This window comes from Corynebacterium pseudogenitalium, assembly GCF_024453815.1.
GTDB lineage: Bacteria > Actinomycetota > Actinomycetes > Mycobacteriales > Mycobacteriaceae > Corynebacterium > Corynebacterium pseudogenitalium.
This window is the reverse complement of record NZ_CP072934.1, coordinates 461374-517744: the sequence shown is the minus strand read 5'-3', so window position 1 is coordinate 517744 and position 56371 is coordinate 461374. Positions and strand designations below refer to the sequence as shown.

At 64.4% G+C, this 56371-nt stretch carries 52 protein-coding genes (2 of these 52 running past the window's edge); 13 read left to right on the top strand and 39 right to left on the bottom strand.

The genetic code is table 11. The features are described from left to right. A protein-coding gene (locus KBP54_RS02430; RefSeq protein WP_256006193.1) for a S1 family peptidase crosses the window boundary here: on the top strand, positions 1-623 show its 3' portion. 346 nt of this gene lie to the left of the window's left edge; only the last 623 of its 969 coding nucleotides appear in the window; the start codon falls outside the window, past its left edge; it ends in the stop codon at positions 621-623. Here KBP54_RS02430 and KBP54_RS02425 read toward each other — a convergent pair. Genes KBP54_RS02425 through KBP54_RS02415 form a run of 3 tightly spaced genes read right to left on the bottom strand, consistent with a single transcriptional unit; the run spans position 620 to position 5653 of the window. Then, positions 620-1993, bottom strand: coding sequence for a PH domain-containing protein (locus KBP54_RS02425; RefSeq protein ID WP_256006192.1), 1374 nt, complete (start codon positions 1991-1993; stop codon positions 620-622). The two genes, KBP54_RS02430 and KBP54_RS02425, sit on opposite strands and share 4 nt — an antisense overlap. Next, positions 1990-2496, bottom strand: a complete 507-nt coding sequence (locus KBP54_RS02420) for a PH domain-containing protein (protein WP_256006191.1) — start codon at positions 2494-2496, stop codon at positions 1990-1992. Before KBP54_RS02420 ends, KBP54_RS02425 begins: the two co-directional genes overlap by 4 nt. 19 nt (positions 2497-2515) lie before the next feature. Then, positions 2516-5653, bottom strand: coding sequence for an error-prone DNA polymerase (locus KBP54_RS02415; protein WP_418904461.1), 3138 nt, complete (start codon positions 5651-5653; stop codon positions 2516-2518). Positions 5654-5797: 144 nt separating this feature from the next. Between KBP54_RS02415 and KBP54_RS02410 the strand changes: the two genes are divergently transcribed. The 4 genes from KBP54_RS02410 to KBP54_RS02395 are packed head-to-tail and all read left to right on the top strand — an operon-like array spanning position 5798 to position 9230. After that, the gene (locus tag KBP54_RS02410; protein WP_256006189.1) at positions 5798-6688 is read left to right on the top strand and encodes a MetQ/NlpA family ABC transporter substrate-binding protein; all 891 of its coding nucleotides are present in this window, start codon (positions 5798-5800) and stop codon (positions 6686-6688) included. 3 nt (positions 6689-6691) lie between these two features. After that, complete coding sequence (locus KBP54_RS02405) at positions 6692-7723, top strand: methionine ABC transporter ATP-binding protein (protein ID WP_256006188.1); 1032 nt, start codon at positions 6692-6694, stop codon at positions 7721-7723. After that, positions 7720-8412, top strand: coding sequence for a methionine ABC transporter permease (locus tag KBP54_RS02400; protein WP_070477634.1), 693 nt, complete (start codon positions 7720-7722; stop codon positions 8410-8412). Before KBP54_RS02405 ends, KBP54_RS02400 begins: the two co-directional genes overlap by 4 nt. A 29-nt stretch (positions 8413-8441) precedes the next feature. Then, positions 8442-9230 (top strand): HAD family hydrolase, encoded by a 789-nt coding sequence (locus KBP54_RS02395; protein WP_084028662.1) that lies wholly within the window; start codon positions 8442-8444, stop codon positions 9228-9230. Here KBP54_RS02395 and KBP54_RS02390 read toward each other — a convergent pair. Beyond that, the gene (locus KBP54_RS02390) at positions 9227-10132 is read right to left on the bottom strand and encodes a sucrase ferredoxin (protein WP_070363020.1); all 906 of its coding nucleotides are present in this window, start codon (positions 10130-10132) and stop codon (positions 9227-9229) included. The two genes, KBP54_RS02395 and KBP54_RS02390, sit on opposite strands and share 4 nt — an antisense overlap. 143 nt (positions 10133-10275) lie before the next feature. Here KBP54_RS02390 and KBP54_RS02385 point away from each other — a divergent pair, with 143 nt between their 5' ends. Continuing rightward, positions 10276-10869 carry an AMIN-like domain-containing (lipo)protein gene (locus KBP54_RS02385; RefSeq protein ID WP_252930963.1) on the top strand — a complete coding sequence of 198 codons (594 nt, stop codon included), beginning with the start codon at positions 10276-10278 and terminating at the stop codon, positions 10867-10869. Between the two features lie 3 nt (positions 10870-10872). Here the strand turns inward: KBP54_RS02385 and KBP54_RS02380 are convergent, their stop codons facing one another. Together KBP54_RS02380 and KBP54_RS02375 are read right to left on the bottom strand one after the other, a co-directional pair. Continuing rightward, positions 10873-12417: a Y-family DNA polymerase gene (locus KBP54_RS02380; RefSeq protein ID WP_256006187.1), complete on the bottom strand. Its 1545-nt coding sequence runs from the start codon at positions 12415-12417 to the stop codon at positions 10873-10875. Continuing rightward, entirely contained in the window at positions 12414-13127 is a 714-nt protein-coding gene (locus tag KBP54_RS02375) for a hypothetical protein (RefSeq protein WP_256006186.1), read from the bottom strand. The genes KBP54_RS02380 and KBP54_RS02375 overlap by 4 nt, the downstream gene beginning before the upstream one ends. Before the next feature lie 106 nt (positions 13128-13233). Between KBP54_RS02375 and KBP54_RS02370 the strand changes: the two genes are divergently transcribed. After that, the gene (locus tag KBP54_RS02370; RefSeq protein ID WP_256000537.1) at positions 13234-13677 is read left to right on the top strand and encodes a hypothetical protein; all 444 of its coding nucleotides are present in this window, start codon (positions 13234-13236) and stop codon (positions 13675-13677) included. On the opposite strand, the gene KBP54_RS02365 is transcribed toward KBP54_RS02370, so the two are convergent. Genes KBP54_RS02365 through KBP54_RS02345 form a run of 5 tightly spaced genes read right to left on the bottom strand, consistent with a single transcriptional unit; the run spans position 13674 to position 19960 of the window. Then, positions 13674-14894: an alkylhydroperoxidase domain protein gene (locus KBP54_RS02365; protein ID WP_256000536.1), complete on the bottom strand. Its 1221-nt coding sequence runs from the start codon at positions 14892-14894 to the stop codon at positions 13674-13676. The two genes, KBP54_RS02370 and KBP54_RS02365, sit on opposite strands and share 4 nt — an antisense overlap. Next, positions 14887-16497 carry a dipeptide ABC transporter ATP-binding protein gene (locus KBP54_RS02360; protein ID WP_256000535.1) on the bottom strand — a complete coding sequence of 537 codons (1611 nt, stop codon included), beginning with the start codon at positions 16495-16497 and terminating at the stop codon, positions 14887-14889. Before KBP54_RS02360 ends, KBP54_RS02365 begins: the two co-directional genes overlap by 8 nt. 3 nt (positions 16498-16500) lie before the next feature. After that, a complete protein-coding gene (locus KBP54_RS02355) occupies positions 16501-17301 on the bottom strand; it encodes an ABC transporter permease (RefSeq protein WP_256000534.1) in 801 nt (266 codons plus the stop codon). Positions 17302-17306: 5 nt separating this feature from the next. Further along, positions 17307-18320 (bottom strand): ABC transporter permease, encoded by a 1014-nt coding sequence (locus KBP54_RS02350; protein ID WP_256000533.1) that lies wholly within the window; start codon positions 18318-18320, stop codon positions 17307-17309. Next, positions 18305-19960 carry a TIGR04028 family ABC transporter substrate-binding protein gene (locus KBP54_RS02345; RefSeq protein ID WP_256000532.1) on the bottom strand — a complete coding sequence of 552 codons (1656 nt, stop codon included), beginning with the start codon at positions 19958-19960 and terminating at the stop codon, positions 18305-18307. Before KBP54_RS02345 ends, KBP54_RS02350 begins: the two co-directional genes overlap by 16 nt. 109 nt (positions 19961-20069) lie before the next feature. On the opposite strand from KBP54_RS02345, the gene KBP54_RS02340 reads away from it, so the two are divergent. Then, the gene (locus KBP54_RS02340) at positions 20070-21965 is read left to right on the top strand and encodes an FAD/NAD(P)-binding protein (protein ID WP_070363028.1); all 1896 of its coding nucleotides are present in this window, start codon (positions 20070-20072) and stop codon (positions 21963-21965) included. Here KBP54_RS02340 and KBP54_RS02335 read toward each other — a convergent pair. Together KBP54_RS02335 and KBP54_RS02330 are read right to left on the bottom strand one after the other, a co-directional pair. Then, complete coding sequence (locus KBP54_RS02335) at positions 21962-22597, bottom strand: LuxR C-terminal-related transcriptional regulator (RefSeq protein ID WP_070363029.1); 636 nt, start codon at positions 22595-22597, stop codon at positions 21962-21964. The genes KBP54_RS02340 and KBP54_RS02335 overlap by 4 nt on opposite strands. After that, the gene (locus tag KBP54_RS02330) at positions 22594-23721 is read right to left on the bottom strand and encodes an ATP-binding protein (protein WP_070363030.1); all 1128 of its coding nucleotides are present in this window, start codon (positions 23719-23721) and stop codon (positions 22594-22596) included. The genes KBP54_RS02335 and KBP54_RS02330 overlap by 4 nt, the downstream gene beginning before the upstream one ends. A gap of 111 nt (positions 23722-23832) precedes the next feature. On the opposite strand from KBP54_RS02330, the gene KBP54_RS02325 reads away from it, so the two are divergent. Continuing rightward, a complete protein-coding gene (locus tag KBP54_RS02325; RefSeq protein WP_070363031.1) occupies positions 23833-24909 on the top strand; it encodes a PspC domain-containing protein in 1077 nt (358 codons plus the stop codon). A gap of 1 nt (position 24910) precedes the next feature. Here KBP54_RS02325 and guaA read toward each other — a convergent pair whose 3' ends face one another. The 4 genes from guaA to guaB form a co-directional block, all read right to left on the bottom strand. Beyond that, complete coding sequence (gene guaA, locus KBP54_RS02320) at positions 24911-26464, bottom strand: glutamine-hydrolyzing GMP synthase (RefSeq protein WP_256000530.1); 1554 nt, start codon at positions 26462-26464, stop codon at positions 24911-24913. 212 nt (positions 26465-26676) lie between these two features. Further along, complete coding sequence (locus KBP54_RS02315; protein ID WP_070477610.1) at positions 26677-27969, bottom strand: PAS domain-containing protein; 1293 nt, start codon at positions 27967-27969, stop codon at positions 26677-26679. A gap of 24 nt (positions 27970-27993) precedes the next feature. Beyond that, a complete protein-coding gene (locus KBP54_RS02310) occupies positions 27994-29148 on the bottom strand; it encodes a GuaB3 family IMP dehydrogenase-related protein (protein WP_070363034.1) in 1155 nt (384 codons plus the stop codon). Between the two features lie 36 nt (positions 29149-29184). Next, on the bottom strand, positions 29185-30708 hold the full coding sequence (guaB, locus tag KBP54_RS02305; protein ID WP_070363035.1) for an IMP dehydrogenase: 1524 nt from the start codon (positions 30706-30708) through the stop codon (positions 29185-29187). A gap of 104 nt (positions 30709-30812) precedes the next feature. On the opposite strand from guaB, the gene KBP54_RS02300 reads away from it, so the two are divergent. Further along, on the top strand, positions 30813-31235 hold the full coding sequence (locus tag KBP54_RS02300) for a DUF5319 domain-containing protein (RefSeq protein ID WP_070363036.1): 423 nt from the start codon (positions 30813-30815) through the stop codon (positions 31233-31235). Here the strand turns inward: KBP54_RS02300 and KBP54_RS02295 are convergent. From KBP54_RS02295 to KBP54_RS02250, 10 genes are all read right to left on the bottom strand, one after another. Next, the gene (locus KBP54_RS02295) at positions 31232-31990 is read right to left on the bottom strand and encodes a hypothetical protein (protein ID WP_256000528.1); all 759 of its coding nucleotides are present in this window, start codon (positions 31988-31990) and stop codon (positions 31232-31234) included. The two genes, KBP54_RS02300 and KBP54_RS02295, sit on opposite strands and share 4 nt — an antisense overlap. Then, a complete protein-coding gene (locus KBP54_RS02290; RefSeq protein ID WP_070363038.1) occupies positions 31987-32571 on the bottom strand; it encodes a sigma-70 family RNA polymerase sigma factor in 585 nt (194 codons plus the stop codon). The genes KBP54_RS02295 and KBP54_RS02290 overlap by 4 nt, the downstream gene beginning before the upstream one ends. A gap of 136 nt (positions 32572-32707) precedes the next feature. After that, positions 32708-34318 carry a chaperonin GroEL gene (groL, locus tag KBP54_RS02285; protein ID WP_256006185.1) on the bottom strand — a complete coding sequence of 537 codons (1611 nt, stop codon included), beginning with the start codon at positions 34316-34318 and terminating at the stop codon, positions 32708-32710. A 21-nt stretch (positions 34319-34339) separates the two neighbouring features. Next, positions 34340-34639 carry a co-chaperone GroES gene (gene groES, locus KBP54_RS02280; protein ID WP_070363040.1) on the bottom strand — a complete coding sequence of 100 codons (300 nt, stop codon included), beginning with the start codon at positions 34637-34639 and terminating at the stop codon, positions 34340-34342. A gap of 166 nt (positions 34640-34805) precedes the next feature. Continuing rightward, positions 34806-35858, bottom strand: coding sequence for a tRNA (adenosine(37)-N6)-threonylcarbamoyltransferase complex transferase subunit TsaD (gene tsaD, locus KBP54_RS02275; protein WP_256000526.1), 1053 nt, complete (start codon positions 35856-35858; stop codon positions 34806-34808). Further along, positions 35855-36328, bottom strand: coding sequence for a ribosomal protein S18-alanine N-acetyltransferase (rimI, locus tag KBP54_RS02270; protein ID WP_256000525.1), 474 nt, complete (start codon positions 36326-36328; stop codon positions 35855-35857). Before rimI ends, tsaD begins: the two co-directional genes overlap by 4 nt. Next, a complete protein-coding gene (gene tsaB, locus KBP54_RS02265) occupies positions 36325-36993 on the bottom strand; it encodes a tRNA (adenosine(37)-N6)-threonylcarbamoyltransferase complex dimerization subunit type 1 TsaB (RefSeq protein WP_256000524.1) in 669 nt (222 codons plus the stop codon). Before tsaB ends, rimI begins: the two co-directional genes overlap by 4 nt. Next, entirely contained in the window at positions 36993-37493 is a 501-nt protein-coding gene (locus tag KBP54_RS02260) for a hypothetical protein (RefSeq protein ID WP_070363044.1), read from the bottom strand. Before KBP54_RS02260 ends, tsaB begins: the two co-directional genes overlap by 1 nt. 20 nt (positions 37494-37513) lie before the next feature. Next, positions 37514-39061, bottom strand: a complete 1548-nt coding sequence (alr, locus tag KBP54_RS02255) for an alanine racemase (protein ID WP_083290813.1) — start codon at positions 39059-39061, stop codon at positions 37514-37516. Positions 39062-39081: 20 nt separating this feature from the next. Continuing rightward, a complete protein-coding gene (locus KBP54_RS02250; RefSeq protein WP_070363046.1) occupies positions 39082-39741 on the bottom strand; it encodes a GAP family protein in 660 nt (219 codons plus the stop codon). A 128-nt stretch (positions 39742-39869) separates the two neighbouring features. Between KBP54_RS02250 and KBP54_RS02245 the strand changes: the two genes are divergently transcribed. Next, a complete protein-coding gene (locus KBP54_RS02245) occupies positions 39870-40724 on the top strand; it encodes a dienelactone hydrolase family protein (RefSeq protein ID WP_070477595.1) in 855 nt (284 codons plus the stop codon). On the opposite strand, the gene KBP54_RS02240 is transcribed toward KBP54_RS02245, so the two are convergent. The 10 genes from KBP54_RS02240 to eccCa form a co-directional block, all read right to left on the bottom strand. After that, a complete protein-coding gene (locus KBP54_RS02240) occupies positions 40713-41018 on the bottom strand; it encodes a hypothetical protein (protein WP_070363048.1) in 306 nt (101 codons plus the stop codon). The two genes, KBP54_RS02245 and KBP54_RS02240, sit on opposite strands and share 12 nt — an antisense overlap. Then, entirely contained in the window at positions 41019-42383 is a 1365-nt protein-coding gene (locus tag KBP54_RS02235; RefSeq protein ID WP_070477593.1) for a hypothetical protein, read from the bottom strand. Beyond that, complete coding sequence (locus tag KBP54_RS02230) at positions 42377-42712, bottom strand: hypothetical protein (protein WP_070477591.1); 336 nt, start codon at positions 42710-42712, stop codon at positions 42377-42379. Before KBP54_RS02230 ends, KBP54_RS02235 begins: the two co-directional genes overlap by 7 nt. A gap of 122 nt (positions 42713-42834) precedes the next feature. Continuing rightward, positions 42835-44178 (bottom strand): phosphoglucosamine mutase, encoded by a 1344-nt coding sequence (gene glmM / locus KBP54_RS02225; RefSeq protein ID WP_070363051.1) that lies wholly within the window; start codon positions 44176-44178, stop codon positions 42835-42837. A 95-nt stretch (positions 44179-44273) separates the two neighbouring features. Further along, positions 44274-44804: a 30S ribosomal protein S9 gene (rpsI, locus tag KBP54_RS02220; protein WP_070363052.1), complete on the bottom strand. Its 531-nt coding sequence runs from the start codon at positions 44802-44804 to the stop codon at positions 44274-44276. Then, a complete protein-coding gene (gene rplM, locus KBP54_RS02215; RefSeq protein WP_070363053.1) occupies positions 44804-45247 on the bottom strand; it encodes a 50S ribosomal protein L13 in 444 nt (147 codons plus the stop codon). Before rplM ends, rpsI begins: the two co-directional genes overlap by 1 nt. Before the next feature lie 194 nt (positions 45248-45441). Beyond that, entirely contained in the window at positions 45442-45726 is a 285-nt protein-coding gene (locus KBP54_RS02210) for a WXG100 family type VII secretion target (RefSeq protein WP_070477587.1), read from the bottom strand. A gap of 65 nt (positions 45727-45791) precedes the next feature. Continuing rightward, positions 45792-46109 carry a WXG100 family type VII secretion target gene (locus KBP54_RS02205; RefSeq protein WP_071567367.1) on the bottom strand — a complete coding sequence of 106 codons (318 nt, stop codon included), beginning with the start codon at positions 46107-46109 and terminating at the stop codon, positions 45792-45794. Between the two features lie 154 nt (positions 46110-46263). Further along, positions 46264-47181 (bottom strand): type VII secretion-associated protein, encoded by a 918-nt coding sequence (locus KBP54_RS02200; RefSeq protein WP_256000519.1) that lies wholly within the window; start codon positions 47179-47181, stop codon positions 46264-46266. Beyond that, positions 47178-50834, bottom strand: coding sequence for a type VII secretion protein EccCa (eccCa, locus tag KBP54_RS02195; protein WP_256000518.1), 3657 nt, complete (start codon positions 50832-50834; stop codon positions 47178-47180). Before eccCa ends, KBP54_RS02200 begins: the two co-directional genes overlap by 4 nt. A 137-nt stretch (positions 50835-50971) precedes the next feature. Between eccCa and eccD the strand changes: the two genes are divergently transcribed. After that, positions 50972-52297 carry a type VII secretion integral membrane protein EccD gene (gene eccD, locus KBP54_RS02190; RefSeq protein ID WP_256006182.1) on the top strand — a complete coding sequence of 442 codons (1326 nt, stop codon included), beginning with the start codon at positions 50972-50974 and terminating at the stop codon, positions 52295-52297. A 4-nt stretch (positions 52298-52301) separates the two neighbouring features. Beyond that, the gene (locus KBP54_RS02185) at positions 52302-53495 is read left to right on the top strand and encodes a S8 family serine peptidase (RefSeq protein ID WP_256000516.1); all 1194 of its coding nucleotides are present in this window, start codon (positions 52302-52304) and stop codon (positions 53493-53495) included. Here KBP54_RS02185 and eccB read toward each other — a convergent pair. Next, the gene (gene eccB, locus KBP54_RS02180; RefSeq protein ID WP_070477576.1) at positions 53492-54745 is read right to left on the bottom strand and encodes a type VII secretion protein EccB; all 1254 of its coding nucleotides are present in this window, start codon (positions 54743-54745) and stop codon (positions 53492-53494) included. The two genes, KBP54_RS02185 and eccB, sit on opposite strands and share 4 nt — an antisense overlap. A gap of 49 nt (positions 54746-54794) precedes the next feature. Then, positions 54795-56371: the 3' portion of a DUF6541 family protein gene (locus KBP54_RS02175; RefSeq protein ID WP_256000515.1), read on the bottom strand. It continues 562 nt past the right edge of the window; only the last 1577 of its 2139 coding nucleotides appear in the window; its start codon lies off the right edge, out of view — the gene reads right to left on this strand; its stop codon occupies positions 54795-54797.

Below are 56371 nucleotides of genomic sequence, written 5' to 3'. Positions count from 1 at the left end.
ACTTTGTCGACTGGAAGTGGCTGGAGCAGCCTGGCGGGATCGTACCTGGCGGCAGGATCATCAACGAGACACAAAGCTCGGGCTGTTCGACGGGCTTCCTTGCATCCAAAGGCGAGCGGATCTTCATCATCACTGCGGGCCACTGTGGCGATCGCGGCGATCAGTTCTACGTGCAGGACGCCCAAGGCAACTGGTCGTATGTCGGAGAGATGGTGGAGTCCTATCTGGAGAAGGACGCATACGGCGGTATCGTCGGCGCCGATATCGGGCTGATCGAAATCACCGGCGATGCGCGATATTCCTCAACACTCCCGTTGGATCTTCCGCTCCGCGGCTGGATCACCCCACAAGAAGCGCAAGCCCGAGGCATGGCCATCTGCCGTCTCGGCGCCACCACCGGTTACTCATGTGGAGAGTTCGAAAGCATCGGAAACAACGGCCTCTTCTACTTCCGCAGCATCACCGATCGCGGAGACTCAGGCGGTGCGGTCTTCGCCGCCGACAACTCTGGAGTGTGGGCCGTAGGCGTCAACTCCAACGTGTCCGATGCGAATAAGACCCGCGTAGGCGCCATGGAGATCGGCAGCGCCATCCAATACTGGGGCCTGACCGTCCACGGCTAAGCCTCCTCGACGAGCGCTACCGCATCGTCCATGCCAGGCAGCGTGCGGGTGCGCAGCGTATCGACGAGCCAACGCCCCTCCCCCGCACGCATATCCCGCGCCACCATTTTGACGGCTCCCGGGACCAGGTCGAAGCGCACATGTGCCAGGCCAAGCCTGCGCTGCAACGGCCCTTGTTTGAAGGAAAGCTCCTGGATATGCGCGTTTTCCACCATCTGGTACCGCTGGGACAGGCGACCGAACGTGACCACGGTGACCTCTGGGTACAGCGTGACTGTCTGCCGCCGCCAATCAACCGGTGAAACCCACCGCGCAGAGCGCGGGGAGCGCAGCTGTGCACGCGACATGTCTCGCATCGCCTCACCGGACAGCGGCGCAATCGCGTCGATGACCTGCATGGCCTGCTCCAAGGTCCCGACCGGCAGCAGCTTGGATGTGCCAGTTGCCTTGTTGCGCTCGGACCCGTACCCGGCCACAGTCACCGAGACGGTCCACCACCCAAACATGCGCCACAGCAGTGGCTGGCGAAGCTGTACCGCGTGGATGCGGTGCAGCGGGACCGCTTGGTGCCTGCGGTTCGCAAGCCCGTACGTCATGTTGATGACGGCCCCGTTGCTGCCGGAGGTGGCGTCGTCAAGCACTGAATTGAAGCGCCACGAGTGGTCGATGGTGCGCCAGATCTGTGGCACGAACCCGACGAGGATCGGTACTGCCGCGGTGATCGAGAGATCGGTGAAGAGCGGGACGGCGCTCGAGACAACAGTAATGATGGTTGAGAGTTGGAACGCCGCAGCAAGCAGCGAACGACCAATCGGGATTGGTGGCACCAGCGTATTAGCCGGGTCGGCGTCTTGCTCGGTGGGCGTCAACGCGGACGCAGCTGCGCCGGGGCGGGCAGCAATGGCCTGCAGGATCTCGGCGCGTAGTTCGTCCGCTTCCGCGCGGGGCAGGTAGGCGATCTCGATGGCCGAATTGTTGCCTCCGGCCGCCTCGACGCGCACCGCCGCAAGCCCGAACAGGCGCGGCGCGAACGGTTCGATGACGTCGACTGCCTGGATCCGGTCGTAGCGAGCGGTGCGCACCTTAGTGGTGAGCACCCCTCGCGTCAGCTCGATGTCTTCTTCGCCAACGCGGAATCCGATCTTGGCCCACCACAGCTGCGAAATAATGAACACTACGAGCAGGCCAACGACGAACACGCCAACGGCCACGCCCACATCCATGATGCCGATGCCTTCGTCCTGCAGCCAGTTGACTAGGGGCATCGTGAAGTTGAAGACAGCGATCGTGAGCAGCGCAAGCAGCGTCGCCCACACGCGCAGCAACGGGGTCAGTCGGTGGACCCGCCGGTACTCAGAGGCCGCCGTCATAGGCCACTCATCTGTTCGCGTGCTTTGACTACAAGCCGGTCACGCAGCGCGTCGGCGTCGTGGGCGGGAAGTCCAGGCAGCGTGGTCACCGAACTGACCGATGCCGTGTTCACCACCAACTTCTTGAGCCCAAGTATCCGCATCACCGGTCCCGTGTTGACGTCCACGAACTGGATGCGCCCGTAAGGGATAACGGTGAGCGTGTGCCACATCTTCCCTTGACTCAGGATGAGCTCGTTGTTCGTTTCCAGCCACGCCAGGTTGCGTACCTGGAACGGGATAAGGAAGTACTTCCAGATGAAGAACACTCCGCAGACGGCCGCTCCCCACATCCACCAGCCGCCGTACTTCCACTGCGCCCACAGCAAGCCGCCGATGACAATCAGCGCCCACACCGTGTTGGTCACCAGCATGGGCACCATGTACTTCGGTGATACGCGGTGCATCTGCTCAACCGAGGCCGGCAGCGGTGGTCTCGCTAGTGCGTCAGTCTGCTGTTCCATGGGCCCTACCCTAGCGACTTCACCGAAAATCACGTGAACCACGCGAGAGCCACTGGCCGACATCGATTTGTTCCAGACGGTCCGCCACGACGCTGACCGCACCTGACGCATTTTGGACAATCCCGCGCACCACCAGCGCGTGCGCTGTGCGCGCCACTACACGCTGCCGCTTCCACAGCCCCGGCGACACCATGATGTTCAGCAGCCCGGTTTCGTCCTCCATCCCCAGAAACGTCAAGCCTGATGCCGTTTGCGGCCGCTGCCTGTGCGTGACCACACCTGCGACGCGGACGCGAGTACCGTCCTCCACGCTACGAAGGTCGACCGCGCGGAGAATCCCCTCCCGTTGCAAGTGTTCGCGCAGCAGCTGCATCGGTTGAGTATCAGGGGTGACGCCCGTGGCGGCAACATCGGCCGCGAGCAGCTCGAACGCGGTCATCCCGGGCAGCGCTGGGGCGTCGATACCTGAAAGTCCAGGCAGCATGCCGTCGCGCTCTGTTGCTGCGATGCCCGCAGCCCACACTGCTTGTCGACGCTCCCCTCCGAAGCAGTCCAGCGCACCCGCCTTGGCGAGCGCCTCGACGTGCTCCACGGTCAGCTCCGCCCGACGCGCCAGGTCCGCGATGTCCGTGAACGGCGCGGCTTTCTCGATCCTGGCCGCAGCCTTCTCCCCGACCCCCTTCACCAAATTCAGCCCAATCCGAATTGTGTCATTATCTATACAGCGCGCCTGTACTCCGGATCCGTTCACGCTCACCGGCAACACCGTGATGCCGTGGCGGCGGGCGTCTTGAATCAGGGACTGGGGCGAGTAGAAGCCCATCGGCTGTGCCCGCAGCAGGCCGACGCAGAACTGCGCCGGGTAGTAGTACTTCATCCACGCAGAGAAGTACACAAGCGACGCAAACGATTGCGAGTGCGACTCCGGAAATCCGTAGGCGGCAAACGCGACGATCTTGTTCCAGAGCTTTTCCGCGACGTCCACCCCGATCCCGTTCGTGGTGTTGCAGCCCTCGAAGAACCGGGCTTTGAGCGCCGCCATTTTAGCTGGAGAACGCTTCGAACCCATCGCGCGGCGCAGGGCGTCGGCCTCCCGGCCGCTGAATCCTGCGGCGTCGACGGCGATCTGCATGAGCTGCTCCTGGAACAACGGAATACCCAGCGTCTTACCAAGAGATTTTTCCAGCACCGGGTGGTCGTAAATGACGGGCTCGAGGCCATCGCGGCGCCGTAGATATGGGTGAACGGATCCGCCTTGAATTGGGCCTGGGCGGATGAGGGCCACCTCGACCACGAGGTCAAAGAAGCGCTGTGGTTTCAGCCGTGGCAGCGTGGAAAGTTGCGCGCGCGACTCCACCTGGAATACCCCGACGGCGTCAGCGCGGCACAGCATGTCGTAGACGTTGGTGTCGGTGAGGTCGAGCTCCCACAGGTGCACCTCTGTGCCCGTTGTATCGCGTACGAGGTCCACCATGTGGTGCAGGGCCTCCAGCATGCCGAGCCCGAGCAGGTCAAACTTCACCAACCCCGCCGAAGCGCAGTCGTCTTTGTCCCACTGCACCACAGAGCGCTGTTCCTTGCGCGCCCACTCGATGGGGACAACGTCCGCGATCGGCCGGTCGCAGATCACCATCCCGCCCGAGTGGATCCCGAGGTGGCGTGGCTGGCCAATGAACTCCTCCGCCAACGTACATACCTGCTCCGGCGGGTCGCTGAGTCCTTTTGACCAGGCATCCGCAGCACCTTGTGGGTACCCGAGCGCCCGGGAAGCGTCACGAACAGCGCCTTTCCTCCGGTACGTAATCACGTTCGCCACCTGCGCGGCACGCTCGCGGCCGTAGCGCCGGTAAACGTACTGGATGACTTCTTCGCGCCTGCCGGACTCAATATCAATATCGATATCCGGTGGGCCATCGCGGTCTGGCGACAGGAAACGCTCAAAGAGAAGGCCAGCGCTGATCGGCTCGGCATTCGTGATCCCGAGAGCGAAGCAGACCGCTGAGTTCGCCGCCGACCCACGGCCTTGGCACAGGATATTGCTGCGCCGACAAAAATCGACCAGGTCGTACACGATTAAGAAGTAGCCGGGGAATTGGAGCTCCTCAATCACGCTGAGTTCGTAAGCAATCTGCTTCATCGCCTGCTCACGGATGCTTTCCGGGCGCGTCGCGTACCGCACCTGTGCACTCGCGTAGGTCAACTCCTTCAGATAGCTCATCTCATTGTGGCCAGCAGGAGTGTCGTAGTCCGGTAGGTTTGGCGCGACGAGGTCGAGCGTAAACGCGCACCGTTCGGCAAGCTCCACGGTGGTGGCCAGCATCGGCTCACATCCCGGCAGCAGCCGGGCGAGCTGCAGCCCGCTGCGCAGCCAGTGCGCCCCCATGGGGTGCAGGTCAGCAACGTCTTGCCGCAGCGCGCGGCGACGGCCAAGCGCATGTTTCGCTGCGGCGAGGCGCGCGTGTCGGCGGGTTGCAGCGGCAGGCCGGGTACTCACTATGGCGGGAAGATGAACGAAGCGGTCTAATTGTTGGTGATGATCGGCGTCGTCCGGCATGAGTGAGACCACGTACTCCCTCACCACATTTTCCACCCCGAATCTCTCGCTCAATTTATCGAACAGCGGGGTCCACTCCCAACCGCCAAGCGCTAAGCAGGAGCCATCAAGCCACTCCCCGATTTCCCGCATCGGCGGGTACAAGAGCTCGCCTTTTTGCCCACCCTCCATGTGTGCGCGCGACATTAGACGCGATAACCTCCGGTACCCTTCCGCACCACGGGCTAGGACGGGCAACACCCCCTCTTTCAGCGTCAGCTCTGCACCAAACACCGTGGGCATCCCGGCCGCAGCAGCAGCTTCCGCAAACTTCACCGCACCGTAGAAACCGTCACGATCACACAGGCCAAGCGCCGAAAGGCCGAGCGACCGAGCGCGCGCGACCAGCTGTTCAGGCTCGCTCGCCCCGCCAAGGAAGCTATAGGAAGACACCGCGTGCAACTCAGCGAATGGCACCCCACTGCGCCGCCCACCGACCCCCTCGCCCTCCGCTTCGCCAGCAAAGGTGAGATGATCTACCGGAACAACAGGACCGACGTCGTTCCCAGACAGTATCCGCTCCAGCTTTGACCATGTCAGCGGAGCACCCCCATTGAATCGCATGTTCGATAGTGTAAACATGTTCGAATGCTCGCGCAAGCCGATTTATATTCAACGTTTGCAGCCAGGGATAGACTAAGCGGTCCAATAGATGCTAAGTTTTCAAACCATCAATGATTCCCCAACGAAAGACATAAAGGAGACATCATGCGCCTCAACCGTGTGATTGCAACCATCGCAGCTTCAGCTCTCGCAGCTACCAGCCTCGTAGCCTGCTCTGACAACTCCGCCGAAAAATCCACTGACGCTGCCGGTGGCGGCGAGGACACCGTCGTCAAGATTGGTACCACCGACGCTGACCAGAAAGCATGGTCCGTCTTCGAAGACCTTGCAGCGGACAACGGCATCACCCTCGACATCGTGCAGTTCTCTGACTACGCACCAGTCAACGAGGCGCTTGCCCAGGGCGAGATTGACCTGAACAAGTTCCAGCACATCCTCTACCTCGCTACCTACAACGAGGCTTCCGGCAACGACCTGAAGGTGCTGTCCACCACGGAGATCTACCCGCTGGCACTGTTCTGGAAGGATCACGATTCCCTCGACGGCATCGAAGGCACCGAGGTTGCTATCCCGAACGATGACTCGAACCAGGGTCGCGCAATCAACGTCCTCGTCCAGGCTGACTTGGTCACGCTGAAGGACGGCGCTGATGAGCTGGCACCGTCTCCAGCAGATATCGACGAGGCAGCGTCGAAGGTGAAGGTTGTTCCGGTCGACGCTTCCCAGACGACCTCCGCATACAAGGAGGGTCGCCCGGCCATCATCAACAACTCCTGGCTGGAGCGCGCTGGCATTGAGCCAAAGCAGGCTATCTTCCAGGATGACCCGGCTTCCGAGCAGGGCGAGCCGTACATCAACGTCTTCGCGGCACGCGCTGAGGACCTGGACAACCCGACCTACAACCGCCTCGCAGAGCTGTGGAACTCCCCAGAGGTCGCAGCTGCCGTCCAGGAGGATTCCCGTGGCACCGCGGTCGCTGTTGAGCGCTCCCGCGATGACGCGAACGCTATCCTCGCACGCCTTCAGGAGAAGTAATCCGTGACGAAAACCGGCACCCGGGTTGAGTTCCGGGACGTATCGAAAGTCTTTACAACGGGTGGGCGCGAGGTTGTGGCCGTCGACAATGTGTCGCTGACGGTCGAGCCTGGTGAGATCCTTGGAGTGATCGGCTACTCCGGCGCTGGCAAGTCCACGCTGGTGCGGCTGATCAACGGGCTCGACATGCCTACCAGCGGCGAACTCCTCCTCGACGGCACCAACATCGTCGGCAAGAGCGAGAAGCGCCTGCGGGAAGTGCGCCGAAACGTTGGGATGATTTTCCAGCAGTTCAACCTGTTCTCTTCCCGAACTGCGGCGGGCAACATTGAGTACCCGCTGCAGCTTGCCGGTTTGGGCAAGCAGGAGCGCCGGGCGCGCGTCGAGGAGCTCCTCGAGTTCGTCGGCCTGTCGGATCGTGGCAAGAACTACCCCGAGCAGCTTTCGGGTGGTCAGAAGCAGCGCGTGGGCATCGCTCGTGCGCTCGCCACGAATCCCTCGCTCTTGCTTGCCGACGAAGCCACCTCCGCCCTCGACCCCGAGACCACCCACGAGGTGCTCGAGTTGCTGCGCCGCGTCAACGCGGAGCTCGGCATCACGATCGTGGTGATTACCCACGAGATGGACGTGATCCGCGCGATTGCGGACAAGGTCGCCGTGATGGAGGCCGGCAAGGTCGTCGAGTATGGCTCCGTCTACGAGGTGTTCTCGGACCCGAAGACGAAGGTCGCGCAGCGCTTCGTATCGACGTCGCTTCGCAACACCCCAGACAAGCACGAGGAGCTCGAGTTGCTGAACGCGGCGCCTGGGCGCCTCTTCACCGTCGACCTGACCGAACACTCGGGATTCTTCGGCGCGGCGGAGAAGGCACGCCAACGCGGCGTGTCGATTCAGCCGGTGCACGCGGGTATTACGACCCTGCAGGAGCACTCCTTCGGCAAGATGACGGTTCGCCTCAGCGGTGACGACGAAGCGATTAACGAGTTTCTGCACACGCTGCAGGGCACCACAGATATTCAGGAGATACGTCGATGAACAGTGCTGTCAACGAATTCATTCTGGCGCAGCCGAACTGGGACCGGCTCGGCCCCACGTTCGTAGACGCCATCGGCGATACCCTTTGGATGGTGGGCATCACCCTGCTGGTCGGCGGTATCTGCGGCCTGATCCTTGGCGTGTTCTTGTACACCACCCGCCCGGGTGGCATCCTGCAGAACAGTGTCGTGTACTGGGTGATTAACTTCGCCGTGAACTTCTTCCGGCCGATCCCGTTCATCATCATGATCGCGATGCTCTACCCCATCACCCTGTCGGTGGTGGGCACCACGATTGGCCGGGGCGCAGCTACGTTTGTGATGTGTTTCTCCGCGACCTTTACCGTGGCCCGTATTGTCGAGCAGAACCTGGTATCCATCGACCCCGGCATGATTGAGGCCGCGCGTTCGATGGGCGCAGGCCCGTGGACGATCATCCGCACCGTCATCCTCCCCGAGGCGCTCGGCCCGCTGATTCTCGGCTACACGTTCATCTTCATCGCGGTGATCGATATGTCCGCGATGGCCGGCTACATCGGCGGTGGCGGCCTTGGTGACTTCGCCATCGTGTATGGCTACCGCCAGTTCGAGCCGCAGGTGACGTGGGCGGCTGTGATCGTCATCGTCGTCATCGTGCAGCTGGCGCAGTTCTTGGGCAACTGGCTGTCCAAGAAGGTGATGCGCCGCTAAGGTGTGACCAGTTGGTTAGGATGGGTGCCATGAAAATCGCAGCGTTTGATTTTGATGGCACCCTTCATCATCCCACGGACACTGACACGGGCGAGCACGGCTTCGACCCGGCCGACATGGCCGCGATCCAGGCCTGGCGCGACGCCGGGCACATCGCCATTTCTGCCACCGGACGCTCGCGCACCGCGCTCGAGTTCGGAATGCGCCACTGCCCCATCCGCTTCGACTACCAGGTGCTCTCGAACGGTGGCTCCGCAACCACCGGCGACAACGAGCGCCTGCTCTACTCACACCTTGTAGACCCGGAGATCGTCGAACAGGTGGTCACGCACTTCGCTGACACGGATGGGGTGGCGGTGTTCGGCACCACGATCGGCCACGTCGATGGTGAGTTCAGCAACAACACCCAGGCTCGCAGTAGCTTTACCGTCAACTTCGACAGGATGACCACGGCCGACATTCCCCACCACGAGTTCGCCGTCGTCCCCTTGTGGATCCCGAACGACGAAGACCTGCGCGCGGAAGTCTACGAGTGGACGCGCGCGCTGCCGCATGTGTCAGTGGCCCAGAACCAGGACTTCATCGACATCATGGCGCCGGGCCGCACGAAGGGTGCGGGCATCCAGGACCTGTTGCAGCTACTCGACGTCCCACGCGAAGACATCGAGCTGTACACCTTCGGCGACTCGTGGAATGACCTGTCCATGCACGAAATCGCAGATCACTCGCATAGCTTCCGCCACTCGCCCGCCGAGGTGCAGCAGCGCACCGACCACGTGATCAACAGGGTCGCTGACGTGCTGCCCAGCTACATCTAGGAGCGACTAGCGACGACCCAGCTCTTGCCGGGCTTCGGGTCCTTCCCGCATGATGCCATCACGGCATCAACGTCGCGCTGCTCCAACATCACCTCGTAGGCGGTGTCGGTCGCGGTGTCGGTCACGGTGACGTGGGCGGAGGGGCCGTCGATACGCTCGGCGGTGACTTCGAGCTGGCCGTAGCGCACCTTGTCCCCTCGGGTGGCGAGCTGCGTTGCGACGTCCACTTCCGCCACCTGGCCTACCGGGCTGAAGGTGCCGCGGCCGCGGTTGCCCGGCACGAAGTACTCGCCGCGCATCGCAGCTTCAAGCATGGCCTCAGTAGCCTCGAGGTTCATCCGGCCAAAACTGTACGCCCACGGCATGAGCAGCATCGTGGCGGCGAAACGGTGCCCCTTGATGTGCGAGGTTTCCCACACCACGTCGTTGCCATGCCCAAACGGGTACTTCTCTACGAGCTCGTTGACGATGGGGCGGCCCTTGATGGCGCAGCACATGTCGCGCTTCGCGTGGGTACAGACCAGGACGAGTGGCTTCGTACGCGACTTGGCGCTGTTTTGCCCTGGGCCTGACAGGTCGAGATCCAGGATCGCCTCAGGCCCATCGACATGCAGCACCTCGGTTGCTGCCTGGTCGGCGAAGACCAGGTAGACGTGGTGGTCTTCAATCTGGCGGCCTTCCCTCGTTGGGTGGCGGATAAGCAGCAAGGTGGCGTTGTAGCGCTGCATGTGCGCTTTCAACTTTTCGGTCAGTTCGTCCCCGAAGGTGTCGCCGTCGAGTACGTCGTGGCTCCACTTGTGTGGCCACTCAAACAAAACGTAGGTCGAGCCGGGTTTCGCGGTACCCGGCAGCGGCTCACTGTCCGTATCGGAGCAGAGTGTGCGTGCATGGGCTGTAGTCATGTCACCTACTGTAGCGAAAATTTCCCGATTGATTAGGTATACCTAAACCGGGCCGAGTCGGGCAGTTAACATTTTGATAACCTTTTTGATTTTTCGCCGTTCTGCTTTGCTCTTCGAGATTCGTTCTAGCTACGGTATTTTGCGTGTTTCCCTTACCGAAGTTCGCCGTTGCGGCGCTGACGCCCTGTATTGCTGGCGCCGTGCTCGCTGGGTGCGTGTCCTCTCCTGCTCAGGACCAGGCCGCGACCCGCGTCGGCTCGATGCTTGCTGCGCCATCAACGACGCAGCTTCGCCCGCTCGGTACCGCGAACGCGAGCCCGAAGACTCAGCGGCCTTCCGCGCCTACTCAGCTCGCCGTGGCTGGCGTGCGTGTGGGCACCCACGAGGGGTTCGACCGCGTTGTCGTGGACCTCGTCGGCGAGGGCAAGCCGGGCTGGTTCGTGGATTACACCTCCACCCCGATGCAGGAGATCACCGGCAAACCACTGAAGGTGACCGGCAACGCGTTCCTCAATATCAACATCGACGGCACCGTCTACCCCTACGAACTTGGCCTGGACGCGGACCAGATCAAGGTGGATACCCCGGCAGAGACCGGCAACATTATCGACGTCGTCAACGCCGGCACCTACGAGGGTCGCAGCCGCGTGGTCGTAGGGTTGCGCTCCGACTTGCCGTATTCGGTGCAGATTCTGGAACACCCGCTGCGCCTGGTCGTCGACATCGTGCAGTCCTAACACCTAGTGATAGAGCGCCTCGACGCTCCATCGCTGCCGGTGCCACACCAACAACCACCCGCGCTGCCCTGTTCCTACCGCCTGGTCGTGGCCCAGCACCTGGAGGCGCGCAAGCCGGGTCGGATGCGCACCCCACCACTCTTCGTCAACGGGCCAAGGCCCTGCCCACGCGGTGATGTCATAGCAGCGCTTGCCCCACACTAGCGTTGTCGGCTGGCCGCTGAGCAGGACTTCGACGTTGAGCAGTATCGGCTGGTCGGCGCTGTCCAGCAGCTGCACCCGCGATGACGGGTGTTCGATCCCACCGCCGAGCCGGGCTGGAAGTGGTGACGGAACGGCGCCGACGAACGCCCCGCGGCCCTGCGGCGGCACCTCCCCATAGGGCACCAGCTGAATACGCTCGGCCACGCCGCGACCTCCAACCGCGACCGGCTGCAGCACCGCCTCCATTCCGAGCTGGGACTGCACCCGCTCGATCACGCGCCGCGCCCCCTCGTCCGACGCCCCGTCGGACCACAGCTCCCCCACCATGTCGGGTTGCGCAAGCTCAAGTGGTTCCAGCATGAGCGAGGCGATCGGCCCTGCGCCCCCGTTGGTGAGCCAGCCGTCGAGCTGCCAGCGCACCCGGTCGGCGGTGCCAGCCTCCGTCAGTGCTTCCCGGGTGCGCCACACGCGCTCAACCCGGGTGGCATCGACAAGCTCGGCGGAGATTTTCAGCCGGAGGCAGTGCACCCCGGCCCCCTTGAGGCGCTGGTGCAGCGTAGCCGCGAGCGCCCGGGCGGCGAACGCGGCGGCGTCGACGCGCTCAATCGGTTCCTCCGGTGTCATCTCGACGGCGAAGTCCTCCACGGGTAGCTCCGGGGCGACACGCCGGTCCGGGGCCGCACTGGCGATCCGGTGGAGGTGGATGCCTGCGACCCCGAAGCGAGTCATCACGGCAGAGGACGGCAGTTGCGCGAGCTGCCCCAGCGTCTGGATGCCCAGCTGGCCCAGGGTACGGACCGTTTCCGGGTCCGCGCCGAGTGCTGTCTCGGCGGTGAGCACCCGAAGCGGCTGTACTGCAAGGAACTGCGCCGACTCCCCCGCTGCAACCACGTGCGAGCTCCGGGTGGCGATCACCGCGGTGGCGATCTCGTCCGCCGCCCCTGCCATGACGTCAATGCCGTGGCGTGCGGCGGCGTCGAGAAGCATCTCAAGCGCCGTATCTTCATCGCCGTGGAACTTCCCCGCCGCGGCGAGGTCCGCAACCACCAGGCCAGGGCGCAGCACCTCCACGGAGGCGGCCACGTCATCCAGGGAGCCTGCGAGTGCGCTGAACGTGCGGCCGTCGCGCTCCGGGTTGTCCTCCACCACCGTCAGCTCAGGCGCGACGGCCTGCGCGTTCCGCACCCGCATCCCGCGGCGGACCCCGGCGCGCCGCGCCTCCTGCGAACAGACCTTGATGCGGTGCTGCACCGCGATCGCGATTGGTTCTTCCAACGTGTCCTCGGCTTCGAGCTTGGCTGCTTGTACGGGCCAGTCCGGGAACCAAAGTGCAGCAACCCTCATGAGGGCACCGCCTTCAGGTGCGTGACACCGCCCGTCGCAACTCCAAGCGTCAGTAGTGCCGGTGGCCGCTTCCAGCCTTTCGCGTGCGCGGACACTTCAAGGTCAATGCCTGCGATACGCCCACGGCCACGCCCGATGCCGTGGAAGCTAGCGATGTCCGCGCTCATGCGCAGCGCGGGCGAAGGCACCGTCACGTTCACGCAGAGCATCGCCGCTTCCCCGGCACGCACACGTGCGAGGAGCGGGCGGGCCTGGGCAGGCGTGAACTGGATTTCGCTTCGGGTGTACAACACCACCACATCCAGCCCTTCGGCGAGTACACCGGCGGCGTGCACTGCATCTAGCCCCGGCTCCGGAACTGCGACTGTCCTGCGTAGCGCTTGCGCTGAAAGCTCCGCGTAGGACAGCTCCGGCCACCCCACCACGGCCGCGTATCCGCCGGCCTCCGTGACCTGCCGGAGGATCTCTACGATAAGCGACGGCGTATCGCTCACCTGCGTGACCTGCCGCCGTGGCAAACCTCCGTTCGGAAGCACATTCGCCAACTCACCACCCAACGGAATCACACCCTCGCCCCCGATCTGCTCCTGCACGGCACCGCCGTCGAGCTCGGCCAATTGCGCACGGAGCTGCGCAATCTGCTCAGACTTACTGGGCTGTCCGCCACCGTCCGAGGCGAACTCACGCAAGCGAATAGGTGTTCCATTCATGCCTGTAAGTATGCAACGCGCCCCCGACACGGGCAACAGTAAAGGTCGAACACTATTTCGAATATTAGCGCCACAAGGCAGGCCCCTATGCGGTACGCTCTGCCCTATGTATTACGCAGACTTCCGCAACCGCGTCACCCCAATTCCCACGCCGCCCGTTGTGCGGGCGGTGGCGGCGGGGTGCGTAGCGGCGTCGATAAGCGTGATGGCTGCACCGCTGCCCACTGCCGCGAAAGTCGGCATTGCTCTCGCCACGGTGCTCGTCGCCCGTGCAACTACCCGAGCGCACCCGTACCGCAAGGCTATGGCCGAGTTTGCGCGCAGCCGCAACGTCTCGCAGGTGCCGTCGCTCAGCATGGTGGTGCCGCTGATGCTGTGGTGGCTGGCGCTCATGCTGAGCCCGCTGATCGCGCCGCTGCCCGGCTGGGGGCTGGCGCTGCTTGCGGGCGGGCTGTTTGTGGTGGCGTGGGTGCTCATGCCGCACGTCGACGGCACGCGGCGCCTCGCATACGCGCCCCCAGCACCCGCAGCGCCCACCCAGAAGCGCTAGCGGTAGCGCTTCGGCACATCAGCCGCACCCAGGCTGAGCATGAGGCGGTTGGCCCAGTTGAAGAACGCCGCCGAGTTGATCAGGTCGAGGATCTCGAGCTCGCCGCAGCCAGCCTCGCGCAGCGCTGCGACGTGCTGTTGCGAGAACGCGATCGGGGTGTGCGTGAGCGCCACGGCGGCGTCGCACAGCGCGTTCCACAGCGGGGTGCCCAGGTCCGCGGTCACGCCTTCGGCAAGGAGCCGGGAGATCGCCTCGGCGTCGCCGCCTTCCTGCTTCGCGCGCCCCTGGTGCACGGAGGCACAATACTCGCACCCGTTGAGTCGGGAGACCACGGTCGCGGCAAGTTCGCGCTCGGCGCGCCCCAGCCCGCCGTCGGTGTTGTAGAAAATGTCCAGGTCAGTCAGGGTGCGTGCCTTGAGCACCGCAGGGTCGCGCGCGAGCAGCCGGAAATACTCCATGTCGATTCGCTCGGGCTTGAGCAGCGCGTCGCGGTGCACCTCGGTGAACTCGGACTTGTCCAGGCTGGGCACCCACGCGCGCCACCCCAGGGAGTGCTCCACGAACTTCGTCGGCGCCACGACCTCAGGCAATAGGGTGCGCGGCCCGGGCTCCCAGCCGGGGTCAGCCACGCCGTGCGCCCGCTGGGCTCCAACAGCGTCAACCCCGCCAGCCTCAACTCCGCCGAGCACCCGCACGCCGTGCACGACGCGCAACTGGAACGTCACGAACGCGATGAGCTGCCCCAACGTCACGATGCCATTGTCGCTCCACCCGGAGGTCTGCAGGTGACCGATCGCTGCGGCGGACGCATCTTTCGGGTGGACAACCAGCAGGTGCGCGAAGTCCAGGGCGGCGGCGAACTGCTCCGACGCCTCCCCGATGGCGTCACCAAACAGGGCGAAGTCGCCGTGCCAGTACGGCCCCTCGGATGCACCGTGCGCGACAGCGTCGTCGACGGCCTCGGCGAGGCCGGGGGCTTGGTCTTCGAGGTCCTCGAGCAGCTCCCGGTAGAACGCACTCGCGGTAGGCAGGCCGGTCAGCCCAGCCACGAACGCGGCGACACCATAGCGCCAGGCCAGTGGCACGTCGCCCTCGTCGTCAGGCTCGAAGAGGGCCGTAAACGTGAGCTCTGCGTTCTCGACTGCTTCCGGGCGGCGCCTGCGAAGGCGCGCGAGTTCCGGAGAGGCGTCGGCAAGCGTATCGATGATGTTAGACACTAAATTCTCCTAACTGCCGGGCGCGGAAGCGCGCGCCCGGGATTGCATGGATCAGGTTCTTTGTCACTTCGTGGCGCGGCCACTGGAAGACGTCGTCCGTCGGGCCATACTCCACCTGGGTACCACGGCTGAGCACGCTGACCGTGTCCGAAACCTGGCGCACCACCGCCAAATCATGGGAAATAAATATGTAGGTCAGGCCCAGCTCTTGCTGCAGGTCCTCCAGCAGCCGGAGGATCTGCGCCTGCACCGTCACGTCGAGCGCGGAAACCGCCTCATCGAACACGACGAGCTCCGGCTCCACCACGAGCGCACGCGCAATGGCGACACGCTGGCGCTGCCCGCCGGAAAGCTGCGACGGGGTGCGCCGCGCGAACTGCTGCGGGTCCAGCGCCACGCGCGCCAGCACCTCGTGCGCCTTCGCGCGCGCCTCGCGTTTCGACGCCCCCGTCAGGTTCCGAACCGGCTCGGCCACGATGGCCTCCACCGTCATTTTAGGGTTCAGGGAAGAAAACGGGTTCTGGTGCACCAGCTGCACCGTGGAGCGCAGCTTCCGGCGGGTGGCGTCGTCGACGCCGGTCACGACGTTGCCGCCGATGGTGACGCTGCCGCTCGTCGGATCCCGGAACAGGGAGATCGCCCGCCCAGTCGTGGTCTTCCCGGAGCCGGATTCGCCCACAATCGCGTGCGTGGACCCTCGCTTCACTTCGAAGGAGACGTCATTGACGGCCACGAAGTCCCCATACTCCTGGCGCAGGTGATCCACGCGCACCAGCACGTCGCCGTCCGGCGCTGGCCGGTGGTAGGCGTTCGCGACGGCGAGCGAAGGGGCGTCGGCAAGCAAGCGCTGTGAATACTCCTCTTGCGGGTCGGCGAGCACCTCCGCGGCGGGGCCTTCCTCCACGACGACGCCGCGCTGCATAATCACCACGTCGTCGGCACGGTCGCCCGCCACCGCCAAGTCGTGCGTGATCAGCACGATGCCGAGGTTGAGGCGCTCACGCATCTCGTCGAGCACGTCCAGCACCTTTTCCTGCACGGTCACATCCAGGGCCGACGTCGGCTCGTCGGCGATCAGTACCTGCGGCTCGGGCGCGATGGCTGCCGCGATGAGCACGCGCTGCTTCATCCCGCCTGAAAGCTCGTGCGGGTATTGGCCGTGGCGGCGCTGCGGGTCGTCGATGCCGACGGCCTCCATCAGCTCCAGCGCGCGTGCACGGCGGGAGGCGGCTGTGCCAATACCGTGGACCGCCATGGCTTCCTCGATCGAGGCCCCGACGGGCTTCAGCGGGTTGAGCGAATTGTTCGGGTCCTGCGGCACCAAGCCAATCTTTGTGCCACGCAGCTGACGCCACTGCCTCGGAGACAGCTGCGTGATGTCCTTGCCTTGGAAATAGACCGCGCCGTCCAACACCCGCGCGGATCCGCCGAGGAGGCCCAACGTCGCCATCACCGAGGTGGTTTTGCCGGAGCCGGACTCGCCCACGATCGCAGTGAGTTTGCCAGGCGCGACGGAAAAGGACACGTCCTGCGCCGATGGCGGCTGATTGCCGTACGCGACGGTCAGGCCGCGCACTTCAAGTAAAGGTTGCAGGGGTTGCATGGGTTAGGCCTCCGTACGGATGAGTTGGGACAGGTGGTTCGCGCTCATGACGGTGGCGATGATCGCCACGCCGGGCAGGACGATGATCCACCAGGCGGTGGCCATGAAGTCGCGGCCTTCGGCGATGATGAGGCCCCACTCCGGAATCGGCGGCGGGGCGCCGTAGCCGAGGAACCCGAGGATGGACAGCTGCAGGATCGCCGTGCCGAACTGCAGGGCCGCCAACGCAATGACCGGGGTGAGCGAGTTCGGCAGGATGTGGCGCACCAGCACCTGGGACTTCGTCGCTCCAGAACCGTAGGCGGCCTCAACGTAGTCGGTGCCTGCAACCTGCATCACCTGTGAACGGGCAAGGCGGGCGAACGTCGCCACAGTGGTCATGCCGACAGCGAAGGCCGCCTGCAGTGAGCCGAAGCCCAGCACGATGATGATGGACAGAGACAGCAGGATGCCTGGGATAGCGAGCAGGACGTCCACGATCCGCATCAGGATGGTGTCGACCCGCCCACGCAGCGCGCCCGCCACCAGGCCAATCAGCGTGCCGAACACCAGCCCGACCGCCACCGCGATTATCGCGCCGAGCAGCGACTGGCGCGCGCCGTAAACCACGCGCGAGTACACGTCGCGCCCCACGGCGTCGGTGCCGAAGAAGTGCTCCGCGCTCGGCGCTGCAAGGGCTACGTCGACGCCCTTGTATGGGTCGTGCGTGGCAAATATGCCCGGCAGCAGGGCCCACGCGCACGCAAGCAGCAGCACGAGCAGTGCGAGAACCGTTCCCGGCTGTTTCCAATTCGTCGTTCGCATGGTTGCTACTCCCGTCCCGTTTCGATTGCCCGCACGTCAATAGCGTCGGCGGACTGGCTGGCGTACTGCTTCGGTGTTGCGGCAAACGGCCCGCCGGCGGTGCGCAGCCGCACGTCAAGCACCGGGTAGAGCAGGTCAATGATGAGGTTGATGGTCACGTACGCCACCGCCGCGATGAGGACTACGCCCAGCAGCACCGGCGTGTCGCGGTTCGACACGGCGGTGACCACCATGGAGCCCAACCCGGTGCGCCCGAAGACGGTTTCCGTCACCACAGCACCGCCGACAAGCTCGCCGAAGAGCAGGCCCGCCATGGTCAGCGCCGGCAGCAGCGCATTTCGCAGCACATCGGACCAGAAGATGCGGGTCTCACTCGCGCCGCGCGCACGCGCTACCTGCACGAATGGGCTGCGCTGCACCTCGTCGATGGAGCGGATCAGCACCTGTGCGAGCGGGGCCGCCATCGGGACGGACAGCGTGAGCGTCGGCAGCACGAGCCCCTCGAGCGGGCCCGGCGCAATCACGTTGATCCAGCCGAGCTCAAAGGACACCAGCTGCAGCAGCACAATCGCGATCCAGAATCCTGGCAGCGACACCATCAGGGAGGGCACCGAGCGAAACAGCACGCCGATGCGCCCGGCGCCGGGCAGCGTCGCTACGAATGCGGTGATGAGTGCCACAATGATCGCGAGCCCGACCGAGGTCGCGGCCAGCGCCAGCGTGTGCGGCAGGGCGTCGGCGATGAGCTGGCCCACCGGCGTGCCAGTGCGCACGGAGTAGCCGAGGCTACCGGTGAACAGCCCCGTCAGCGTCGCCACGTACTGCGTGAGCAGCGGCTTATCGACGCCCATCTCCGAACGGATCGCCTCAATCTCAGCCTGGCTGAGCCCCAGGGCTGGGTCGGCGTAGCGAGCCATCACGCCGTCGGATGGCAGGGCCGAAAGCAGAAAGAACGCGAGGGTGTAGGTCAGCAGCAGCACGATCAGTGCTTGGCCTACCCGCTTTACGATGTACGGCATGGCGTATCCCCCTCCTGGAGGTAGGCGCTATAGAGCGCAGGGCGTGCAACGGCTTCCACGCCGAACCCGCACAGACGTGGGCTGACGGCGTATACCTGTGGTTCTTCGAACAGCGGCAGCGTGTAGGCCTGCTCAGTGACGTAGTCCTGGACGGCTTCCACCGCGCGGGCCCGGCCGACGTCGTCGGGTGTGGAGACCACGGTTTGCAGCAGGTCTTCGAGGTGCTGGTCGATCACGTTGTCGTTTTCGTCCTGGTTAATGAAGGAGTCTCGGCGCCCGACCGCGTAGTGCGATTCGATGGCGTCGTAGTCCGCCCGGCCGACCATCGTGTGGTAGAGCTGCACCTTGTTCGGGTCCTTCGACGCCACGTTTTGCGTCGAGCGGTCGCCGGAGAGCACGGAGAGCTCAATGCCGATGTCGCGCAGGTCAGACTGCACCATCGTCATCACTTCGCGGGCGCGCGGCTGGGTCTGCGCGTAGTTGACGGTCAGGTGCAGGCGTTCCCCGTCCTTGACGCGGATGCCATCGGCACCGACGACCCACCCGGCCTCATCGAGGAGCTGCCGGGCAAGCTGCGGGTCGTACGTATAGGCGTCGCCCTGGTTCTTGTAGCCCAAGCCCGTGGCGGCCACGCTCGAGGTCGCCAGCGGGTAGGAGTCAGAGAACAGGATGCGCAGCAGCTCTTCGCGGTCCACGCTGTGCGTGATCGCGCGGCGCACCCGGATGTCCTGCAAGTACGGGTGCTGCGGGCGCATCGCGATCTGGTTGTTCATCGCGTTCGTGCCGCGCGAGTAGATCTGCACGCCGCGGTCTTGGAGGTGGCGCTCGGCGGACGCGGTCACGTCGCGCACGATGTCCGCCTGCCCGGATAGGACCGCTCCGGTGCGCATCGCTTCTTCGGCGGCGAGCCGGTACGTCACGCTGTCCAGCCGGGCGCGGCCCTGGTGCTCGAGCACCGGTGGCGCCCAGTCGTAGTCCTCGCGCGCCCGCAGCTCGATGGAGGTGCCCAGCTCCTCACCGGCGATGACAAACGGGCCGGAGCCGATGACGTTGTGGGCGCTGCCCGGGCCGAAGGATTCGTTGTCGAGCGCCAGGGTGGCGTCGGAAAGCAGCCCGGCGTTGTACACGGAGACCGCCTGGGCGAACCCCGGCGAGGGTGCGGTGAAGTGGAATCGCACCGTGTCTTCGTCGATGACTTCGCCGTAGTCGTAGTTCGAGATCTGCTCGGAGGCGTTGAGCAGCCGCTCCTTGTCGCCTTTGCCGTAGAGGTCGAAGTTGGCCACGACGTTCTCCGCGGTGAGCGGCGAGCCGTCGGAGTAGGTGACGTCGGTGCGGATGTCGAACGTGTATACCGTCGCGTCCTCGTTGATGTCCGGTAGCTTCGTGGCGATCCACGGGTGCAGCTCGAGCGTCTCCGGGTCCTGATAGAGCAGTCTGTCTGTTATTTGATTCACGACGCCACCATTCGGGTAGAACCCGGCCGCAGGCGGATAGAGCGAGGTAAACCAGTTCGGCTCCAGGTACGTGATTGCCTGCATGTCCCCGCTTTGCTCTGTTTGTCCTGCACATGCGGTGCATAACCCGAGTAGCGTGGTAGCCGCAAGCAGCGCTCCGGCCTGCGTTCGACGTGTGTGCTTCACTGTTCTCCCTTCGATGAGCGATAACGCTAACACAGATTAGACGGAGCGGTCTCATGCGTCTAGACTAAGCAGTCTAAACGGTCACTGTCGCAACAGGAAGGAACACACAGTGCAGCCAGCAATCGCCATCGTCGGCGCAGGTCCACGCGGCATTTCCATCATCGAACGCGTCGCCGCCACGCTCAACGAATCTAATTCCAACCAGCCGCTGACAATCCACCTCATCGACGACGCCCAGCACGGCGCCGGGCGCGTCTGGGACACCGCACAAACCCACACGCTGTGCATGAACACGCTGGCCGGCGCCGTCACCCTCTTCACCGAACCCGGCGCGACCGTCACCGCCCCCATACTCGAGGGCCCCACCATGTACGAGTGGATCCAGCTCCTGCGCGGCGAGCGCGACACCATCTCCGCCACCAAGCAATCACTTTTCGACGCCCACCCAACCCCCAACCACGTCACCGCCGATTTCGGCGCGGAGCTGGCTGCCACCCGCCCGGAGTCCAACCCATCCCGCGCGCTGTACGGCGAGTACCTCCACTGGGTCCTCACGGTCGCGCTGGCGCAGCTCCCCGAGCACGTGACCGTCACCAACCACCGCTCCCGCGCGCAGCGCATCACCGCCGAGAACGGCCGCGACGCCATCACGCTTGAGGACGGCACCACCGTCCACGCCGACGCCACCGTGCTCGCCACCGGCTGGGTCGTCCCCGAGCACCCGGTGGCCTTCCGCGGGCACTGGATTCAGCCGGGCAACCCGGTGGAACAGGACGTCGATACGCTGGTTGCTGGCGAAACCGCAATCGTGCGCGGCCTTGGCATGGGCTTTTTCGACCTCATGGCGCTGAGCACCATCAACCGCGGCGGCCGCTTCGTGCCCGCCGACACCCGCTCCGGGCTGCGCTACGAACCCAGCGGCGCCGAGCCTCACCTCGTGGTCACCTCGGGTCGCGGCTACCCCTACCTGCCGAAATCCGAGTACCACTCGCTGCCGCCCAAGGCCGACCTCTCGCGACTGCGCGCCGCGATCGAGCAGCACAGCGACGCCACAACACTCAGCTTCGGCGAGCAGCTTTGGCCTGCCCTCATCCGCGACTCCTACGCCGCCTACTACACCACGCTTGCGCGCGTACGCCCCGACGCCCTGCGCATCCCGCTTGCGGACATCATCTCGCGCATCGACGCCGCACCACTCGCCGGCGCCGCCACTCGCACCAGCCTCCTGCCCTGCGCCCGCGCGCTCAACGACGCCCTTGCCGACGCCACCACCGAGCCCTTCGACATCTCCTACTGGATCGACCCCCTGGCCGGGTGTGACGGCCTCGACGCCGAGAGCCTGAACTGCGTCATCGCCGACGCCCTGGCCCGCGACATCGCCGAGGCCGTCGCCGCCCACGACTCCCCCATCAAGTCCGCCCTGTGGGTGATCTCCGCAGGCCGCAAACCGACCGCCATCGCCGTCGAGAACGGCCGCGGCACCCCGGAGGACCAGCGCGGCGCGCTCTCCGACTACATGGCATTCGGCCAGATGGTCGGCTCCGGTCCTCCGATGTTCCGCTCCCGCGAACTCCTCGCACTTATCGACGCCGGCCTGGTCACCCTGCTCGGCCCAACCCCAACCGTCACGCAATCGGGCACACACTTCACGGCCACCAGCGCCGAGCGCACCGTCACCGCGGACACCCTCGCGGACGCCTTCCTGCCGTCCCCCAATATCACCCGCGCAGCCGACCCCCTCACCGCGTCGCTGCTGGAAAGCGAGCGCATCCGCCCCTTCGCGCCCTTCGGCACGCCCACCGGCTCCCCCGAAACCGACGCGGACACCCGCCGCACCGTCCACCCCGACGGCACCCTGGACCCGCGCCTGCACATCGCAGGCATCCCCACCGGCAAGCAGTGGGCAGACACCACCATCTCCCCAATGCCCGGCACCGACCCGCGCATGCTGCAGGAAACAGACAAAACCGCACAGTCGCTGCTGCGGCAGGTAGGTGTACGCTAGCCCAGGTCGCGCGCAACCGCCCACCGGGTCAACTGGTGGCGGTTCGAGGTCTGCGTCTTACGCAAAATACTCGACGCATGCGTCTCCACCGTCTTCACGGAAATGAACAGGCGCTGCGCGATCTCCTTGTACGTGTAGCCCCGCGCCAGCAGGCGCAGCACCTCGAGTTCGCGCCGGGTCAGCGAGTCCACCGCCGGGTCGTCCTCCTCGACGACAGGCCTGCTCGCAAACGCATCAAGCACGAACCCCGCCAGGCGCGGCGAGAAGTACGCGTCCCCGCCGCGTACCCGCTCGATGGCCTCCGCGAGCTCCGCGCCCGCGATGTTCTTGGTCACGTACCCGCGGGCGCCCGCGCGGATTAGGGCAATGACGTCTTCGGCGGCGTCGGACACGCTGAGCACCAAGTACGCCGGGCCGGGTGCACGCTTCAGCACTGCGAGGCCGCCGCCGTCGGGCATGTGGACGTCGAGAAGCACGACGTCGGGCTGTGTCTGCTCGATCCCTCGCACCGCCTCGGCGACCGTGCCAGCCTCACCGACGATGTCCAGCTGGCCGTCGCCTGCGGCAGCCAGTTCGGCCTTCACTCCGGCCCGAAACACCGAGTGGTCGTCTACGAGAAACACGCGCGTCATAGGTCTAACGCTAGTTCGATCTCGGAGCCATTGCCTATCGACGACACCACGTGCGCCTCTCCCCCAACCCGCTCAACCCGCCCCACGATGGAATCGCGCAGCCCGTGCCGGTCCGCCGGCACCGCCTCCGGGTCGAAGCCGGCACCCCGGTCGCGCACGAACACCTCGAGCCTGCCCGCGAGGTGCTCCGCGTAGACGTCGATCGTGTCCACCCCCGCATGCTTTGCGGCGTTGACCATCGCCTCCCGGGCGGCGAGCACGACCGCTTCGGTGCGCTTGTCGAAAGGAAAGTCGTCTCCCACCGTGACCGGTTGAATCACGACCCCATAGGCGTCCTCCACCTCGCCAGCAGCCTTGCGCAACGCGGCGAAGGTGGTGGTGTGGTTGGACACGGTATCGTCGAACAGCCAGGCGCGAAGCTCACGCTCCTGGCCACGGGCAAGCCGAACCACCTCGTCCGGGTCACCCGCCTGGCGCTGAATCAGCGCCAAGGTCTGCAGCACCGAGTCATGCAAGCGGGAGGCGATCTCCGCGCGCTGGTCCGCCACCGCCTTCTGTTCACGCTCCGCGACGAGCGAGTTCGCCAACTTCGTAATCAACGGCACCACCAGCACCGCCACCCCCAGCACCGTCACCAGCACAGAGACAACCACACCGGCGACCCCGCTGCTTTCCCCCATCAGCGCTACCGCCAGCACCCCACCCATCACGAGCAGCGCTCCCAAGGACAGCGCCGCGAGGTTCTTCCATGAGGCCGTACCGCGGTCGTAGGCCTGCAACGCGATAATCGCACCCACTATGAGTACGCCAACCACGAACAGCACAGCCGATCCAACACCCGAGGAGCCCTGCAAGGACAGCAGCGCGCCCACAAACCCCACCAACACGAGGAAAACATCCAGCGCTCCAGGACGCTGCCGAGGCTCGGTGCTCTCGGCAACCGGGGTGAACATCCACAAGCCCGAGTACAGTAACGCCCCCAGCCCACCGGCGAAACTGGCGACAACAAAAAACAGCCGCACCCACCGCACATCCACCCCAAGGTGTCCCGCCACGCCAGAAGCCACACCCGCAATGACGCGGCGGGACGGGTCCCGGGTCAGCCGGGGATACAAAGCAGACATGCACTCATCTTTACACGCACAGTTCCTTGGGCACATCGGGGTAAACCCTGAAATCAAAAATCAGGGTCATTCCCGATACCGCCCGCGGGCCCACCACGGGACAATAAAGACATGGAAACCAACACACTGAAGCGCATGTGGGAGACCCGCCCACCCCGCATCCCAAAGGACCAGGGCGGCAAGGCTGCCATCGGCGGCGTCTGCGAAGGCATCGGCGCCCGCTACCAAATCGACCCGACACTGATCCGCGTTATCTTCGTAGCACTTGCACTCATATTCGGTGGTGGCCTCTTCCTCTACCTGCTGTGCTGGATCAACATGCCACGCTTCGGCATGACCCGCAGCCCGTGGAACGCAATTATCACGCCGAAAGAACAACTCACCGAACCGGAGAAGAAGGACCGCAGCACCGGTTGGTGGCTGCTGCTTGGCCTAGTGGTCTTCTTCCCATCTGTCTCAGCCGCAGGCGATCTCAACGGGGTGCTCGTTACGTTCGTGTTGTTCTCGCTCGGCTGGTACCTCGCTCACCAGCGCCGACCCGAGCCCCCGGCAGGACTGCTGGCAATGAACCCCGAGGAGGCGCCGACAAGCGAAGGCCCCACCGTGGACACCTCGCACCTCACCGTGTCCGAAGGCTACGAGCATCCTGGCACGCCACCCGCGTGGGACCCGCTCGGCGCGGCACCCGGGCTGTGGCACCTACCCGAACCAACCGAGCCAGCGCCGGAGCGTGCGCGACCAAAGAAGCGCTACTGGCTGTGGATCCCCGTCACGCTGGTGCTGACAACGGCAACAGTGTTTGCGCTGGGGGCCACCAGCGAAGTGCGACTTGGCAATTACAGCCGCTTCGGCAGCGCGTACATCACCGTGTACGACGTCGACGAGCTACCAGACCCAATGGGCACCCCCGACTTCATCGGCGAGTCCTACATCGACTTCACCGATCTCGAACCGCTGAGTGAGCCGAAAACGGTCAACATTGCGAACAACATCGGCAGCACCGATATCATCCTGCCGGAAAACGTCCCCGTCGACATCAACTGCAAGGTGAACATCGGCGAGGCCGCATGCCCCGAAGAACGACAAAACGCGAACACAGACAGCGCACTACTCACGATTAACGTGTCGCAGCGCGTCGGATCCGTGTCCGCGTACTACGCCCGCGAGGACGCGGGCGAAAGAAACTGACTTACTCCCACTCGATGGTGGCCGGCGGCTTGGAGGTCACGTCCAGCACCACGCGGTTGACGTCCGCCACCTCGTTGGTGATGCGGGTCGAGATGGCCTCCAGCGTCTCGTACGGGATGCGTACCCAGTCCGCGGTCATCGCATCCTCGGACGCGACAGGGCGCAGCACAATCGGGTGGCCGTAGGTGCGGCCGTCGCCCTGCACACCCACCGAGCGGACATCGGCCAGCAGCACGACCGGGCACTGCCAAATCTGGTCATCCAGACCAGCCTTGGTCAGCTCCTCGCGAGCAATCGCGTCAGCAGCGCGCAGGGTTTCCAGGCGCTCCTCGGTGACCTCACCAATGATGCGGATGCCCAGGCCCGGGCCCGGGAACGGCTGACGGTTCACGATCACCTCAGGCAGGCCCAGCTCGCGGCCGACCGCGCGGACCTCGTCCTTAAACAGCAGACGAAGCGGCTCGACCAGCTCGAACTCGACGTCATCCGGCAGACCGCCGACGTTGTGGTGGCTCTTAATGTTCGCGGTACCGGTGCCACCGCCCGACTCGACGACGTCCGGGTACAGCGTGCCCTGCACCAAGTAGTCCACCTTGTGGTCCGACAACACATCAGCCACGGCGCGCTCGAAGGAACGGATGAACTCCGCACCGATCGCCTTGCGCTTGGCCTCCGGCTCGGTCACCCCGGCCAGTTTGTCCAGGAAGGCCTTGCGCTCATCGACAGTGACAAGCTTCGCGCCGGTCGCAGCGACGAAGTCCTTCTCCACCTGTTCGCGCTCGCCCTGACGCAGCAGGCCGTGGTCCACAAACACGCACGTTAGGCGGTCACCGATCGCGCGCTGCACCAGCGCCGCAGCAACAGCCGAGTCCACACCACCGGACAGGCCACAGATGGCGTAGCCGTCCCCAACCTGGGTGCGAACCTGCTCAATGAGCTGCTCCGCAATATTGGATGCCGTCCAGTTCTGCTCCAGACCAGCGATCTCGGTGAGGAAGCGCGTCAGCACCTCCTGGCCGTGCGGCGAGTGCATCACCTCCGGGTGGTACTGCACACCGGCGAACTTGCGCTCCACGTTCTCGAACGCGGCGACCGGCGCACCCTTCGAAGACGCGGTGACCTCGAAGCCCTCCGGAGCCTGCGTTACCGAATCACCGTGGCTCATCCACACCTTGTGCTCCTCCGGCAAGCCGGCGTGCAGCACACCACCCATGACGTTCATCGCCGTGCGGCCGTACTCACGGGCGCCGGTCTGCTCAACCTTGCCGCCGAGCGCCTGCGTCATCACCTGGAAGCCGTAGCAGATGCCGAAGATCGGAATCCCCAACTCGAAAATCTCAGGGTCCAACTGCGGGGCGCCATCCTCATACACGGACGACGGGCCGCCGGACAGGACAAGCGCCAGCGGCTGCTTCTCCTTCACCTCCGCAGCGGAGATCGTGGACGGAACGACTTCGGAGAACACGTGCGCCTCACGCACACGACGCGCAATGAGCTGCGCGTACTGCGCACCGAAATCAACAACAAGAACAGGGCGAGTTTGAGCTGTAGTCACGCACCAAATCTTAACCTACGCAGCACCTAATGTGTACGTGAGCCCGATGACAGTGTCCTGCGCACCACATTCCCGCGCGCACAATTCGGGACCTGGGGAAACACCAATGCACCCGGCCGAAATACTGGAATCTGGTGCGGGAATCCCTTCGAAACAACAAAACACCACCCGCCAGGCAGGTGGTGTCTTCAGCGTTGCGGCGTTACAACAGACTACTTCAGCAGCGCACGCAGGTTCTCCAGCGCATCGTGCACCCCGTCAATCGCCGGGTCGGAGCCCAGCTTCTGCGAGGAAGCGTGCAGGCGCTCGATAGAGTTATCAGCAGCCTGGATAGCGCGGTGCACCTGAGCAACAAGCGGCTCGATGTTCTCGCCGAACGGCTCCTGCGCCGTGGTCTGGGACCAGCGACGAATCATCTCGAGCGGCATCTTGGTCAGCTCGGAAATCGAGTTCACCTTCAGGTCCACGCGGTTCGCCAGGGAGGAGTGCAGGAAGACTGCGTCGTCCATCTGCTTCACGTCCACCTCGAGGGCGTCGAACAGCATAGAGAGCACCTCGCCGCGGTTCGCCTCAAGGGAGAAAATCGCGGTCTGCGCAGTATGCAGACGAGCCAGCGCAATCGCCATACGCGCGGACGCCGCCTTCTTCGCCAACTCGCCAGCCACCTCGTTGAGCGACTGCGCGTTCTCGTCGATGATGCCACGCATCGTTGCCCACACCTGCAGCGGTGCAAGCAACAGCGTACGGGCAGCGCCCTCCGCCATGACGTTTTCCATCTCGCCCTTCACACTGTTGGTCACAGCGTTTTCTTCCACCAAAGTCTGGCTGGCCTTTGCCAGTTCTTCGGCGGCTTCCTTAATGGAGGACTGGATTTCCATGAAGCGGTCCAGCTCGCGGTAGAGGCGCTTAGTGGCCTCGTACACCTCGCCGGTGCCCTCTGGAAGGTCGAAGCCCGCTTCCTCACGCGCCAGCACCTCGGCCGGCAGCGCTTCGGCAACGAAGGCGTCGTAATCAGGCACAAGCTCCTGCAGCTTGTCCAAGCCAAGCTCTGCACGGCGGCGACGGCCAACGCCCTCGTGGCGCGCCTTCCACTCAACGTCGTTCACCGCTTGGTACACGTCGCCGACGACCTTGAACAGTTCGGTCATCGGGCGGGTGCGCACCGAGAGGTAGTCGCCATTTGGCAGAGGCGTCACGGTAGCAAACACGTCGTACGCAGAGCCGCTCTTTGCGCGGTTACGGACATAGCCTGCGAACGGTCGGCCGTCCTCAATGACGTCCCACATCAGCTTGAACGCGCCACCAGGCATCTCAATATGGCGAATGAGATTGTGTGGCTTCCCGATCATCTCGACTTCGGGATACTGCGCGTAGTGAATAAAGACCTCATTGACATGGGTCATAATGCCCTTGCTGTCCGTCACCGAGAAGAAGATGTGGTTGACATCAACCTCGTGGTGTGGGCCGTCAGGGGCATCTCGTTTAATAACTACTTCGTAGGCCATATTCGATATATTAGGTCAATCTGTTTACGGGCGGACGGTCACGTCGACCTTTTGGAACGACTTGAGATCAGTGTACCCACATTTCGCCATAATACGGCGCAAACCGCCCACTAAGTTCGTGGCAGCGCCCGAATCGCTCGATGGACCGAACAAAATCTCAGACAGCGGAAGACGATCGCCGAACTCCCAGTTGGCAACCTCGCCGCGCGGGAAGCGCGGGTGCGCAGCCGCCGGTTCCCAGTACGCGCCGCCAGCAGCGGCCTCGTTCGCCTTCGCGAACAGACTGCCTACCATGACGGCGTCGGCGCCCATGGCGAGTGCCAACGCGATGTCTCCGGCGTTCGACGGTGCCGAATCAGCGATGACGTGGACATAACGGCCACCGGTCTCGTCCAAGTAGTCGCGGCGAGCCGCAGCCACGTCGGCAATCGCAGTTGCGAGAGGAACGTCCAGCGCCAGGCCGGAAGAGGAGCGACCCGAACCAACAATCACGCCGGCTGCGCCAGCACGCATCAGGTGCGTGGCCGTCGTGTAGTCGAAGACGCCACCTGCGATGACCGGAACGTCGAGGGAGCCGATGAACTCCTTCAAGTTCAGCGGTTCCCCACCGGGCTGCACGTGCTCGGCGGAAATCAACGTGCCCTGCACGAACAGGATCTCTGCACCGGCCTTGATCACTGCCGGAGCAAGCTCGCGCACGTTTTGCGGGCTCACGCGCACAGCGACGGTCGCGCCCGACGCGCGGACCTGCGCAATGCGCTCGCTCAACACGTCCAAATTAATTGGGGCCTGATGGAGTTTCTGCAGCGTTGCCGTAGCCTTGGCAATCTTGCTAGGAATCTCGTGGTAGTTCTCCTGCTCGAGGTCCTTGGGATTTGGCGCCTGCCCGCAGACCTCGTTGATCGCCTCTTCGAAGTTCGCGTGGCGGCCCAGGATGCCCTCGGCGTTGAGCACCGCAAGTCCACCCTGCTTACCCATCTCGATGGCGAACTCGGGGCTCGCTAGGGCATCGGTCGGGTGGGATACGAGCGGCATGTCAAAGGAGTAGGCGTCGATGTGCCACTCCGTGTTGACGTCCTTCGACGAGCGGGTGCGCCGCGTCGGAACCAGGGTCAGATCGTCAAGGTCGTAGGCCTTGCGGGCTTCGCGTCCGATGCCAATTTCTACATATTCACGCATGTCAGGTTCTCTCCTTCAGGAGCCAGTCAGAAAGGATTAGTTGTGGTAGTTCGGCGCTGCAACCGTTTGCGTGATGTCATGCGGGTGCGATTCGCGCAAGCCAGCCGTGGTGATTTGGACGAACTGCTTCGTCTGCAGTTCTGCGATCGAGGCGGAGCCGGTGTAGCCCATCGCGGCGCGCAGACCACCGACGATCTGGTGGGTGATGGCGTCGATATCTCCGCGGAACGGAACGCGGCCCTCGACGCCCTCCGGCACCAGCTTGTCTTCGCTGGTGACGTCTGCCTGGAAGTAGCGGTCCTTGGAGAAGGAGCGCTTTTCGCCGGTCAGGCCACGGCCCTGCATCGCGCCCATCGAGCCCATGCCGCGGTAGCGCTTGTACTGCTTACCCCCAACAACCACGACGTCACCGGGTGCCTCAGTGGTGCCTGCGAGCATGGAGCCGAGCATGACGGTCGATGCGCCAGCGGCGAGGGCCTTAGCAACGTCGCCGGAGAACTGCATGCCACCGTCTGCGATGATCGGTACTCCGGCCTTGTGAGCAGGTACGGAAGCCTCCAGGATGGACGTGATCTGTGGTGCTCCGACGCCCGCAACAACGCGGGTGGTGCAAATGGAGCCAGGACCGATGCCAACCTTGATCGCGTCCGCACCGGCATCGATCATGGCCTGCGCGGCTTCGCGCGTTGCCAGGTTGCCGCCGACGACGTCAACGCGGTCGCCGAAGTCCTTCTTCACACGGGACACCATCTCCAGCACGCGGTTGTTATGTGCGTGCGCAGAGTCGACGACGAGGGCGTCGACACCCGCCTCAACGAGCAGCGCGGCACGCTCGTAGGACTCTTCACCAGTGCCGATACCAGCGGCAACAAGCAGACGGCCGTTCGAGTCCTTCGACGCGTTCGGGTACTGCTCGCTCTTCACGAAGTCCTTCACCGTGATCAGGCCAACCAGCTTGCCTGCCTTGTCCACGATCGGCAGCTTCTCCACCTTGTTCGCCGACAGCAGCGCAAGTGCCTCCTGCTTATCGACGCCCTCATCCGCCACAACCAGCGGCATCGGTGTCATCACCTCTGCGACCTTGCGGTCGTAGTCCGGCTCGAAGCGCATATCGCGGTTGGTGATGATGCCCACCAGGCGCTCGTCGGCGTCGATCACCGGCAGGCCCGAGATGTGGAAACGGCCGCACAGCGCGTCGACGTCACGAATCGTCATGTCCGGTGTGGCGGTCACCGGGTTGGTGACCATGCCGGACTCAGAACGCTTTACGATGTCAACCTGCTCCGCCTGGTCCTGAGCGCTCAGGTTACGGTGCAGCACGCCAATGCCACCCTGGCGCGCCATCGCGATCGCCATCCGCGACTCCGTGACCGTATCCATCGCAGCCGATGCGATCGGGATACCCAGCTTGATGTTGCGGCTGAACTGCGAGCTCGTGCTCACTTCGGCCGGCACAATGTGCGACTCGGCTGGCAGCAGCAGCACATCATCAAAGGTCAAGCCCCGCAGTGCAACCTTGTGCGGGTCATCCCCACCTGTAAGAACTCGCTCGTTTGCCATTGACAACTTCTCCTTCCGCGCGCGGTGTACCCGACATTGGTTTTCAGCCATGATATAACGTCGCGCGACACGACACACAGCGGCGTCGAAAAATCCCAACGCACATGGCTAATTGGCCTTGCTACTCCCCACACAATAGGCTGATCGGTGTGAATTACGACGACATGATGCCACTCGACCCGTTCGCAAACGACCCGAACGACCCGGCATCGTTCATCGAGGACGACGAACAGCCGGAGCCCTTAAGCAGCGAGGAGCGGCAGGCGATCATTCACGACCTCGCCCACGTCCGCGACGCACAACGTATCCTGCGCCCCCGCGGCATCCTCGGGATCTTCTTCATGTGTGAAGACTGCGAGCAGACGCACTACTACGACTGGGACATCATGGAGCAAAACATGATCTCCACGCTCAACAACGCGCTGCCGCCCGTCCACGAACCAAGCGCTAACCCGGACGTCAACGCCTATGTCACGTGGGATTACGCGCTGGGGTACATGGACGGCATCGAGTCCGCCGGGCGCTAGTGCTGCGGCGAGGCTGACGCCGGGGGCTCAACCGGCTTGGGGGAGGTCGTCGCCACTGGCGATTCCGGCGCGGCGTCCTTGCCTGTAGTAGCCGGCACGTGCGCACCGCTCGGTTCCGCACTCACTGTCGGCTGCGCGGAGGAATGCTGCTCGACGGCAGGCTGCTCCGTGACCACCTGCGTCACCGTCACCGGTTCGCGCGGCTCAGGTGTCACCGTCACAGTCACGGTGCGCGTCACCGTCACCTCGGGGATTGTCGACGCCACCGTGGGCTCAGACCCTTGCGTCTTCTTCACATCCATGGAGTCAAGCAACGCCTTGGCCTGTAACACCAGGGCACGCACAGCGTCGCCGTTACCCTCATCGCTGGCTACTTCCATCTCGTCGAGCGTGCTCGCAAGCTCCATGACCGACGCCCGCTCCCCAAACACGGTTGAGGCTACTGGCCACAGAGGGGAATCAGGAGTCACGTTGTACAACACTGCCCCGCTTCCAGCAACGATTGCGGTGGCTGCTGCCGCGCCCACAAGCCCACTGAGCCACGGGTTCATCTGCTTGCGCGCAGGCGCCGCCACGGGCGCTATGTATGGCGGCTCCGGCATCGGACGCTCGACGTCCTCGCGCAGCGCACCCATCAGGCCCAAAAGCGGATCGGTGCCGTCGCTAGGGTCCTCTCCACGTGACGCTTTGGTCAACAGGGCGTCATCCGCCAACAGCTCATCAAACTGCGGGATGCGGTGAGCATCACGTGTCATTTCGCAGACTCCTCTTCTTCAAGGGCCTCACGCAGGCGAGCCAGGGCACGGTGCTGTGCGACACGAACCGACCCAGCTGTCCCGCCAACAATCTCTGCTGTTTCTTCCGCCGAAAGGCCAACAAATACGCGAAGAATAATGATATTTCGCGCCTTCTCATTGAGTACATCGAGCAGCTCGCGCATTTTGTTACTCGCGTCGACATCCAGCGCATATCCCTCTGGATCCGCCTCTTGCGATACCCCATCGGGGATATCTTCGGTAGGCAGCATTCGGTCTCGCGCATAGCTGCGGTGCGCATCCGTCACCTTATTAAATGCAATCCCGTACACGAATGCCATGAACGGCTTACCCTGGTCCTTATAGGTACTGAGCGCCTTGACTACTGCAAAGCACACGTCCTGCGTAACGTCTTCCGGGGTCGGGGTGCGCCCACCGCCAATGCGGGCGCGGGCGTAGCGCAGCACAAATGGATAAATGAGCGCAACGACGCGCTGCGTCGCCCGATCATCACCGGACTGTGCAGCAGGCAGCAGTTGCGCAAGCTGCGCATTCACGTCATCAGTATCTATACCGCTCATACGCGACGCCCGACTCCTTTCCAGTATCGCCTAAGGGTACAGCGCCGAGCATGCCATTCCCAAAGCCTGACCCATCAGGAACGCAAAAGCCCGAACGGCATATATCCGTCCGGGCTCCCCTCGTCACAAACACTAATTAGTGCGCGTGACCGTGTGCGTGTTCCTCAGCTTCTTCCGGCTTGTTCACCACAGAAACCTCCGTGGTCAGCACCATGCGGGCTACCGAGCAAGCGTTGACAACCGCGGAGTGCGTCACCTTCACAGGGTCAATGATGCCCTGCTCAACCAGGTTGCCGTACTCCATCGTTGCGGCGTTGAAGCCTTCGTCGTTCGCCATGTCTGCGATCTTCGACACAACAACTGAGCCGTCCAGCCCAGCGTTGTCCGCAATCCAGAACGCCGGCTTCACCAGCGCGCGGGCAACCGCCAACACGCCAGTCTTCTGCTCGCCCTCGAAGGACTCCGCGTATTCCTCCAGGTCGCGTGCGATCTGGACCAGTGCGGAACCGCCACCGGCGATAATGCCCTCTTCGACTGCCGCGCGGGCAGCGTTGATGGCGTCCTCGACGCGCAGCTTGCGCTCGTTGACCTCGGTCTCAGTCGCGGCACCGACGCGGATGACGGCGACGCCACCCGACAGCTTCGCCAGGCGCTCCTCCATCTTCTCCTTGTCCCAGGTGGAGTCCGTCGCCTCGATGTCGCGGCGGATCTGGTTGCGACGCTCCTCGACGTCCTCGGCGGAACCGGCGCCGTCGACAAGCACGGTGTCGTCCTTGGTCACGGTGACGCGGCGCACCGAGCCAAGGTCATCCAGCGTGGCGTCCTTGAGCGCCATGCCAACCTCAGGGTCGATGACCGTCGCATTGGTCACTACAGCCAAATCATCCATAAAGGCCTTGCGGCGCTCGCCGAAGTACGGCGACTTCACGGCGACAACCTTCAGGGACTTGCGCAGCGTGTTCACCACGAGCGTCTGCAGCGGCTCACCGTCGACGTCCTCGGCGATGATCAGCAGCGGGACGGATGCCTCCGCAACCTTTTCCAGCAGCGGAAGGAAGTCCGGCAGCGAGGAAATCTTGTTACGGACCAGCAGCACGCGGGCGTTTTCCAGCACCGCCTGGCCGGCGTCAGGGTCCGTCATAAAGTACGGCGACAGGAAGCCCTTGTCGAAGGAGACACCCTCGGTGACGTCGACGAACGAGTCGATCGTCTGGGACTCCTCGACGGTGACGACGCCGTCCTTGCCGACCTTGTCCATCGCACCGGCAACCATCTCGCCGACCTCAGGGTCGCGGGAGGAAACGGTGGCAACGTTGGCAATCTCGGCGGACGAAGAAACCTCCGTCGCACGCGACTTCAGCTCCTCGATGACCTTCTCAGCCGCAGCCTGGATGCCCTTGTTGAGCTGGATCGGGTTCGCACCAGCGGCAACGTTGCGCAGCCCCTCGGTGACCAGCGCCTGCGCGAGCAGCGTCGCGGTCGTGGTGCCGTCACCGGCGATGTCGTTCGTCTTCACGGCGACGGATTTCACCAGCTGCGCACCGAGGTTCTCAAACGGCTCCTCGAGGTCGATGTCGCGGGCGATCGTCACACCGTCGTTGGTAACGGTCGGGCCACCCCACGACTTCGAAAGCACAACGTTTCGGCCACGCGGGCCAAGAGTGACCTTGACGGTATCCGCCAAAGTGTCAACACCCTTCTTGATGCCTTCGCGGGCCTCCTGATGAAATGCAATAAGTTTTGCCATTGGTGGCTACGCCCCCTTCAATTACTTTTCGACGACGGCCAGCAGGTCGCGAGCGGAAAGCAGCAAGTACTCTTCACCGTTGTACTTCAGCTCGGTGCCGCCGTACTTGGAGAAGATCACGGTGTCGCCCTCGTTGACGTCGACAGCAATGCGCTTGCCCTGCTCATCCAAGCGGCCAGGGCCGACAGCGATAACAACTGCCTCCTGTGGCTTCTCAGCAGCGGAATCAGGGATAACCAGGCCGGATGCCGTCGTGGTCTCCGCCTCAGCGATCTGTACCAGAACCTTGTCTTCCAGTGGCTTGATGTTGACGTTTGCCATGATCTGAACGCCTTCCTTCAATGTTGTATCTATCAGTTCAGTAGTTTTGCGGTTATTTGAAGGCCCAGCCGTCGTCGCGGGTGTACAACTGCGCTCTCCACAACCTTGTTAGCACTCTACCCCTGCGAGTGCTAACACTCAACATTGTGACGACACTCACCAATCTTTACTGGTGAACGAGCGGGATCTCCACTTCCAACGACGTATCCGTCGCCACGGACAGCTCCGAAGGCTTGGCCCCCTCATGGATGAGCTGGCCCGCCAACGCCGCGATCATCACGCCGTTATCGGTGCACAGCCCGAAGCGCGGTACACGCAGCTCCACGCCAGCCTTCTCGCAACGTTCTTGGGCAAGTCCTCGCAGGCGACTGTTCGCCGCCACCCCGCCGCCGAGCAACAGCGTCTTCGCACCGGTCTCCTCCAGTGCCAGCAGCGCCTTGCGCACGAGTACGTCGCACACCGCCTCCTGGAACGACGCGCACACGTCCTCCACGTTGACCACCCAGCCTTCGCGCTCCGCCTTTTCCACGTAGCGCGCTACGGCAGTCTTCAAGCCGGAGAACGAGAAGTCGAAGCGGTGCTCGCCCCGCAGATCGTCGGCCTTACTGAGCGCGCGCGGGAACGGAATCGCATCCGGGTTACCCTTCGCTGCCAAGCGGTCGATGACCGGGCCGCCCGGGTAGCCAAGCCCAAGCAGGCGCGAGACCTTGTCGTAGGCCTCGCCGGCGGCGTCATCAAGGGTGGAGCCAAGCTCGCGCATCGGCTTGCCAACGGCCTCAACCTCCAACAACTGCGTATGCCCACCAGAGACCAGCAGTGCCACCGAGTGCGGGAGCCGCTCCTGGCCCTCCAGGTTCGCCACCGCCACGTGCCCACCCAAGTGGTTCACGGCGTAAAACGGCACACCCCACGCCGCCGCGTAGGCCTTCGCAGCGGACGCGCCGACCAGCAGCGCACCGGCAAGACCAGGCCCGATCGTCGCCGCAACCACGTCCGGGGCATCGATACCGGCCTCTTCCAGTGCCGCGGCCATCACTTGTGGCATCACCTCAAGGTGGGCACGCGACGCGATCTCGGGCACCACGCCACCAAAGCGTGCGTGCTGCTCCATCGAAGACGCCACCTGGTTCGCAAGGATCTCCATGGTGCCGTCGGAGTGGACGTCGACAATGCCAACGGCCGTCTCGTCGCACGATGACTCAATCCCGGCAACAATCATGCCTGCTCCCTTTCGCTCTTCCGCGGACGCATCATGGAAAACGCGTCCGCGCCAGAAGGTTGATAATAATTCTTTCGGGTGCCAACCACGGAAAAGCCGTAGCGCTCATACATGCCAAGCGCCGCGGAGTTGTCGGTGCGCACCTCGAGGAACATCGGGCCGTCGAGAAGGTCGGCGGTGTGGACGAGCTGGTCCATCAGCTCCCTGCCCACCCCGCGGCGCTGCACCTCGGGCGCGACGCCGATGGTGTGAATTTCGAACTCCGGGTCGTTGCGCGGGCCCAGCATCGCAAGGCCCGCATACCCCAGAATTGCGCCCTCGTCGTCGAAGGCGCCGATATAGAACGTGTACGGCTGCGCGAACTGCGTCAGCAGCACCTCCCGCGACCACGGGGTCTCGCCAGCGAACAGCACCGCCTCCAGCGCCGCGACTGCGTCTGCGTCGCTGGGTGTGAGCTCCCGGATATTCACAGTTTGATGTCCGGCAGCGCAGCAGAGCGCGGGCGCGGCTTCGGCGGCACGGCGTCCGGGCGGCGCAGGTACAGCGGTGTGAGTGGCTCCGGCGTATCTGATGGATCGCACGCGGCGAGCAAGCCGCGAACACCCGGCGCGAGATCGCGTACCTCACCAGCCGCGACAGTCACAGTCTCACGCAGCGCTTCTGGGACAACGAGGAGGTCCACCGCGTCGCCCTCGACGTCGATCGCGCTGGCAGCGCTGACGTGTGGGCCGTCGACGCGCTGTCCGTCACGGTAGAGGCTCCAGTACACCTCGCGGCGGCGCGCATCAGTGACCACTAGCACGCTTTTCCCGGTGGTGTCCCCGGCTTCCGCGGCGATGGCGTCGTGGGTGCAGACCCCGTACACCGGCACCCCCAGCGCCTGCCCGAAGGCGGACGCGGTGGCCATGCCTACGCGAAGCCCCGTAAACGGGCCAGGCCCCACGCCAACGACGACGGCTTCGAGCGCACCGTAGGTGCAGCCCGCTTCCGCCAGTAGTTCGTTGACAGTGGGGACCAAAAGTTCGTTATGCGAGCGGGTTCTGATTACCCGCTGTGCATCCACGCGGCGCGACTGTTGCTCGCCCACGCCGACAACGAGGTCGTGCGTGGCTGTATCGAGCGCCAGCGTCAGCATTAAGCCGCTACTCCCATGACCCAGCCGTTACCGTCCTTGTGGAACGGCAGCGGCGTATTCATTGGGAACATCTCCGACTGCGGGATGGAGCAGATGTTCACCTTGGAAAGCTCCACCTTGTCCAGGTCGATCTCCGCGTTCTGGTCCTCGTCGAACAGCAGCATGTAACCCCAGTCGCCGGAGAAATCGAAGCGGTCCTGGTCAAGGTTCAGCGCCTGCAGCTTGCTCAGCAGCAGCTGGTCCGGCTCGTTCGGGCACAGCGTGGTGAACCCGATGTAGTCCTTGTCGTAGACGCGAGTCAGGTCGATGAGCTGGCCCGCAACGGCTTCACCACCAGGCTTGACCTCTTCAAGGGAGCGGGAAAGAGAATTCGTTGGCGTCGCAGCCGCCATTGGGGACGGCTTGGTCAGTGGGATGAAAATGAGAGCAACGAGCACAATCACCCACAGTGCACACGCAATAGCGACCCAACCACGGCTAGTATTGTTCAGCTTCAGCATGGCCTACAGCCTACATCTTCCTATTCTGTGTGCACCCACCGCCATGTGATGATGCGGCCCTCACTGTCTTCGTCTTGCTCCACGAGCGTGGTGCGGTCAATGGTGACCAAAAGGTATTCACTGGCGATGTGAGCTGCGAGATCACCACCCCACTCGGCCACCACGACGCTGCGGTCGAGCTCCGACTCAAGGTCGAGAGCATCGAGCTCACCCAGCGGGTCGCCAGAGCTGCCCTCCCCCAACAGGCGGTAGGCATCGACATGAATTAACGACGCCCCCTCCGCCTCCTTCGCGCGGTGTTCCCTGGCGATGGTGAAGGTTGGGCTCGTCACACGCCCCTTGACCTGCATCCCTTCGGCAATGCCCTGCGTCAGCGTGGTTTTCCCGGCGCCGAGCGGGCCGTCGAGAATCACCACGTCCCCGGCGCGCAAAGTCTCCCCCAGCTCACGCCCCAACGCTTGCGTTTCCTCGCGCGTCTCGCATACGCGCCTGCCACCGTACTCCCGCACTGTCCGTCCTTTCGGTGCACACAGCACCTCGTAGTGAATGGTGTTCGCCCGCAGCGCGAACTCGTCCGCACTCACGCCGCCGGCGCCAAAAAGTACCGCTTCATCGCCCGGCGCGACACCGGCTTCGTTTGCGCCCAGCCACACCACAATCTGATCCATGCACACCCGACCCACCTGGGGGTAGCGGGCTCCGTCAATGGTGACGTCCATCCGGTCCTGCCAGATGCGCATCACGCCGTCCGCGTAGCCGGCGGGCACCACGGCGGTAAACCCGTCCTCGGGCGCAGTCCATGTCCCTGAGTAGCTCACCGGATCCCCCGCGCGGATCGGTTTGACCGCGGTCACTGTTGCGACCCAGCTCATCGCGGGCCGCAGCCCGTTGTCGGTGCCGTCGATTGCTTCCAACCCGTACAGGCCAATCCCGGGACGGATCTGTTCAAAGCGGGCGTCGTCCCTCGTCCACGTCGCCGGCGAGTTCGCCACGTGGTTCACCAGGTCCTCTAGCCCCGCCTCGTGCGCCTGGTTGAGCGCTTCACGGAACGTCGCCAGCTGCCGGTCCGTGTACGGGTCCGCTGGGTTATCCGCGCACGCAAAATGGCTCATCAGCCCGGCCACACGGATCTGACCGGCCTGTTGCGCCTCGGCGGCCATCGCGAACAGCTCCGGCCACTGTTCCTCATCTACGCCCGAGCGGTTCATCCCCGTGTCGATCATCAGATGCACGGTGGGGACGAAGGGGGCGTCAATAAGCGCGCGCAGGTGCGCAAGACTCGGCACACCCATCTCAATGCCCTCCACCAGCTCCTCCCCCGGAGCCCACAGCCACGCCATCACGGGTTTCGACGTCAGCTTCGCCACACTAGCCGCCTCCGCGATCGTCGCGCAGCCGAACGCATCCGCACCGTTCGCCTCCATGATGGGGACGCACTTCGCCGCGCCGTGGTTATAGGCATCCGCCTTCACCACGCACATCAAGCGCGCGCCACCAGCCTGACGGCGCATCTGCCTCGTGTTGTGGGCAATCGCCGCCAGGTCAATGCGAAGTTTTAAAGCGTTCATGGGCATCTATTGAACAACGATCACAGCAAATGCGCCACGCCGACTACACCTAGCAGCAGCGATACCACCCACGTCGCGGTCAAACCAACCGTATCCGGGTGTGAGCGCGCCCACGCGAAACCTCGTCCAGCAACCGAGTCCGGCTTCGCCCGCACCCAACCGACCAGCAGGGCGCACAGCGTGGGTAGGGACAGCGCGACCGTCGCGTAGAGCACCAGGAAGCTGTACTTCGTCGCGGTATCAAGACCCGTCGCAGACAGCACCGCAAGCCCGCCGAAGAACGGCATCGACGTCGCCGATTGGACGATCCCCAGCACAAACCCCGTCAGCACCGTCAGCGCGTTGGGTGCTCGCAGCGGGCGCATCACCCGTTCAATCAACGCGTGGTTGTCTCCCCCGCGAAGCGCGAGCACCGCGGTCAGGAGACCAGTAGCGATGAGGAGCCACCCGAAAATGGGGCCTTCGACAAACGTTTGCACCACCGGACCGAGGCCATCGAATACGAACAACATCACCGCCGCGAGACTCGCCACCCCAAGCCAGTCGCCAGCAATGAGCAGCGCCGTAATCTTCGCGTACTGCCGCTGCGCCTGGGAGGCGACCACGCCGACTGCCACGATGACCCCGATCAACAACACGTTGATGGAATCAATAAACGCAAAGGACAACGCTCCAAGCATGTCTTGCTCCTTCCGCGCGGCTCCATCAGGCTGAATCTCGGCCCTGTCTCGATCTGGCCCCTAACCCTAAACCACAAAAACGCTGAAGCGCTATTTCAGTACTGCAGAATTCAAGTAGGGTAGGTTGCGTGTCTGCGAAATTGAAGAAGTTAGCTGAACTGTCCAAACGAGGCCCACACAAGGTGCTAGAGGGCGATCTCGGGTACACCGGGTTGCCGGGCAAGGTGTACACGCCTGCAGAGGGCAAGAACCTCCCTGCCGTCGCCTTCGGCCACGACTGGCGCCAGAGTGTCGACGACTACCACGGTACACTTCGCCACCTGGCCAGTTGGGGCATTGCGGTCGCTGCGCCAGATACAGAAAAGGGGTGGCGCCCCGACCACGCTGGCTTCGCCGCCGATTTAGAAACCGCCCTGCAAATCCTGACTGGGGTGCGCCTCGGGAACGGCAAGATTAGCATCCACCCACAGCGCCTCGGCGTCGTTGGCCACGGCATGGGTGGCGGCGCTGCCGTACTCACCGCGGCAGAAAACCCGAAGGTGCAGGCAGTCGCCGCAATTTACCCGGCGAACGTGGCGCCCTCCGCAGTAGAGGCGGCCCGGCGCGCGCTTCGCCCAGGGCTCATCATCGGCCCCGGCGAGGACGGTGACTCGCTCTTCGATCCAGGCAACCCCGCCAAGCTCGCATACAACTGGGCAGGCGAGGTGGCCTACCGCAGCGTCAAGAAAGGCGAGCAGCAGAGCTTCTCGGAGGACTCACTGACCAAGCGCCTGCTCGGCCTGGGCAAGTCGAGCGCCTCCCTGCAGACCACAGTGCGCGGCCTGCTCACCGGGTTCCTCCTGCACCAGCTAGCCGGGGAGAAGAAGTACTCCTCCTACTCCGAGCCGGACGCCGAAGGAAAGAACGTCACGTCCTATACCGGTGAGGACCTCGCTGAGCTGGCGGGCCTCACCAAGGATGACAGCCTCTTCTCATTCTTCTAACGTGCCGGGCTGACCAGCACGCTTCATCTCCCCCTGTGCCTCCGGGGCGTTGGGGCGTGCCTCGGTACGGATAGACGCGATTCCGCCCTGCGGCGGGCGGCGAAACGGGAACAACCGCTCGCCACCCTGTGGAATGACAACAGGTTGGCGTTTGTAGCCAAGCGCGGCGGCCCTTCGCTGCTCGGTAAGCATCATCTCCATTTGGCGATGGTGCTCAGCGATCATCTTTTCAAAGTTCTCCATCCGCATCGCCGTGCGCTGACGGTACTCTGCTGCAAACCTTGAAAAATCCATTTACCATTCCCCCAATTTCTTGACGCCCCAAGCATCAGCCGGGTCTGTATCGACTTGCTGCTGCTCAGCGTGTTGTTCTGATGACGTCTCTGCTGCCGCCGGTGCCGTCATCGCTTGCTTTTCGGCCGGCACTGGTGGCTGCTCCACCTCGCCGAGTTGCTCAGGTGGCACGAACACACCGTTTTCGTCGACTGCCGGTGCAGGCTCCGGCGCAGGAGCGGGCTCGGGTGCCGGCGGTGCCGGTGGTGTTGGTTCCGCGACGTCACACGGCACCTCCACAGCCTCCGTCGCGCACTGCCAGGCCGCGTCGATATTTGCTGCAAAGACGTTGATGCTTTCAATGACGACGGCCGCGCCCGTTTGTGCAAACGCGCCCGTGAACGCCTGCGCAGCGTCGCACTGCTCCTGTACCGGTGCGAACAACGCCGCTGCGTCGCGTGTCACGGCCTCGATGGGCGCGTTAACATGCACATCGACGTCGAAGTTAAAGGCCACGTTGATCCCTGCCGCACCTGCCAGCGCCGCTGACGCGGACTGCGTGCCGACGCTCTCCAGAGAAACAAGGCGCTCGCACGGCTGCGGCGGTGTCGGCGGCACAGGAGCAGGGGCAGGGGCAGGCACTGGTGCTGGCGCTGGTGCAGCAGGCGGCGCGGCAACACTCGCACTGGCGGTCGAGCTGCTTCCGGCTGCGTGCGCAGCCGTCGCTGGCGCCGCAGCAGGCGCACTTCCAACTGGCTTTCCGCCGGGCGCCTGACTGCAAGGCTGTTGTGCTTCCTCCACGCACACCGCGATCGCATCGAGGCACTCAGCGACAGCCACGTTGCATTCTTTCGCTGTCTGGCTCGCCTGCCGCATCGCATCAATTACGACCTGCACCAATGGGCGAATCAGAGTGGCGATTCCAAGCTTCGCAAGTATCTCAAGGTGCGAGTGCGCAAGGACCACGAACTGTTCCACCGCCAGGTTGGACGTCTTCTTGACATCATCTATAGCGCTGCAGCACGAGGTAATCGAGCTTCCCAGCTCATTTAGGCGTGTAAAGTGCTGCGTCTCCGAATCTGCCGAGCATCGCTCCCGCGACCCCACGCCGATCTGCTCAAACCACTCTTTACTGCCCGGCGTATCCTGGCAAGGCGCCTTCAACGAAAACCTGTAGCCCACGGCGTCACAATTGAACTGTGACAGCGAGACACCGACCTGGTGGAAGCCGCGTAGGTCCTGGCAGCGGGTGGCCTGCAGCTCCCGAATGACTTCCTTCGCTAGTGCCTGCAATTGGTCGCGCTCAGGCCCCTCCAGGGCTGGGGCCGTCGCAACTGACTGAGAGAAGCGCTGCACCCCTTGTTCGACAACGTCGCTGGTTACCATGCGGAACCCACCCCCGAAATGCCATCGGTGGCGTCCTCGTCAGCGTCGCGGACCTCCTGTGCAAGGCTGCGAATCCCCTCCCACTGCTGCGTTCGCTCCTGCAACAACCGGAGCGAGTCCGCATAGACCGCTTGCATCGCCGCCGTGATGCGCTGGCCCTGCAAGGCAAAACCGGCACCGAAGTCGTCCGCACCCAGGTCTGGTTGCTGGCGGGCAAAGTCCGTGGCGGTGTCTTCGTAGGCGGAGATGGCGTCGGCAAAATATGACCGCACCGCGTCAACGTTGAGGCTGACGCCCTTGTTGTGCACAGTGTTTACCGTGTTCACCATGTTCAAAATTTCCCCCAAAATCCACGTCGGCTCACCACCGACAGTTCTAACTACTTCTCTTAGTTAGACTCCCCCAACGGCCCCGCGGTTCCCCGCGAGGCCAAATTTCTTACCAACGGACTCTACACTGCCGCAACGACTGCTGCGAGGCGACCCGCCACCTTTCGGGCTTGTTCTTCCTCGGCGGCCTCCACCATGACGCGGAACAGCTCCTCAGTACCGGAAGGACGAAGCAGCACGCGACCCGAGTGCCCGAGCTCTTCCTCGGCCTCATCGATCGCAGCCAGCACCTCCTGCGAGCTCATAATCTTGGACTTCTCCGACACCGGCACGTTGATGAGTACCTGTGGCAGCACCTGCATCACCTGTGCGAGTTCCTTGAGGCTCTTGCCGGTTTCCGCCATCTGTTCCATCAGCAGCAGCGCGGACAGCGTGCCGTCGCCAGTCGTGGCGTGCTCCGGGACAACGATGTGGCCGGACTGCTCGCCACCAAGCGAGAAGTCCCCACGGTTGAGCTCCTCGAGAACGTAACGGTCGCCCACCGCGGTCTGCTTCAGTGCAATGCCTTCGCGCTCCATGGCGAGGGTAAGTCCCAGATTGCTCATGACCGTGGCTACGAGCGTGTTGTCGCGCAGGTTGTTCTCGGCCTTCATGCCGCAGGCCAAGATCGCCATAATCTGGTCACCGTCGATGATGTTGCCTTCAGCGTCGACGGCGAGGCAGCGGTCCGCATCACCGTCGTGTGCCACGCCAAGATCAGCACCGTATTCGACGACGGCCGCCTGGATCTTGTCCATATGAGTGGAACCGGAGCCATCGTTAATGTTGAAAGCGTTCGGCTCGTTGTAGATCGCCACAACCTCGGCACCGGCGGCCTCGTACGCCTTCGGGGCGACCTCGGACGCCGCACCGTTCGCACAGTCCACAACGACCTTGATGCCCTTCAGGCTGGTGCTCATCGCCTCTTTGAGGTGCGCCAGGTAACGATCCTGCGCGTCCGGCGCCTCCTCGATCACGCGGCCGATACGGGTGCCGGTTGGCCCACCTTCTTCAAGCGTGTCGAGAGCCCTCTCAATTTCGTCCTCGACCTCATCAGGCAGTTTGTGGCCACCCGCGGAGAAGAACTTGATGCCGTTATCCGGCATGGGGTTGTGGGACGCGGAGATCATCACACCGATGTCCGCACCGTAGTCATCAGTGAGGTACGCCAAGCCGGGAGTAGGAATCACGCCGACACGCAGGACATCCACACCTTTCGACGCCATGCCCGCAGCCATCGCTGCCGCAAGCATTTCGCCGGACACGCGTGGGTCGCGGCCAATCAGCGCCGTCGGGCGGCGCTTCGAGGACTCACGGTCCTTCGTTAGTACGGTCGCGGCGGCGGCACCGAGCTTCAGTGCCAACGACGCCGTCAGTCGCTCATTGGCGAGACCTCGGACACCATCAGTTCCAAACAATCGAGTCATGCTGTTTATTATGCACTACCGACAGCTATACAAAAACAACAACCGCCCACCCGGCCAGTGCCAGGGGGCGGTTGATGATACAACCAGCGTAGTGATTAACGCTTGGAGTACTGCGGTGCACGACGGGCCTTGTGCAGACCAGCCTTCTTACGCTCGACCGCACGAGCGTCACGGGTAAGCAGACCAGCCTTCTTCAGGGTTGGGCGCTCAGCCGGGTTGTAGATGTTCAGCGCACGGGCAATCGCCAGACGCAGCGCACCGGACTGACCGGTTGGGCCGCCGCCCTTGATGTTTGCCTTGATGTCGAACTGGCCCTCGCGCTCGAGCAGGGTCAGCGGCAGCAGGATGTCCTGCTGGTGCAGCTTGTTCGGGAAGTAGTCCTCGAACTCACGGCCGTTGACCGTGATCTTGCCTTCGCCCTCAACGACGGTCACGCGAGCGATTGCGCGCTTACGACGACCAACGGTCTGGATTGGGCCCTCGTGCAGCGGTGCAACCTCAACGGTGTCCTGGGTCTCCTCGACCTCTGGAGCAATAGCGTCACCGATGGTGTAGTTGAACTCTTCCGTCGCCGCGGTTGCCGCGTCGATGTCGGTCTCAGCTGCAATGTTGTTCTGATCAGCCATTACTGTGCCACCTGCTTAAACTCGTAGGTTTCCGGCTTCTGAGCCTCGTATGGGTGCTCGGAGCCGACGAAGACGTGAAGCTTCTTGATGGACTCGCGGGAAAGCTTGTTGTGCGGCATCATGCCCTTGACAGCTTCCTCGATAACGCGGTCCGGACGCTCATCGAGCGCACGACCAAGCGTCATAGCAGTCAGACCACCCGGGTAGCCGGAGTGGCGGTAGCGCATCTCGCGATCGCGCTTGTTCGAGGAGATGTGGACCTTCTCGGCGTTGATCACGATAATGTGATCGCCGGTGTCAACGTTCGGTGCGAACTGTGGCTTATGCTTGCCGCGCAGGATATCCGCTGCAGTCGACGCAAGCTTGCCCAAGACCACGTCCGTGGCGTCGATGACGTACCACTTACGGGTAATGTCACCGCTCTTTGGGTGGTAAGTAGACATGCATGACTCCTTCAAGTCTGTCTAGTTGGCTGCCGGCCATAACGTATAAAACTGTGCGCTGTATCCCGCTCAGACGGCGGCCGGTGGAGACCCGACAAGCAGCACGGCACACAAGCTGCAAACTTTACAGCACAAAGCACTGAACAGCAAGACGCTCCCCCTGGCGCCTTGCTGTTCAGCAAGCTTCTGTGTAGTTATCCCCAGCTGTTTGCCGCGGCATTGTTTACCGCGAGCATGGTGGAGTTGCCGTCTTCAACGGTGCTGGCGATCTGGTTCAAAATGGTGTTCAGATCCTCTGCGGCCTGGTCCCACTTCGCCTGGTGTGCCTGGTACGCGGACGCTGCGGTGCCCTCCCAGGTCTGCGCCATCGGCTGGATGATCTGCTTCAGCTCGTTGAGCTGGCTGGTGATGCGGGTCGCCGACGAGCGCATGTCTTCAGCTGCGTTGGCGATCTGAGCGAAGTCGTACTTGATTTGCATGATGAGTATGTCCCTTTACATTCGGAAGATGGTCGTTGTGTCTGCTGAGAACCGCTGGGAGCGTTTTAGAGAGCCAAGCCCGCGGAACCGGACAGCGAACGGAAGTTGTCGGTGTTCGTAGCGTCGGTGCTCTCGTAGTTCTTGGCGTTGTCGCGGATGTTGTTCGCGATGTCACGCAGCGCTTCGGAGAGGCGTCGCTGCGCGTCGTCGTAGCGGACCATCAGGTCATCGAAGCTGCGCTGCGCATTGCCCACCCAGTAGCTGCGCGTGGACTCCGCGACCTGCTGCACGCGGTCGATTTCTCGGTTGACGTTTGCGTTGGTGTCATCTGCCCGGTCGGCAGTTGCGCGCATGACGTCGGCTTCTGTTCTGAACTGTTCCATGTTCAATCCCCCTACTAGGTACTGTGTCTTGGTTGTAACGACAGCCTTCCAAGCTGTTCATATAGTTGGACGCACGTTTTGGTGCTCCGGTTCCCTCAATGTTGAAGAAACTTTTCTCCCCACCCTCCCACCACGTTTATGCTGCGAGTTTGCCTCACCCCTCTCCTGTCGGTGGCGTGAATTCGGCGGTGTCGAAGGCCATCTGACACGTCGCCTGCTGCACCCTGCTGGGCGCCTGCCGCGTCTGGCACGCCACGAAAAGCTGGTAAGAATCCTGCGCCCAAGTTCGCCACAGCGTTTCGGCGCCTCCGGGGGCGGTCTCGCGGTACGTCACGGCGTGGAGGTTGTGATCCACGAGCGTGAGCTCGGGGTCGCGCTCGATACCCCCGAGCAGCTGCGCTACGAACTGCTCGGGCGGCAGCGTGTAGCGGTTCTCTGCGGAGATCAGTACGCGCATGTCGGGGTCGGCGCCTGTTGCCATCCAGCCCTGCTCGTGCTGCGCGAGTTGGAACCCGGGAGGCAGCTCAATCGCAAGTCCGTCCTGCGCGATTCGCACGGCGGTAGGCTCGCTCGCAATAGAAGGAGAGGGGCTTGTTGACGCCCGCGAGGCCGTCGGTTGACTGTGCAGCACAGTGGTCGATGTCGCCCCTTCTGAAGCCTGGGCAGACGTGGGCGAAGAGGGCGTCGATAAGAAACGAAAGAGCACGAACCCGCAGATTGCTGCGACCACAACCACTGCGGCGCCGAGCGCGACGAACGGCCACCACGCGCGACGTGGCGCAAGGTCTACGGCCGTAATCGCGGGTTGCTCTTCGGTCGGAGGGTCAGCCTCTACCTCTAGGCGCTCGGCGGTAATAGTGACGTCGTAGCCGCTCATGGCCTGCTCAAACTGATCGAGGTCCTCGGGGCTCGCGGCGATCTGAATCACGGCGCCGCCCGGGTCGGGCCCGAAGAGCCCGCGCACGTACTGCGCGACTTCCCGCGGGCCGGGGCCGTCAAAACGGTGGACGTTGGCGGCGCCGGTGAACACGGTGTTCGTGGACGTCATGGTGATGCGAAGATCGGGTTTCATAGAGTGCCTCCTTCTGGGTAGGGTGCTGCGACTTGGACCAGGCCACGGGCCTCACCTGACTGGACGAGCAGGCCTCGGCCGGGCGGCTGTGGGACTGGACGCACCCCGAAGAGCGCGCCTTCGTCCCTGGTTCCGTCGAGGATGACGACGTCGGGCAACAGGTCCTTCAGCGAGGACAGGAAGCTGCCGAACATGGCGCGCGATACTCCGCCGAACTTGCGGGCGGCCACCACGTGCAGGCCAATGTCGCGGGCGTGCGGGAACAGCGTGGCCAGCTCGCGCAGGGTGTCCTCCGGGACGAGCTCGAGGTCGTCGATGACGAGATAGAGCTCCGGGCCTTCCCACCAGGAACGCTGCGCGAGCTGCTGCGGGGTCACATCCGACCCGGGTAGCCTGCCGCGCAGCGTGGTGATCAGCGCACTGACCGCCTCGTCGACGGCGCTGGTAGAGGCTGCGTAGGCCGCCACCATGTCTGGGTTCGCCCGCCCGAGGTGCGCGCGGCGCACATCCAGAATCACCATGCGGGCCTGCTCACGGCCCATCGCCTCAATCGCGGTGATGGCCGAGGCAATCGCTGTGGACTTGCCAGCACCGCTCGCACCGATGACCAGCAGGTGGCCAGACTCGCTCCACAGCGGTGCAAGTCGGGGTCCACCGACGCCGAGTGGCAGACGTTGGCCTCCCGAGGTGAGCAGGTCCGCAACCTCCACGTGACTCGGCAGCACCCTTAGGCGTGGCACCGGAGGCTGACCCTGCGTCGCTGCGCGGACGTGTGCCACGTCCTGCGCGGAGGTGTGCGCGACCAGCATGAACGCCCCCTCTTCGGTAATGCCGCGGCCCGGCAGCGCGGGAAGTTTCGCCTGCACCTTCCTATCAATCACCGAGTCCATCGGTTCAGTAAGATGCAGCTCAATCCTTGTGCCGATCACGTCACGGACGTTCGCACGGATCGCATTCCAACGCTGCGTAGTCGCAACCAGGTGAATGCCCACAGCCGGGCCTTCCGCAGCAAGACGAGTCAGCGGTTCACGCAAGTCTTCCGTCTTCGCATCCGGTGCGAGCAACGTGTGCCAGCCGTCCACAATCAACACGGTGTGGCGCTTCGTGCGCCGCTGCGAGTCGTCGAGCATCTCGACCAGCTCGTCGACGACGCGGCGCACGCGCTCCTCGTCCGTGCGCTGCGCAACACCGGCCACATGCGGCAGTTCGGCGACGTCGCTGAAGTCGCCGGAGCCGGCGTCGATAATGTAGAAGCACAGCTCGTCAGTGGAGTGGCGCAGCGCGAGCGACGCCACCATCGTGCGCACCGCCATCGACTTGCCCGTCTGCGGTCCACCCGCGAGCGCCACGTGGCCACCCGCCACCGACAGGTCCAGCACGAGCGGCACCTGGCGCTGCTTGATCGGCTCGTCAATCACCCCGATAATCGCCCGCAGCTTCGGCATCGACTCACTGCCACCGTAGACCTGCGAAAGCTCGATCTGTGCAGGCAACGGCGGCAGCCACACCTGGTGCGCCCGCATGCCCAGGGCATCCGCCACCTCCCTCGACTTCTCGACGACCGCCGCCAGCAACGTCGTCGTCGCATCAGTATCGACACCGACACTCTCCTTCGCGTCCTCCACCGGCGGAGGCTCCCACCCGTGAAACAGGCGAACCTCCACGGCCGCCTCGCGCCTGGTCACGCCGCGGGCGCGCTCCAGCGGCCCCGACACGTACGCCGCGCGGAAACGCTCCAAGTCGCCTGAGCCCGTGGACAAGAAGCCCGCGCCGGGCTCGCTGGGTAGCTCGTAGGCGTCCGGCACGCCGAGCACCTGGCGGGATTCGGCCGCGGAGAACGTCTTGAGGCCGATACGGTAAGAAAGGTGCGAGTCCAGCCCGCGCAGCTTGCCCTCCTCCAAGCGCTGGGAGGCAAGTAGCAGGTGCACGCCCAGCGAGCGGCCAAGTCGGCCGACGGCCACGAACAGGTCAGCGAAGTGCGGGTGTTGGCTGAGCAACTCAGAAAACTCGTCCAGGATGATCACTAGCGCCGGCAGCGGCGCGAGGTCCTCGCCCGCGAGCCGGGCCGCGGTGTAGTCGGTGATATTGGCGTAGTTCCCCGCCTTGCGCAGTAGCTCCTGACGTCGGTTCATCTCACCGGAGATGGCGTCGTACATGCGCTCAACCAGGATGGATTCGTCCTCCAGGTTGGTAATGACCGCCGAGGTGTGAGGCAAGGACTCGCAGCCGAGGAAGGTTGCGCCGCCTTTGAAGTCCACGAGCACGAGGTTGAGTTCCTCCGGCGAGTGCGTCGCGGCGAGCGCCACAACGAGTGTTTTTAGAAGTTCCGATTTACCAGACCCCGTCGCACCGATGCACAACCCGTGCGGGCCCATCCCGCCCTGGGCGGACTCTTTCAGGTCCAAGTAGAGGGCCTGGCCCTGGGCAGTCGAGCCAATCGGGACCATGAGGCGCTGTCGGGTGCCTTCGCGTCCGGTCCACATGGTGTGCTCGTTGAGCTCGGCGATGTCGTTGATGCCGAGCATCGGGAGCAGCTTGCCTCCGTGGGAGGCGCTTTCGGCGCTGAGCAGCTCGGGGCGGCGATAGAACGCCAGTTGGCGCGCGATCAGCTCCGCCTCTGCGACACTAATCCTGTCGGGCCTGCCCAGAAACTCTAGGCCCATCCCGGTCAGCGCGTGGAGTTCGTCGTCGCAGACAAGGTGGAACGCCTCCTCATCCACCAACCAGTCCGGGTCCGGGTGGATAACCAGCACGCACACGTTCTCGCTGCTGGAGGCACTGGTGCTGAAGGAGATCACGGAGGGGTGGGTGGTGGCGTCGAGAAGTATGACTTGGAACTCGGCCGCCTCCGGCGTGGCGGAGTGCGGCAGCCACTTCACCCACTCAAATTCTCTCGGCGCCTGGGCGGCGTCGATGCCGACGAGCTCCGGGCCGTGGAAAAACGCCAGCTGGGCAATGATCGAGCGCGCGACCTCCGCCGCACGCGGCCCCACCATCGTGATCACGGGAAACGCATTGAGCGCCACCACGATCGGCATCTCTTGGATCGTGTTCACCGCGGCGACCGTCCTGCGCAGGCTCACCGCGCACACCGGGTCGAGGTCCTCGGGCGAGCCAGGGTCGTCGACCTCGATTGGGGTATGCAGTGCCACCGCGCCAACACCAATGCGCACCTGCAGCGCGTACGGCGAGGCGGCGTACTGTTCCCAGACACGCTCCGCAGGCACCGCCGTGAGCAGGGCGTTCGGTGCCGGGTGGAGATATTCGGCGTGCTCGCGCTGGACCTCGGCGTTGCTGCGCGCCCGGTGAGCGAGGGCGTCCAGGTGGCGCAGGTAGACCCGGCGCGTCTCGTCGATGTCGCCCTGGCGTTCCTGTGGAGAGAACATGGTGACCATGCCGAAGAGCATCATGACCGGGAAGATGAGCATCATTGGGCTCACGGTGCGCCCGGACATCACCATCAGCGCCATCACAGCACCAATGGCAACCACCATGACCACCGGCAGCAGCACTTTCAGCAGCGGCATCGGCTGGTCCTTGTGCGCCTGCGGTACCGCTTCGGCGCGGAGTTGGCCGGTCGGCAGTGGTGGTGGCGGCGCGAGTGTGTGCGCCGTCGATGGTGTCACGACTGGTTCGTGGTCAAGACCTAGCATGCATTCCCCCTCATGCATTTCCCCGGTTGCGCATTCCCCCTCGCGCAACGTCTGCATGCATTCTAGGCGATGGTGCGCTACATTGTTCAAGTTAAGCGCCAAGTCGCGCATTTGTTTGTTTTCCGGGGGGATTCATCGTGGCAGTTTCTGCAACGCATCACATCGTGCACGTCACCATTCGTATCGACGTCGCTTCGCTTCACCGCGATATCGATCTCAGTTTGCCGACGTCCTCGTCGCTCTACGAGCTGATACCCGAGATCGCGCGCTTCGTGGAACTGCCGCAGCTGCACCGCCCTTGGGAGTTCACCAACGTAGCTGGCATCCCACTGGACGGACACGTGCCGTTGTACCAGCTCAAGATGCGAAACGGAGCGACGGTGGTGATGCGCCCACAGGAGCAGGCGGCACCGCCCGTGATCCGCGACGCGGCCCACTCGCTCAGCGCCGCGGCGGCTTCTGCACGCGATGTGCGTGGCCTGCACATCGGCGCGACGATGCTGGGCCTGCTGTGCATTGCAGCGGTGGCTGGCACGGTCGGCGGAGTGGCGTTCGGCGCGGGCCTGGCGGCTGCGGCGGCGCTGGTGCTGTCGCTCGCGGCGCGAAGCAGCGCGGTTTACGGGGCGTTTCTGTGCGCGGCCCCTTTCGCAGTCGGCGCCTGGGTGGCTGGGCCTCCGGCTACGTGGGACGGGTCGAGCGATACGGCAATCGGGATGCTGGCTGCCGCGATCACCGCCGTGGCCTGCGTGGTCATCGGCGCGATGCTCAGGCTGTGCGGTGCGGCCGTCGCGACCTTCGCGGCGGTGTGCGCGCTGCTCCTTGCCGCGGCCTCGCTCGGTGCGTGGTTGCCGCAGCACCACGCGGGGGCGGCGGTGGTCGTGCTGCTCGGGTTGCTGCTGGTCATGCTCACGCCCCATATCGCCACGGCCGCCGCGGGCTTGAAGGTGCCACGCATCCCCACCGCTGGCGAGGAATTTGACCGCTCGGATGTGTACCAGCATGATGTCGATGCGCGCAGCCGCACCGCGCTGACCGTATCCGCTGCGATTGCATGTGCCGTGACCACCTGCTGCTTACCGGCGCTCTACGGCATTGCCACGATGGACGCCGCACTTGGCTGGCGCGTCGCACTCGCCGGTTGCGTGGCTGGCGCGCTACTCATCCACGCGGTGCGTCACCACTACCCCACCCCGCGCATCGCGCTGACGGCGCTGGCCCTCGGCGCGCTCGGTGCTGTGGTGCTCGCCACCGTATACGAGCCAAGCCCGCACCCAGCGTTCCTCGTGGCCGCAGGCTGCATCGCCATTGTGTGCGCTACCGCCGTCATCTGGTCGCGCCGCGTGCCTGACCTCGAGCCAACCACGGTGGTGTGGTTCGAGCGCGCCGAAGCCGCCGCCATCATCGCAGTCATCCCGCTCGCGGTGCACCTCACCGGGCTGTTCGACCTCATCCGGGGGCTCTAAGCCCATGCGCACCACTGCTTCTCGACGCCTCTTCGTCACCCTCTGCGTCCCGCTCGCCGTTGGAACGACGCTGCCAATCTCGATCCCGGCCCCACCGGCGCAGGCCCAGGACTACGCCTGTGCCCGCCCTGCGCACCTGCAACTAGACCGAAACACGCCACCGGAGCTTGACCCATCCGTCGCCGCGTCCCGCAGCCACGCGAGTGGACGCGGGGTGCGCGTCGCCGTCATCGACACCGGCATCGCGCGGCACCCGCAACTGCCGCCGGTCACACCCGGCCGAGACTTCGTCACACCCGACGACCCCGATCCATTCTTCGACTGCGACAGCCACGGCACCATCGTCGCCGGCATCATCGCCAGCCGCGACCTCGGCATCGCGCCCACAGCGCACCTCATCTCAATCCGGCAAACCTCCGCGCACTACCGCGAAGAGCAGGCCGCGGGATCACTCGCCACCCTCACTGACGCCATCAACAACGCCGTCGACGAACGCGCACGCGTCATCAACATCTCAATCGTCTCCTGCATGCCGCCTTACCTCGCCGCAAGCCTGGACACCCGCGAGCTGGAGGCCGCGCTCCACCGCGCCGAAACCTCCGGTGCCGTCGTCGTGGCCGCCGCCGGCAACGCCACCAACGAATGCGCCCACGGCTTCGCCGTCTTCCCCGCGCACATGCCCACGGTCCTTGCCGTCGGCGCACGCGAGGACGCCCACACTGTCGCCGACTACTCCATCGCATCCCCAAAGCCGCCGCTCTCCGCCCGCGGCACCACACCCGTGGTCCTCGCGTCCGACGGCGCAGGGTTCGCCACCGGCATCACCGGCGAGCTCCAACCCGACGGCACACCAACCGTGCAGCCCTACGTGGGCACCAGCTTCGCCGCACCCGTCGTCAGTGGCGCCATCGCCCTCCTCTTCGAGCGCTATCCACACCTCTCACCGCAACAAGTGCGTGAGATCGTCTACGCCGCCGCGGAACCCAACGGCGGGGCGCTGCGCCCAGAAGACATCGTCACGCAACTCCCACCCACGCCACCGCGCGAGGCAACCGTCACCACCATCGACGCACCGTTGCCCACCGCATCCCTTGCGGCCCGGCGCGCCGGGCTGGCACTCGGTGGGCTCTTGGCATGCATCGCGCTGACGATCGTGGCGCGCTCCCTCCGTGGGGGCCGCGGACGCCGCGGGCTCTAAGACGCCACCGGTTTCAGCGCCACCGACCGCTCGAGCGGAGCTCCGGCTGGGAGAAGCGCAACGATCTGCCACGGCGCTTCCTCGGTGTGGCGCACACCGATCAGCTCGAGGGTGGCCTGCCCGGCGACCTCGTGGCGGGCACCCTCCGGCGACACCACGAGTAGGCCTTGCCCTGTATCCACGCCGACGGCGCCCTCGCGTAGTCCCGCGAAGTGGGTCGCGGTGCCCGTCCCCGCCAGCGCAATCGCCCCTTCAAGCACGCCACCGGCATCCTTCGGCCAGGTGGCTGCGCCACGTTTGTCGTTCACGCACACCGTGTCCTGTGTGGGTTGCACCCAGCGCGGAGCCTCGTGCGGGATGCGCAGGTCCAGTGGCGGCTGCGCGTCCGGGTAATGCGCGATGTCTGCGCGGTTGACGTCGCGGGAGGCGGCGCCGGCGTCGAGAAGCACTTGGGCGGCCGTGTCAGAGACTTGCTGCACACCGCCGTGCTCCGTAAGCACCCAGGTGGCCTCCGGGGTGCGCAGTACCTCAGGGAGGCGCGGTGGCAGCGTGAACGCCGGTCCCTCGCGCAGAGCGCCGAGCACCGCGTTCGGCGGCGACCAGCGCGGCGTCGTGGCGTCGATCCCCAGGGCACGGCGCATGATGCGCCCCTCCGGCGTGGTGGATGGCGGCAGCTGCCTGCGACCGTGCGCATCGACGACCCACTCACGGTGATCCGCCACCGCCAGCACCGCCGTACCCCTCGGTAGCGGCGCAGGCGCCTGACCCGCGACCACCGTGACCTTGCCCTCGGTGTGGCACGCGGACCAGGCATGCGCCTCCGTGGCCTCAGGGGCAAACATCCCAGGAGCCGCGACGATGCCCACTGGCAGGCCGCGCGGCACCGTGGCCAAGTAGTCCCCACCGGCGCGGGCAGGCTCGGCGGCCTCCCCGGCGATGAGGCGAGCGGAAGTCAAGTTCGTCACAGGGTGCAAGGTGCCGTCGACACGCACGAACAGGCCGCCGTCAGTAGCTCGCACGATCGGGGCTTCGCCGGGGTGCGGGTTCGGGCTCATCCAGGCGAATAGCCCCATCACCGCGGCGATCAGCACCACCCCGACCGCCCCGAAGATCCCCGCGCGGCGCCGCGCCGCCAGCGGGTCATGGATCATCCGGATATCGCCGTAGATCAGGCCGTGCTCCACACGGCGCTGCATGAACCTGTGCCCCGACACCTGCGGTCGCGTTGTTGGCAACAATCGCTGCGACATGTATACCCCCGATGTTGTATCCCCCGATAACCAATAACGCTGCCTTACACTACCAAAGCTCCAGCGGTTCCGAGCCGTGCTTGACGGCGTCGTGCTGCATCTCCGCGAGCTCGGCGCGCGTAAACGCCTCGTTCACCGCGAAGATCACCGTGTCTCCCTTCACGTACACCGGGGTCAGCGCGCTATTGGCCGTGGCATTGTTCAAATTCACGCGCGGCGGCTGCTGCGCCCAGAACGACGGCGGCGATGCGATGTAAAACTTGATGTTCAGCCGTTCAACGGCCCGGTCCACGGCGTTCTTCGCCGTCGCGTCGCCGAGCACCCCGCGCCCGAGCATCTCTACGTCGAACAACGCGGTTGCGGTGTCGTCGCCTCGTGTCTTCGCTGGCCACAGGTAGTGCCGGGAGAGCGTCGGCACGCCGGTGTAGGCATACAGCCACGAATGCCCGTCCGCGGGCTCGCCGTAGGTCACGCCTTCCCACGCCACAGGCTGCGTCGCGAGCCAGTCGAACGCAGCCAGGTCGTCATCGTTGACCATTCGACCGCCAACGCGCGGAGCGGTGTAAATGCCCTCCGCCGATTGAGCTGCATTCGCGTGCACGGCGGTCGCAGTACTCGCAGCCACCACGAGGGACACGAGCACCGCCCCAATTGTCGACGCCCCCTTCGCCACCACCGTGCCCTCACGCGCGGCAACCGGCGCCAACGTCAGCATCCGAATCATCACCGAGGCCCCTATGGCCGCCGCGACGATGACGCACATCACCACCGGCAACACCAGGCGGTGCGCCGTGTTGTAGTGCAGCCCCGAAACCAGCGAAGGCACCACGTCCAGCACCGGCGGAAGCGGTGCGGTTGCCTGCACCACCGTCGCAAGTGACAGGACGTAGAACGCCACCGGCCACACCTGGCGACGCCACGCCACAACCGCCACCGCCCCCACGAGCGCGAGCCACAGCAGCACAGTCGGGTTGTAGTTCGGGAAGTACTCAGTGACGTGGCGCGTATCCATCGTGATCGCGAGCGCCCACGGATTTGGCGCCGTGCCATCCTCCGGAGTAGACCACCCCGCGACCTCCTGCGCCTGCTCGGAACCAGCAAACATCTGTGGCAGGAACAGCACCGCACCGGCAAGCGCCGGGGCCGCTAACCAGACAGTGTCCACGAGGCGTGAACGGACGGGACGAAGAAGCGTCGAAAAGCACCAAGCGAAGGCCACCGCCAGCGCAATCGTGGTCACCGGCGACGGGTGCACCGCCACCACCCCGAAGAACCCGATGGCCGCCGCAAACGCCGAGTTGTGATGCCGTGGCACCTCCAGGAACTGCCAAATCACAATGCCCGTGAGCGCAACTGCCATCATGTACGGCCACATGCCAACAAAATCCGACACCCACATCAGCTGCGGCGCACCGTACACCAGCAGCGGCGCGAACCCCGCCGCGATCTGCGCCGTCAGCCCCCGCGACCGCAGAAACGCAAACACCAGGCACGCCACGGACACGCAAGCCGCCACCGATGGCACGATCGCCTGCGCCACATTCAGCGCGGGGATCGGCGCCATCCCAGCGGTCTTGGCAAACAACGCAACCCCCGCGTGGTACCCCGAGGGATACAACAGCGAAC

Excerpts from the sequence above, each read along its gene's own strand:
- KBP54_RS02425 (WP_256006192.1), bottom strand. The coding sequence starts at position 1,993 with ATGACGGCGGCCTCTGAGTACCGGCGGGTCCACCGACTGACCCCGTTG.
- KBP54_RS02420 (WP_256006191.1), bottom strand. The coding sequence starts at position 2,496 with ATGGAACAGCAGACTGACGCACTAGCGAGACCACCGCTGCCGGCCTCG.
- KBP54_RS02415 (WP_418904461.1), bottom strand. The coding sequence starts at position 5,653 with ATGCGATTCAATGGGGGTGCTCCGCTGACATGGTCAAAGCTGGAGCGG.
- KBP54_RS02410 (WP_256006189.1), top strand. The coding sequence starts at position 5,798 with ATGCGCCTCAACCGTGTGATTGCAACCATCGCAGCTTCAGCTCTCGCA.
- KBP54_RS02400 (WP_070477634.1), top strand. The coding sequence starts at position 7,720 with ATGAACAGTGCTGTCAACGAATTCATTCTGGCGCAGCCGAACTGGGAC.
- KBP54_RS02395 (WP_084028662.1), top strand. The coding sequence starts at position 8,442 with ATGAAAATCGCAGCGTTTGATTTTGATGGCACCCTTCATCATCCCACG.
- KBP54_RS02390 (WP_070363020.1), bottom strand. The coding sequence starts at position 10,132 with ATGACTACAGCCCATGCACGCACACTCTGCTCCGATACGGACAGTGAG.
- KBP54_RS02380 (WP_256006187.1), bottom strand. The coding sequence starts at position 12,417 with ATGAGGGTTGCTGCACTTTGGTTCCCGGACTGGCCCGTACAAGCAGCC.
- KBP54_RS02375 (WP_256006186.1), bottom strand. The coding sequence starts at position 13,127 with ATGAATGGAACACCTATTCGCTTGCGTGAGTTCGCCTCGGACGGTGGC.
- KBP54_RS02370 (WP_256000537.1), top strand. The coding sequence starts at position 13,234 with ATGTATTACGCAGACTTCCGCAACCGCGTCACCCCAATTCCCACGCCG.
- KBP54_RS02360 (WP_256000535.1), bottom strand. The coding sequence starts at position 16,497 with ATGCAACCCCTGCAACCTTTACTTGAAGTGCGCGGCCTGACCGTCGCG.
- KBP54_RS02355 (WP_256000534.1), bottom strand. The coding sequence starts at position 17,301 with ATGCGAACGACGAATTGGAAACAGCCGGGAACGGTTCTCGCACTGCTC.
- KBP54_RS02350 (WP_256000533.1), bottom strand. The coding sequence starts at position 18,320 with ATGCCGTACATCGTAAAGCGGGTAGGCCAAGCACTGATCGTGCTGCTG.
- KBP54_RS02335 (WP_070363029.1), bottom strand. The coding sequence starts at position 22,597 with ATGACGCGCGTGTTTCTCGTAGACGACCACTCGGTGTTTCGGGCCGGA.
- KBP54_RS02330 (WP_070363030.1), bottom strand. The coding sequence starts at position 23,721 with ATGTCTGCTTTGTATCCCCGGCTGACCCGGGACCCGTCCCGCCGCGTC.
- KBP54_RS02325 (WP_070363031.1), top strand. The coding sequence starts at position 23,833 with ATGGAAACCAACACACTGAAGCGCATGTGGGAGACCCGCCCACCCCGC.
- KBP54_RS02315 (WP_070477610.1), bottom strand. The coding sequence starts at position 27,969 with ATGGCCTACGAAGTAGTTATTAAACGAGATGCCCCTGACGGCCCACAC.
- KBP54_RS02310 (WP_070363034.1), bottom strand. The coding sequence starts at position 29,148 with ATGCGTGAATATGTAGAAATTGGCATCGGACGCGAAGCCCGCAAGGCC.
- guaB (WP_070363035.1), bottom strand. The coding sequence starts at position 30,708 with ATGGCAAACGAGCGAGTTCTTACAGGTGGGGATGACCCGCACAAGGTT.
- KBP54_RS02300 (WP_070363036.1), top strand. The coding sequence starts at position 30,813 with ATGGCTAATTGGCCTTGCTACTCCCCACACAATAGGCTGATCGGTGTG.
- KBP54_RS02295 (WP_256000528.1), bottom strand. The coding sequence starts at position 31,990 with ATGACACGTGATGCTCACCGCATCCCGCAGTTTGATGAGCTGTTGGCG.
- KBP54_RS02290 (WP_070363038.1), bottom strand. The coding sequence starts at position 32,571 with ATGAGCGGTATAGATACTGATGACGTGAATGCGCAGCTTGCGCAACTG.
- groL (WP_256006185.1), bottom strand. The coding sequence starts at position 34,318 with ATGGCAAAACTTATTGCATTTCATCAGGAGGCCCGCGAAGGCATCAAG.
- groES (WP_070363040.1), bottom strand. The coding sequence starts at position 34,639 with ATGGCAAACGTCAACATCAAGCCACTGGAAGACAAGGTTCTGGTACAG.
- tsaD (WP_256000526.1), bottom strand. The coding sequence starts at position 35,858 with ATGATTGTTGCCGGGATTGAGTCATCGTGCGACGAGACGGCCGTTGGC.
- tsaB (WP_256000524.1), bottom strand. The coding sequence starts at position 36,993 with ATGCTGACGCTGGCGCTCGATACAGCCACGCACGACCTCGTTGTCGGC.
- KBP54_RS02260 (WP_070363044.1), bottom strand. The coding sequence starts at position 37,493 with ATGCTGAAGCTGAACAATACTAGCCGTGGTTGGGTCGCTATTGCGTGT.
- alr (WP_083290813.1), bottom strand. The coding sequence starts at position 39,061 with ATGAACGCTTTAAAACTTCGCATTGACCTGGCGGCGATTGCCCACAAC.
- KBP54_RS02250 (WP_070363046.1), bottom strand. The coding sequence starts at position 39,741 with ATGCTTGGAGCGTTGTCCTTTGCGTTTATTGATTCCATCAACGTGTTG.
- KBP54_RS02240 (WP_070363048.1), bottom strand. The coding sequence starts at position 41,018 with ATGGATTTTTCAAGGTTTGCAGCAGAGTACCGTCAGCGCACGGCGATG.
- KBP54_RS02235 (WP_070477593.1), bottom strand. The coding sequence starts at position 42,383 with ATGGTAACCAGCGACGTTGTCGAACAAGGGGTGCAGCGCTTCTCTCAG.
- KBP54_RS02230 (WP_070477591.1), bottom strand. The coding sequence starts at position 42,712 with ATGGTGAACACGGTAAACACTGTGCACAACAAGGGCGTCAGCCTCAAC.
- glmM (WP_070363051.1), bottom strand. The coding sequence starts at position 44,178 with ATGACTCGATTGTTTGGAACTGATGGTGTCCGAGGTCTCGCCAATGAG.
- rpsI (WP_070363052.1), bottom strand. The coding sequence starts at position 44,804 with ATGGCTGATCAGAACAACATTGCAGCTGAGACCGACATCGACGCGGCA.
- rplM (WP_070363053.1), bottom strand. The coding sequence starts at position 45,247 with ATGTCTACTTACCACCCAAAGAGCGGTGACATTACCCGTAAGTGGTAC.
- KBP54_RS02210 (WP_070477587.1), bottom strand. The coding sequence starts at position 45,726 with ATGCAAATCAAGTACGACTTCGCTCAGATCGCCAACGCAGCTGAAGAC.
- KBP54_RS02205 (WP_071567367.1), bottom strand. The coding sequence starts at position 46,109 with ATGGAACAGTTCAGAACAGAAGCCGACGTCATGCGCGCAACTGCCGAC.
- KBP54_RS02200 (WP_256000519.1), bottom strand. The coding sequence starts at position 47,181 with ATGAAACCCGATCTTCGCATCACCATGACGTCCACGAACACCGTGTTC.
- eccCa (WP_256000518.1), bottom strand. The coding sequence starts at position 50,834 with ATGCTAGGTCTTGACCACGAACCAGTCGTGACACCATCGACGGCGCAC.
- KBP54_RS02185 (WP_256000516.1), top strand. The coding sequence starts at position 52,302 with ATGCGCACCACTGCTTCTCGACGCCTCTTCGTCACCCTCTGCGTCCCG.
- eccB (WP_070477576.1), bottom strand. The coding sequence starts at position 54,745 with ATGTCGCAGCGATTGTTGCCAACAACGCGACCGCAGGTGTCGGGGCAC.